The organism is Pelatocladus sp. BLCC-F211, assembly GCF_041928655.1.
In the GTDB taxonomy this organism is placed as follows: domain Bacteria; phylum Cyanobacteriota; class Cyanobacteriia; order Cyanobacteriales; family Nostocaceae; genus Pelatocladus.
Window position 1 is genome coordinate 1 of record NZ_JBHFLM010000057.1, and the last position, 57,671, is coordinate 57,671.

A 57,671-nucleotide genomic window follows, 5' to 3' on the forward strand; every position below is an offset into this window, starting at 1 on the left:
GGATTTATACTACCAGGGTTCTGGATCAGGAGTTGTCCACTTGACCTACTTCGTTTTTTATCTGTGCGCTTTACCGCTAAAAACATAATATCATCAAAGTCGTCCTAGAAGGACGAGGCTTTAGACCCAGGTTTTTGGTAACCAGTACTTATATACTAAAAAATGCCCAAAAAAAGCCGCTGATCGATGAGCAGCATAACCGAATGGAAGCAGGTTTATTTATAGAACCTCGAGTACTGCTGGCAATATTTCAACTGAAGCGGTAAAGAATTATATTGGACAACAGCGAGATTAATTTAATGTCGTGGCAGGTTAAAACCTGCGTCGTGGTTTTCATCCCCGGTCTGTTCGCCCTTGGCGTTCCCGAATGGTAGCACGAAATTTGCAACTACGTTGCTCTTTCTCCGGGGTTTTCAACCTAGCTCTTAATAAATCTTCAAATAAATACAGCAAGTAACACTGCATTAGTCATCAAAATATTTTTCTTTGTCTTCATGGAATTTCTCGCATCGAATTTGTAGTTAAATTTTGTTAAGATTGGACTCGATGTGAGTTAGCCTTCCCGGCTTGTTGCCTACCTTGGAGACACTCAATGCTGCGACTAGAACATATTAGTAAAATTTATCCGACGGGCGAAGTTCTCAAGGATATCAATTGGGAAGTTAAGATAGGCGATCGCGTTGGTTTAGTCGGTGTTAACGGCGCAGGTAAATCTACCCAACTCAAAATTATCAGTGGTAAGATTGAGCCAACCTCTGGCGAAGTGATTCGTCCTGCTAGTTTACACATAGCCTACCTCAATCAAGAATTTGATGTAGACCCCAGCCGTACCATCAGAGAAGAATTGTGGACAGTCTTCAAGGAAGCAAATCAGGTACAGTTATCTTTGCTGGAAGTGCAGCACCAGATGGAAAGCGCCTCTCCAGAAGAACTGGATAAACTAATTAATAAGTTAGATAAGCTACAACGAAAATTTGAAGCCCTAGATGGTTATGGCTTAGAAGCACGCATCGGCAAGATATTACCAGAAATGGGCTTTGAACCAGAAGATGGCGATCGCCTCGTCAGCGCCTTTAGTGGCGGTTGGCAAATGCGGATCAGTTTGGGTAAAATCCTTCTGCAAGAACCAGATTTATTGTTATTAGACGAGCCAACAAACCACCTAGATTTAGAAACAATTGAGTGGCTAGAAAATTACCTCAAAGGCTTAAATACGCCCATGGTCATAGTTTCCCATGACCGGGAATTTCTCGATCGTCTCTGCACTCAAATTGTAGAAACAGAACGTGGTGTTTCCACTACTTATCTTGGTAATTACTCAACGTTTTTACAACAAAAAGCTGAAAACCAAACAGCACAAATTAATGCTTACGAACGTCAGCAAAAAGAATTAGAAAAACAACAAGCTTTTGTTGATAAATTTCGTGCTAGCGCTACCCGTAGCACCCAAGCCAAAAGCCGGGAAAAACAACTAGAAAAAATAGAGCGTATTGAAGCCCCAACATTTGGAGTTAAAACACTACAATTTCATTTTCCCCCTGCACCCCGCAGTGGCAGAGAAGTAGTCGAAATCAAAAATTTAACTCATATCTACGATGACAAAATCTTGTTTTTAGGAGCAAATCTTCTAATTGAGAGGGGCGATCGCATTGCCTTTGTTGCTCCCAACGGTGCGGGGAAATCAACTTTACTACGCCTAATCATGGGTATGGAAAAACCCACAGAAGGCGTTGTGAAATTAGGCGAACATCATGTGATCCCAGGATATTTTGAACAAAACCAGGCGGAAGCTTTAGACTTAGAAAAAACCGTCATGGAAACTATTCATAACGAAGTCCCCGACTGGAAAAACGAAGACGTTCGGACACTGCTAGGACGCTTTTTATTTAGTGGTGATACAGTCTTCAAAAACGTCGCGGCTTTAAGTGGTGGAGAAAAAGCGCGTTTAGCATTAGCAAAAATGCTATTGTGTCCAGCCAATTTACTAATCTTAGATGAGCCAACCAACCACTTAGATATTCCAGCTAAAGAAATGCTGGAAGAAGCATTACAAAACTACGATGGCACAGCGATAATTGTTTCCCACGACCGATATTTTATTTCTCAGGTAGCCAATAAAATTGTAGAAATTCGCGATGGAGAATTTCGAGTTTATTTAGGAGACTATCATTATTACCTAGAGAAAATTGCTGAAGAAAAAGAACAAACCAGATTAGCTGCGATCGCCGCCGAAAAAGCAGCCAAAAAAGCAGCAAAAGCTGCTAAGGCTGGTGGGAAGAAGAAGTAGAAAGGAAATCAGTGTCTTGTTTATTAACCAACTTGTGTAGTTTGAGAAGCGATCGCACAAGCCCTTACTGATACCAGAAAAAACTATGGTTATTGTTCAGGGGTGAAGCGATCATCCACTCATAATGTACCTGTTAAAGTAACTTGGTACGACAATCAAGATGTACCGGAAAAACCTTATTCCTTTCAAATAAATGTAAGCCAAGAGAGTATTTTAAAGAGTGACTTAGATTTTATACTTGGAACTAGTGAGTATTGAACCAAGTAAGTAGCTTTTAACCTGGCAACGTAGATTGGGTTAATTGCTATCGAAAATCTAATATATCTTCAGGTTGCTACATTGCATGATTTATGTCACACAACACTGGCTGAGTTTGGCTACTGAGGGTTATCATAAGAACGGTAAGCCATCTGTAAATTTCTTTCAAGCTTATGAGTAATTTGCAAGAAATCGAACATGCTATTAGTCAACTATCAGCGGAAGAGCTTGCCGATTTCCGAGTCTGGTTTGCTGAATTTGATGCAGAAGTATGGGATCGGCAGTTTGAGGAAGATGTTGCAGCAGGTCGTCTCGATAATTTGGCTCAACGCGCACTGCAACATTTGCGTGAAGGACGTTGTACTGATTTGTGAGGTATCGTGCAACTCCTGATTTTTGGTATCACTATCGACAGTTACCAGATGAGATTCAAGATCTGGCTGATCGCTGCTATGAATTGCTTAAACAAGATCCTCGGTATCCATCACTACACTTCAAAAAAGTCGGCTCTTTTTGGTCAGTGCGAATCGGAATCCACTACCGCGCCCTAGCAGTAGAAGAAAATGATGATATTGCCTGGTTCTGGATCGGAACTCATGCAGAGTATGACCAGTTATTGCGAGGTAGTTAACGCCAGCTAACAAGTCGTTGGAGCCGACCGCCGAGAAGTTATTTGTAGGAATCAGAGGTTATCTGCGGCGGCTCAAGAGTTGGTTTGTACCACAAAAATAAGAAAAAATGACTAAAGTTTAAGAAATATATAAAAAATGGGGTATCTCTTATAAAAGAAGTTAATAAGCACAAATCTACTTGCGACTGTAGTTAGCAGTGGTATCATTCGGGTATTACAAAAAGTAAAGGGCGATTTTATTATGACCAAAGCACCTGTTGCTCCCGTGGTGCTAGTCATTTTAGACGGATGGGGCTACTGTGAGGAGACAAAAGGAAATGCTATTGCCGCTGCTCAAACTCCGGTAATGGACAGCTTATGGGCAGCATATCCCCATACCCTTATCCGCACATCAGGAAAAGCGGTAGGCTTGCCAGAAGGTCAAATGGGCAATTCTGAAGTTGGTCATTTGAACATTGGCGCTGGTAGGGTTGTACCTCAAGAGTTGGTACGCATTTCTGATGCGGTAGAAGACGGTTCCATCCTCAAAAACTCAGCACTTGTCAGCATTTGTCAAGAAGTCCGCAGTCGCAATGGTAAATTGCACATGATCGGGCTTTGTTCTGAAGGTGGGGTACATTCACACGTTAGTCATCTGTTTGGAATACTTGACTTAGCAAAAAGTCAGGAAATATCAGAGATTTGCATACATGCGATTACAGATGGTCGTGATACCGCCCCCACAGACGGTGTCAACTCAATCGCACTGATTCAAGACTACATCGACCGAATTGGAGTCGGACGCATAGTCACCCTCAGTGGTCGCTACTATGCCATGGATCGCGATCGCCGTTGGGATCGGGTTCAACGTGCCTACAATGTGATCACACAAGATAGTTCTGGTAATGGACACTCTGCGGTGGAAGTTCTGCAAACATCCTATGCAGAGGGTGTAACAGACGAGTTTATCGCCCCAGTGAGAATAGCCCCTGGAGCCATAGAACCAGGAGATGGAGTCATATTTTTCAACTTCCGTCCAGATCGTGCCAGACAACTCACCCAAGCTTTCGTTAGTCCAGAATTTAACGGTTTTGAAAGAAAGCTAATCACGCCATTGTCCTTTGTTACCTTTACACAGTACGACCCAGAATTGTCAGTAAAGGTTGCCTTTGAACCGCAAAATTTGAGTAATATTCTCGGAGAAGTTATTTCTCAGCATCATCTCAAGCAGTTTCGCACCGCCGAAACTGAAAAATATGCCCATGTTACCTACTTCTTCAATGGTGGACTAGAAGAACCCTTTCCAGGAGAAGACAGGGAACTGGTTAATAGCCCAATGGTTGCCACCTATGACAAAGCACCCAAGATGTCAGCCGCAGCAGTTACAGATGTGGCAGTCGCAGCGATTGACAAGGGTATCTACTCGTTAATTGTAATTAATTATGCTAATCCAGACATGGTGGGACATACAGGTCAGATTCCAGCCACAGTAGAAGCCATTGAAGCTGTAGATCACTGTTTGGCTCGCCTATTGACAAGCATAAGCAAAGCAGGAGGTACAGCAATAATTACTGCTGACCACGGCAATGCCGAACACATGATAGATGAAAATGGCAACCCCTGGACAGCTCATACTACCAATCCAGTTCCTCTAATTGTAGTGGAAGGAGAACAGGCAAAAATTCCTGGTCATGGCGGCAATGTGATCTTGCGTGAAGATGGTAAACTAGCAGACATCGCTCCCACGATTTTGCAAATTTTACAGTTGCCTCAACCAGCAGAAATGACTGGGCGATCGCTTCTCCAACCCACAGAATACGATGTACAACTTTCTCGTAAACCTGTGCCAGTGGGGCAGTAAAAAGTTGATAATAGTGAATTATGAATGAGAATTGAAGTAGGTCGGCACACTGAAACTAGTGGCGAGGATTGTCATTTGTTCTTTGTCATTTGTCATTGGTAAGGGTTTCAATGATGTTTATGTTTCGTAATATAATTCTGCTTATTTCCGCCGACTTACTTAACATAAGTTCATAATTCATAATTCAAAATTCACAAACACATTAGCTACTATGACCGTTTCTAACGTTGTACAAGGTATCTGGGTTTTTTCTGCTGTTGCTTTGACCGTCCTAGTATTGTTACATAGCCCCAAAGGTGATGGAATCGGAGCCATTGGTGGACAAGCCCAATTATTTAGCAGCACTAAAAGTGCAGAAAAAACATTAAACCAAGTTACATGGGCATTGACAGTCATTTTCCTTGGATTATCTGTGGTTTTGAGTGCTGGTTGGCTCCCTAAGTAAACATGGAGAGGGTGAGGAGTGGGGACTTGTGGAACAAGGAGGACAAGGGAGAAATTTCTCCCTATACCCAATCCCCGATCCCCAATCCCCGATCCCCAACCACCAATATCTCAAAAAGTTTTATTTGGCGGCGTTTACTGGTATTTACAGGATTGGCTATTAGTACAGGAATGCTCGTGATCTTCACTAACGTGCAGTCCTTTGCCATTTCCCCCTCCACTCCTCAATCGCATCCCCTACCGCCCACACTGGCGCAGTGGCAAGATCAGACAAATAGCGGTGACTACTTTTCTCAAGTTGTACCGACGCAAGTAGGTTATTTAATTTGGTCACAATTTCCCGTTAAGGTTTATATAGAAACACCCCAACCAATAGATGCGAAACAAGCCCAAGCATGGGTGAATAATGTCTTGCAGGCTGTACAAGAGTGGAATGCTTATTTACCTTTACAAGTAGTCGAAAACCAGAAATTAGCCGATATTACGATTATCAGGAAAAACCCACCACTGCAAAAATTACCCAATAGCAAAATTCCCCGTGCGCGTTCCGCTCAAACTACTTACGAGTTATATAAAAAACAAAATATTTTATACCATAAATTTACGCTCCTGCTCAGTCCGAGTCAAACAGGTATATATCTTTTAGCTGCTGCTCGCCATGAACTAGGACATGCTTTGGGTATATGGGGACATAGCCAATTGCCAAGTGATGCATTATACTTTTCTCAAGTTCGCAATCCACCGCCAATTTCTGCAAGAGATGTGAACACACTGAAGCGAGTTTATGAACAGCCTACAAGTTTAGGGTGGGCTTTACCAGCTACGTGAGTTCATTTGCTCTGTGTGAGTGTGTTTGTGGTTAATATCAACATAAGCCGTTCACTCAAATTCATATGAACCCCAAAATTGCCTGTCAACTATGGGAACTTCTTTGGCGAGATTATAGCAGCAGGGTAAGGTATGCCCACACCTATGCACAAATGATTACTAAAGCGGGTGGTACTGTTGCTAATGATCACATTGCTTTTCGATCTTTACGTATGGCTGTGGATAGTCCACAAGGTAAAGTCAACTTAGGGATTGAGTATTTGGGAAAATTTGCCGAAGCTTTAGGTTATGAGGCAGCTGGAGAGTATACATTTAGCGAAACTCATCTCTATGCCCGTCATTATCGTCATCCTCAACAAGTAGAATTCAATTTACCCAAGTTGTTTATTAGTGAGTTGATTGTGGATGAGTTACCACCGAAAACTATTCAACTCATTCAACAAACGGTAAGTGGTGTCAATTTACTAAGTTATTCAGCAATTATTCATAGCTTTAACTATGATACCGAACGTCTTGCCAAGGAACTTCTGAAAATTTTTACCTGTCCTTGGCAACCTCCCCGACGTTCTGTAGTGGAAGAAGTGAATAAAGTTAGTCAATACGGTGCTTGGGTATTATTACATGGTTATGCAGTCAACCACTTTACAGGCTATGTTAACCGCCAGAATACCCCAGAGTATCCAGATATTGATGCTACAGCCCGTGGTTTAGCAAAGCTAGGCGTACCGATGAAAGCAGAAATTGAAGGGAATGTTAGCTGTGGCTTACGACAAACAGCAACGCAAGCAGTAACAGAGATAGTAACAGTATTAGATGAGTTGACTGATACAGAAATTCAGATTCCCTGGACTTACGCTTACTACGAAATTGCCCAGCGCTATATGGTGGAAGAAGAACCAGGAAAGTCAGTGTTATTTGATGCTTTCTTAGGAAGAAATGCTCAACAATTGTTTGAAATGACTCGAATACAGAATTAATTTGTTGGTTGTTGATTGTTGCTTGTCTGGAAAAAGCACCAACTAACAACCATCAACAATTAACAATTAACGATTTTTATCTGCACTTTCATCTATTGATAATTGATATGACTCCAAAATACCACTGCGAATCATTAATGGAGGCCAGATTAATAAGAAAAAGCCCATCCATGTGAGTACTGGAATCGCAATCAAAACTGTTAGCCAGACAATTTTAAATATTATCCAACTACCACTAATCAAGGTTAAGCCTGTGAGCAGTATAGACCAGGGCTGACACCACCAAGGCTTAAATTTCCAAGGACTAAGAGGTTTTGTTTGAGACATTTACTTCAATTATCAATTATCAGTTATCAGTTATTATGCTTCCCTGTTAAGAGTTCCCTGAATTAATTTTGTTTCCATGCTTCTAAGGATACATATTCATTCCGGATGACATCTAGAACTTGGATATCACCACTCGGATTCAAGACACGAAACCAATAAATCGTGTCAATGTAATCTATATGATTTTCATAGATTTGCACTGTGTAGTAAGGTGCTTCTGGAGTTGGATAACTATCAACCTTCGCTGCAACACGTATTTTTCCCTTTGAAAGTTTTTCGATTTCTCTGGCTTTACGTTGTACTTGTGGTAGTTTCCAAACTAAGTTGAGGGCTGTTTTTTCATCAAGTGCTTGGGTAGCCTGAGTAATCTTGACAGTTTTAGAAGATTTTTGCTCAATCTGAACATGTTTAGTCTGAAAATATTTAGTGTGAGTTTGAGCAATAGTTGAGTGACACATTAACCCGATAAGTAAGGAAGCCGTGAAAGGATAACATAGCGATCGCTTGATGAAGCTACCCATAAGCACAATTGTTTGCTCTTGTTAAAATTCGGTTTTACTTCGTATACATAAATATTTTCTTTATTTTTCTACCATTTCCCGGACTAACTGCGCTAATTTCTCTGCACTATCAGCAGGTGCAATAGTTTTAGCTTTTTCCCCCATCGCTTTTAACTGTTGTGGTGACTGTAACAGGTGCAAAACTTCTGTTTGCAATTTCTCAAGTGTCAGTTCTGTTTGCTGAAACATCAATGCTGCACCGACTGAGGTAAATACTTTGGCGTTATAGGTTTGATGGTCTTCAGCTGCAAACGGATAAGGAATTAAAATTGCAGGTGTACCACACACTGCTAATTCTGTTAGACTACCTGCACCAGAACGACTGATGGCTAAATTTGCGCGTTGCAGTAATGCTGCCATGTTGTGATAAAAAGGCAAAGATATATACTGCGGATGTTTTAAACTTTCCGCTTCCGGATCTTTATCGCCTGTCAAATGTACAACCCAAGCACCAACATCAAACCAAGCTGTTGCACACTCACGCACCAACTTGTTAATGGCGATTGCGCCTTGACTACCACCAAAGACGACGATCACAGGTACATTTTCAGGAATACCTAAATCTAGTGATGCGGCGATCCCCGGTTCTAAAAATTCCGAACGTACAGGAGTACTGGTGTAAATCGTCTTGGCACGGGGTAAATACTTGGCAGCAACTTCAAATCCTAATGCGACTGCATTACACCAAGGCCCGAAAAAGCGAGTGACTTTTCCAGGGTAAGCATTTGATTCGTGGAGTACTACGGGTATACTTAGCGATCGCGCCGCAATTACTGCTGGCCCAGCAATATATCCTCCTGTGGTAAATACTCCCTGAAATTGACCATTTTGTAAAATTTTCCTAACTTTAAGAATGGAACTGATCAGTTTACTTACAGTCAGTAGCGATGAGATACCAAAACCTTTTTGGAATCCTTCAACAGAAATAGTATTCAATCTATACTGTTGAGGGACAAGTTGAGTTTCTAGCCGATTGGGTACACCCAACCATTCGATTTGATAATCTGGCAATTCTTGCGCTAATGCGATCGCTGGAAATAAGTGTCCGCCAGTTCCACTTGCTGCTATCAATAATTTTATTGGTGCGTCTGCCATTTACTCACTACCATGTCAACGCTTAGTTTCACTAAGATAAAACAATTTCCCTACCTTGTTGTAAACTGTTTCGGAACTTAATCTACAACAGCTTTACTCTATGGATTTGATTTGAAGACGGGAATCTCTTTTGTAGTCAAACTACCAATTTAATACCAATGCGTAGACTGATTATCCTACTGTTTAAACGCCAATCACGCTTCCCATCCAGCCGTTGGATACTTTTGTTATTACTTACTCTTGGTTTTACTGCTGGTTGGAAATGCGCTCAAGCTAGCACTTCACCGAACGCACCCCCTGAAGTCAATAACCTATTGACGCAAATTGATACAGCAGCAAACCAACGTAATGTCAAAGGAGTAATGCAGTTCTACAGTCCCAATTTTAGGCATGGGGATGGATTAAACTATCAAAGCATGGAACAAGCTTTAAATGCGCTGTGGAAACAATATCCCCAACTCAAATACAGTACGCAGCTGCAATCTTGGAAACCTCAAGGTAATGTGATCGTCGCTGATACGGTGACGAAAATAACTGGCTTACCTTCCCCGAACAATAATAATATGGCTTTATCAGCCACAATTACATCACGTCAGCAAATTTCTGGGGGAAAAGTCATTCGCCAAGATATTTTGTCAGAACGTACTCAAGTTACTGCTGGTAGCCAACCACCACAAATTGATTTTAAATTGCCACAACAGGTTAAAGTTGGTCAGCAATACAGTGTTGATGCGATCGTCCAAGAACCTCTAGGCGAAGATTATATTTTGGGAACAGCTTTGGAAGAACCAATCAAAGCAAACAAATATCTCAGTCCTACACCCGTAGATTTGGAGTTACTTTCATCTGGTGGTATTTTCAAAGTTGGTAAAGCACCCATGACTCCTGGTAGTCAATGGGTTTCGGCGGTGATCATGCGCGGAGATGGTATGACAATGATCACTCAACGAATGCAAGTAGTGACAAAATAATTAGTCATTAGTCATTAGTCATTTGTTATTTGTTCTTTGTCCTGATTCAAAACTCTAGAGTAAGTAGTTCTACTCCAACTAAATAATGACCAATGACCAATGACCAATGACCAATGACCAATGACCAATGACCAATGACCAATGACCAATAACTAAACCATGCTTTCTCTACAAAATCAAATTGTTCTAATTACTGGTGCGAGTAGCGGTATTGGTGCTGCTTGTGCCAAAGTGTTTGCTAGTGCTGGCGCAAAATTGATTTTAGCGGCGCGACGTCAAGAACGTTTGCAGGAATTAGCAGATTGTCTTGTAGAGACTTACCATGGCAAGTCTGGTCAGATACATTTGTTACAGTTAGATGTACGCGATCGCTCTGCTGTTGAATCTGCTCTATCTAGTCTTCCTAGCGCTTGGTCAGAAATTGATATTCTGATCAATAATGCAGGTTTGAGTCGCGGTTTAGACAAACTCCACGAGGGTAAATTTGAGGATTGGGAAGAAATGATTGATACCAATATCAAAGGTTTACTCTACCTCAGTCGCTATGTTGTCCCTGGAATGGTGAGTCGCGATCACGGTCATGTGATCAATATTGGTTCGATCGCTGGCTATCAAACTTATCCCGGTGGTAACGTTTATTGTGGTACAAAAGCAGCAGTCAGAGCAATTTCTGAAGGCTTAAAACAAGATTTATTGGGAACTTCGGTAAAAGTCACTTCTGTTGACCCCGGTATGGTAGAAACCGAATTTAGCGAAGTGCGGTTTCACGGTGACACACAACGCGCTGACAAGGTTTACCAAGGAGTCACCCCTCTCACAAGTGAAGATGTCGCTGATGTGGTCTTTTTTTGCGCTACCCGACCAGCTCATGTCAATATTAATCAAGTCATCTTGATGCCTGTTGATCAAGCTAGCACCACACTCGTAAATCGACGTAGTTAAAATAAATAATTGTTAAGAGTATTCAGTCGTTATCATCATGCAAAACACCACCAACGACGAAAAAACAGGCTTGGCATTGGAATAATATACTTTTTACATAAGTAGATGCGGGGGTGAGTCGATAATGGATCGACCTACTAGCAGTCGTTTGAGCGCTTGACCTCAGTTTTTCCATTATTTTGGCGCACCTCAACACGCGAACACTGCTGCTGTCCTCCACTAGAACTTGACTGCTCAATTTGTGTTTGCTGTACTTGTTCACTCTGTTGAGTTGCACAGCCTACTAAGGTAGCGATCAGCACGTAAGCCAAAAGTTTGTTCAAGAATGTATGCATGGACTAATACTTCTACGAATCAGATAGCCGTAATTCTTCTGTTTCTGGACCAAATAAAATTTACAAATGTTTTTTTGTTCACTCCTCACAGCGATTGGATTGGTCTACACAAATATCTACAACGTGAGTGCTTGTCTTTCCAGAAACAAATTATTTTCCTGCTTCGCAGCTATTCTCAAAAGCTTTTTGCAAACTAGCTGAGTCTTTGATAAACGGGGAGCAGGCGATCTCCCTGAATTTCAACGGTGTTTTGTCTCCTCTAGCTAATGGTACTACTGCTGTAGCGCTTGGCTCTATCCAATAGCTCAAGAGGGAGCGATCGCCTCACCAATCAACTGTGAATTTATATTTTTTTGTCAAAGTTAATCAGACATTCTCCTCCGTAGTTCAAGATTGAAGTATAAGACTTTAGTTAGCAGCGACCTTGGGTGGGTTTGGTGAAACCGCAGGAGTTCACATAACTACATTTAAATCTGATATTTCAAATAGGAGAGACTGACATGACACAGAATAATGCAGCTCAACTTTTCAAAGCAGTTAAACAAGATCAAGCATTAAAGGAAAGACTTAAAGCAGCAGCAAACCCAGAAGCCTTCATCCAGATTGCTCAGGAACGTGGTTATAACTTCACAATTGAAGAACTAGAGACTGAACTGAGCAAATTGTCTTCTGAAGAGTTAGCAGCGATCATCAATCCAGGGGTGAGGCCTAGACTCCATATTTATCCTAGATAATTCCTGATATGGAAGAGTGACACGCTCCCACACTTGCACTCGTTGGTAAGTGTGGGCTTCAAAAGCCAATCCCTCAGATTATTGACTGAGCTTTCCAGCGCTTTTAGCGGGATTGTCTTTTGTGTTGAGATAATTGCTCTACTATGTAGTCTGCCAGTTCTTGCTTGAGGGTGCTACTTGCAGTTCTTTGATAAGTTCTTCCTGTTTCTTGCATAAACTTACGCTTCTCGCGCTCAGAAGATTTGAGTTTATTTCCTGGTTGTTTCAGCCCTTTTTGTAATTCCTCCCACGTCTTTTCACCCACAGCTTCACCTAGCTTTATAAGTGCATTCGGCAGTAATTTTTTCGCCTCTGCTTGAAAATCATCTTCTGTCTCCAGGGAAGAAAAATCAACATTACTAAAGTCGATATCGATTTGAAAGTTACTCATTGAATCGCCAAAGCTACATTAACGACTATACAAGAATGCAGATACACCGCTACAGTTCAGTGTTTTCCAGCCATTCCCTTATATATTCCATACCTTCTTCTAGAGTGATTTTTGGCTTATATCCTAGTTGGGTTTGTGCTTTTTTGATCGAATAAGCATGAGGACTCGTGGAAAAATCTACAGCTGCTGGAAAAATAATAGGCTTTAAACCCAAAATTCTCATTCTTAACCACTCCAACCGGATCAAAGACTTGACAATTGGCGCTGGTAGAGATAGAGGTGCGGGTACGTTTCCAGCTTTAGCTAAACGCGTGTAGTATTCTTTCCAAGAAGTTTCCTGTCCATCAGAGATATTGAAAGCTTCCCCATAGGCTTCTTTTTCGATGGCAAGGAAGATTCCATCGATTAAATTATCTATATATAAGTGGTTCATAACTCCCCTTCCCGCATCAGGTATAACAAATCTTTTTTGGCGCATCAGCGAAAGGGGACGAACAACCCAAGGGTTACTCCTTGGGCCATAAACAGCCGTCGGTCTAATAATAATTACACCAAAATTTGGTGGTGCATTTAACTTTAAGATTTCTTTTTCACTTTCTATTTTTGTCAAAGAGTAAGGATTATTTTCGCTACGGAGTGGCCCTTCTTCTGTAACCTGATTGGGATAGATAAAGCCATATACTATGACGCTTGAAAGGTGAACAAAAGTCTTAACTCCAGCATTCATAGCTGCTTTGGCGATGTTGAGAGTACCACCAACATTGACATTACGAAACTCCTCTAGCGATCCTCCTTCTTTAACAAGGGCGGCTGTATGTAGCACAATGTCTACTCCTTGACAAGCTTCTTGTGCTACAGCTGGATCGCAAATGCTACCAACAAGTACTTTTGCGCCTAGACTCTGGGCTATTTTGGCATTCTTGGGATCATTTTCTATCCCTCGAACATGCATTCCTTGTGCGATCGCTAATTCGGTAGTACGTAAGCCAATAAATCCACCTATTCCTGTGATCAGGATAGTTTGATCTTTGAGGTTCATAAATTAAAATATCCTTTGTGAAGCAAGAGATTTTTTGTCCCTAATCTCATGAACAAATATTTCAGGAGATAATTTATAAGCATTTTTGTTGGAGTGAATGAGATAAGCAATTTTGTAGTTGAAGTGAAAATTTTATGCCCTAATACTTATAGTAAATAAATCTTGATAAACGTGCAATATTTCATGTGGTATATCTATTTAATCGGCATTTTAAAGTATATTATTGAGAACATTTTAGTGAGAATAATAAGTGTCTTAAATAACCATTACTGCCTGATTCAAATCAATAGAAAAACCCGTTGAAGCGGGTTGAAAAAATCAAGTGATACTTGATGTGAATTAAAATTCTAACAAAACAAAATCATTGTTGGGAAATCGACTACAGATGCACACAGATAAACACCGATAGACACAGATAGATTATCCGTGTGCATGATTTAGTTCTAAGCTACATTTAGGAAACCATTTTGAAGCAAGTAGGTAGAGTAGGTCATAAATAATTGTGTATCCATTGCTGGACAAACAATACCACTACCAGCAAGTGCATTGAGGGTTGCTTCACAATTAATAATTGGTCTTCTACTTTGCAGGTACAAATCGGGAATAGTGATTTGTTCTTCTGACCAACGTTCTAATAAGAAAGGTCTGAGGGTATACAAAGGATTCTCTGCGGAAGAAATATCATTAATTAATTTTGTTTGCCATTCTTGATAAGGAATTGTTTGAATAGCAAAACCCAGAGAATCCATCCATGCAAGTAAATCAGAGAAAGGAACAGGTGCAGGATGCTGTAAGTGGAATGCTTTCCCTAAAGACTCTTCTTGTTTAGAGAGATAAACAATAGATTTGCTGACATAATCAACAGGTGATGCATCCAACCTATAATCTACATCTGGGAAGTATCCCATCTGGATACAACCTTTAATTACCAAGTTGATAAAATCATCTGTATTACAAATACCTGTTTGACTATCTCCTGCGATTAAAGGTGGTCTGTGGATAGTTACAGGAAGACCTCTTTCGCGAGCAATTATGACTAGTTTTTCTGCTACCCATTTTGTTTGCGAGTAACCCAGAAAAATACCTTGCCAATGCTCAAAGCTATCATCTTCTTTGACTATTTTACCAGCATAAAATGGTGATTCAAATACAGCGACACTAGACACATAATGTACTGGCTTGACTTTAAAAAGACACGCCAAACGCAATACTTCTTGTGTGCCTAAAACATTCGGTGTTTTGAGTGCAGAATAGGGATAAACATAATTGAGTGTTGCGGCACTGTGATAAATACTATCAAGATTAGCGGCTAGCATTTCAAAGGCTTCTTTGCTAATTCCTAATAGCGGCTGAGATAAATCACCAATTACTGGCATAATTCTCGGACGGAATATTTCATTCCAAAGTCCATAACTTTGCAAATTTTTCTTGAGTTTTTGCTTACCTTCTTCTGGATGAGCAGCACGTACTAAACAATAAATATCAGCATTGGTTTGCTGTAGCAGTTCGTAGATTAAAAAAGCTCCTAAAAATCCTGTTCCACCTGTGATAAATACATTCTTTGGTTCACTTGTGAACACAAAAGAACCAGATGCAGGACGGATATTAGGGTCAAGAACAGCTTCAGCACTTAAATCTAAAATCGGAGCGACATTTTTAACTGCAACAGTGTCTTCTACATCTGATGCTAATTCTTGTGATTCTTCGGCTAAACGCTGAGAAAGTGAGGCAATAGTTGGATAATGCCATAATAATGTCGGAGCTATTTTAAATCCGAGCATTTTTTCGGCTTTTGTGACAATTAGCATCGCCTGAGTAGAATCCAAACCATAAGTATCTAATGGCTGTTCTGTATCAACTTGCTCTGCTTCTACCTGGAGAGTTTCGGCAAGATTAGATAACAACCAAGCTTGAATTTCTGCTGCTGTTAAAGATTTTTTTGCTGTCATCATATTTAGGCTTCCAATGTAGAATTCACAGGTTTATACTGAGTGTAGTAATTTGGAATTTGCAGCCCTTGAGTTTTCAAACTTTGAATTCGGTATAAGTAGGCAGAACCTATCATGAGATGGTTAGCAACATCCACGACGCGGCGATGATTTGGATCTGCTAGATAGGAACCTCGGACCCAGTCATTAAAGCTACCTATAGCTGGACCACACCAAATTTGATAATCAACTTCTCGACCTTTTTCTCCAGCATGAGACCAACGAGAAGATAACCCTAAATACCAACGGAAAATTAACGCCATTTTTAATTTAGGATTATTCACAGCTTTCCCCAATTTCTCTGGATTTTTTTGGGATAAATAAGAAACTGTTTCTTCCCAAACTTGAGCAAGTGGCTTGCGAAAAACTTGTTTTTCTAGTTTCTCTCTTTCTTGACTAGGAATCTCATCAATTGAGTTATAATTCCTGTAGATTTCATATAATTTTTGAGCGCGGAGAGGAAACATTGTACCGCGTTTGAGGACTTGCAGTTTTACCCCCATTTCAAACATATCTGCGGCTGGAGCCATCATCACATCAGCCATATCTGCTTGTGCTAACAATTGCTTAGTATGCTGACAACTTCCGGCTTCAATACATGATTGATTAATTGAACCTGTCACCACATATGCAGCACCCATCATAAAAGCAGCTAAAGCAGATTGTGGTGTAGCAATTCCACCTGCAACCCCCACTCGGATAGGTTTTTCATAATTATATTGTGCTTGAATTTCATCCCGTAAAGCCACAATTGAAGGTAGCAAACAAACTAAAGGACGATTATCAGTATGCCCACCAGAATCTGCTTCTGCTGTAATATCATCAGCAAGAGGAATTTTGGCTGCTAAATTTGCTTGTAATTCACTGATTAATCCTTGTGCAACCAACTCTTGCAACATTTTTTGTGGCGCTGGTTGCATAAATTTAGTTGCAACTTCACGGCGGGAAATTTTAGCAATGATTTTGTTTTTTATTTCAATTTCATTAGCTGAATTAACACCTAATCCTGCGGCACGGTAATAAACTATGTTGGGAGTAATATCTAAAAATGCTGAAGCTTCTATGGTTCTTACCCCATATTTGAGGTATAAATCTACAGCACCGCGTTCTAGTGCAGGTTCATTAGGACTATGAATTAAATTGAAAGCATAAGGTCCATTTGGTAAGGCGTATTGGATGCGGTTAATAGCGATTTCCAAGCGATTTGGCGGTAATCCACCCGCACCAAAGGAACCCAAAATTCCCTCTTTTCCTAAAGCAATGATCATTTCTTCTGAGGCGATTCCACCAGCCATTGCACCAGTGGTGTAGGCATATTTCACACCATGAAAAGCGAGAAAATTCGGGTCTCCTAACTGTTGTAATCTTATGGGTGGAATTACCATCAACAGTTCAATTTGTCCTGTTTTACCATGATCAAGAGGAGACAAATAACCGTCGTTGGTGACACCAATTTTGCCGTCAACTTTAACAATGTAACAAGGTTGATCTAATGTCAGGAGTTTTTCTTTGATTGTAATGGGGTCAAAGGCTACGCAATCTAAGGAACCTTTCCATAGTTGATTGAAGTTGGAGGGAGAAGTATAAAATTCAAGACCATTTTCTAGTACCGCATCTATTGTTTTCACGGTAGTGATTCCTCGAAGTAAAATATCTGATGAAAAGAGGGGAACGAACCACATAGACGCGCTTTACTCGGCTACCTACGGTAGGCGCGTTAGCCACTCCGTGTCTACCCGCAGGGTAGGACGCAAAGGACACAAAGAAGAGAGATGACGGGAGAAATTAGTTGTGATTTTTGGTAAAATTACTTGCTAAAATCTTTGCGAACTTTGTGTTCTTTGTGGTTCGTTAGATAAAACACTATCTGGGTGGTAATAAAATATTTTCAGCAACCTTTACTCACTTAGTAAATTTTCAACACAAGCAATTTGTAATTGAATTAGTTCGCTGATTTGCTGGCTAAATTCCTGACGAGATTGTAGGAAAGTGTCATGGGTTTTATGAACTTGGAAATTATTGGCGTTTAGTTGTTGGTAATGAGATTGATTGAGGAGGGTAATGGGTTGGGTAATGATCTCAGGATTTGCTGTTGACTCAACAAATTGTACTTCTGCTTTTGGCTGTAAGCTGTTATCCATGATATTTTGTATCGGCATTTTTTCTGCTTGAGTCGCAGGAGGGTTGATGAGTTGAGATTTTTTGGTAGTTGTGGAGATATTGCGGAAGAGTTGTTTGTTTTTTTCTGTTAAGATTTTGTCGGTAATACTTTGTCCACCCAAGGTAACTTTTTTGAGGGTGAATTTGGATTTTTTACTAGTTTCTGTTACTTGGGTGTAGAGTGGTGATAGGTCAACAGAAACTTGATGACTGACAAGTTTTGCTAGGGCTTTGACGATACCAGAATGATCGTCTAAACCTCTGCGATTTAGGGATATGGTGATGTGTTGTTTGCTGCCGAGAATTTTATCTATCCAGCGTGAACAAATGTTACCTGCACCTGTTTCGATAAAGATTCTCGCCCCATCGTCGTAGACTCGGTTGACTAGGCGAGGAAAGTCTAGTTGTTGGGATAAACCTGTGGCGATACTGTTGGCGATCGCACTACTTTCCATTTTCACCGGGCCATACTCAGCAGCAGAGTAGAGGGTGACATCTGGTAGGTTTTTCTGGATTGGTAAGGTGTTGACTCTGGCGATTTCGCTATACTCGGAACCCATCGCTTCACAATGGATCACGTGATCGAAGGGAGCGCGGAAGGCGTTACAGCCTAATATTTGAATGATTCTCTCACAGGCTGCTGGTTGACCGGCGATCACGATTTCTTCTGGTGTGTTGATTTGAGTTAAGAAGACGCGCTTCTCATGTTTGAGGTATTCTCTGACTTGTGAAGGGGTTGTCATGAGAACATAGTTAGCCCAGAAGTTATTATCTTGGGTTGGAGGTAATTGCCAATACTGACGGACGGCTGTTTTTGCACCAGATAATCTGTCGGCGAATAGGGGTGAGGTGTGGAGGGCGCGGATTCCTTGGGTAAAGTTATCCCAGACACCTATTGCAGACATCATACTGGTTTCACCCAAGCTATAACCAAAGGCAAATTCGGGTTTGACTTGGAATTGCTCACGGATGATTTGGGTGATGAATCTGGTAAACAGCATGTCTACGTCGAAGATTGCTAGAGGATCATCGAGAAATTGCTGTTCTTTGGTTTCGAGTTGGCGAGATGAAAGTTTGTTTAAGCTTCTGGGGAAGACGACGCGAGAGATATCGGCGACGAGGTTTTGTAGTTCTTTGATGGCGATGTCGTCGAGGATGTTGGGGAATAGACGGAAGAGATTACGCGCAATACCTAGATAGGAATTGACTGCTGCTGGATAGACGTAAGCTACTCCCCCGCGTTTACCGAGTGGTTTGGCTGTAAAGTAACTTCCTAGTGGTGTTTGCCAATCTTGTTGTTTAGCAAAGGCGTTATCTATACCTTTTCTCGCGGCTGCAATTTCTCTGGTGAGTTCGTTTTGGTTATGTGCCAGAATTACTAGGATGTAGTTTGCACTCGGATCTAGTTTATAGTTGGCAAAAGCGAGATTAGCAGCGTTGGCGAGGGAAGTACCGTTAGTTACGGTGTTTTCGAGAGCATCAAGTTGGGTGAGTAAATCAGTGCGATCGCGTCCAGTAATTGGAAATAAGTAAAAGGGTGTTTGCTGCAAAAATCTGCTGCTGCGTTCTTGTTGTTCTGGTTCTTCTGATAAGATGGCGTGGGCATAACTGCCATCTATTCCTATGCTATTAATGGCAGCAATTCTTTTTGTAGCTTGTTTGTCGAGAAACCAAGGTCTTGATTCTGTCGCGACGTAGAAAGGAATATGAGGAGAATTCACTCTCCCTTGTTCCTGATCTTTAACTCCAGACCAATTTGGTGTACCTGGAATATATCTATAATAAAGACACAAAGCTGTCTTGATTAAACTAGCAATTCCCGATGCAGTATATGTATGACCGATATTAGCTTTAACACTGCCAATTGCATAGTTTAAATCATTGTCACATCCTGGATAAGCCTGAAGCAAACCTGTGATTTCAGCTTCGTCTTCTTGTTTGTTACCACTACCGTAAACTTCTAGATAGTTGACGTCAGATGGTTTGATACCAGCCATTAACAAAGCTTGCTGACAAACTTGGTGAACGGCTTTAGGATTACTATTTCCTAAACTATCTTGCACAAAACTGATTGCATCAACAGCTGCGTAAATGCGATCGCGCTCTTTTTTAGCAGTTTCATGGAGTTTTAAAACTACTGCACCTGCACCTTCTCCAACCATCCAGCCATTGACTTTTTGATCATAGCTGAGGGTATTTGCACCAGAATTAATTGCTGTTCTTTGATTTCGCAACAATACATTTTCCATCCCGCCAGCTAAATCAACTGCACCCACAAGTACAGCATCTGCTTCCCCAGTTGTGAGTAAATGTTGGGCAACTTCTAATACTTTGAAAGTCGAATTTTCACCCGCAGTTATAGTAAACGCAGGGGCTGTAAAATCCCACAGCGAAGAAATACGACTCGCCATAATATTAGCGATATAACTTACATATTCGCTGCTTTCAACGGGATGATGCATCCCATCTTTAACGATGGTTTCTAATTGATCAACTTTATCAGCTGGTAGAGAAATTTCTCCAGCAATTAAGCCTTCCTTAATTTGCCAATCTAAATTCCATCTTTGCTGTAAATGATGTGCAGAAAATTCCGTTTCCGCGGCAATTATTACTGCTACATTTGCACCTTCTTTAATGCCTGCGTCTTTCAAAGCACGTTCAGCAACTTTCAATAATAATAATTGTTGTTGATTGAGTTTTTCTAGTTCATTCGGCGGAATTTTACTAGAAACTGTATCAATTTCAAAATCTGTAATGTATGCGCCTAATGGGGGTTTACCATCAGCCAAGCCGTATTTTTTCAGTAACTCTGCTTCCTTTTCTATTCCGTACCATCTCTGAGGTGGTAGAGGAATAAAATGTTGTCTACCCTCGTAAATACTGCGCTCAAAAGCATCTAAACCATCACATCCACCAAAAAAAGCATCCATCCCGACAATCGCGAGTTTAGCGGGGTGTAGGAATTCTTCTGGTGTTACCGATTGTGTTGTATTTCCTTGTTCTAAAATCATATGAGCATTAGTTCCGCCCAAACCAAATGCACTGATAGCAGCGCGTTTTATCGGTTGATTTTCCGGCCAATTGGTGGTGTTGGTGACAATTTGTTGCGGTGAGACAACATTGTTGTCTGTACCCATCGGTTCTGTAATATTGATTGTGGCTGGAATTACGCCATTAGACATGCTCATCAGCACTTTAATTAAACTAACGCTGCCAGCAGCTGTCAGCAAGTGACCGACGTTAGATTTTACAGAACCGAGTAAAGGTGTAGCTTGGTATTTACCGAAGAAGGTTTCTATTGATTGGGACTCGGTGGTATCGCCTAACAACGTGCCAGTCGCATGGCATTCCATGTAATCTATATTGTTAGGATTAATCTGTGCTTCTTGGTAGGCACGCTCAAAAGCAAGGGTTTGTCCTTTAGTATTGGGACTGAGTAAGTGTTTACCCCGTCCATCATTAGAAAGACCATTACCCGTGATGGTAGCATAAATGCGATCGCCATCTCTCACAGCATCACTATATCGCTTCAGTACCACCATCCCGGCGCCTTCCGCAGTCAGCATCCCCCGCGATAATTTATCTAAGGGACGACTGATATCATCGTTTTCGGGATATCCTTGAATTCCAGAAAACAACATTCTAATAAATAGCGGATCTGCACAGCTGATACCACCAGCTAACATCAAATCAGCTTTATGTGTCCACAAATAATGAGATGCCAACCTGATAGAATATTGTGGCGATGAACAGGCAGCATCGATACAAAAATGTATATTTGATAGTGAGAAAGCTTGAGCAATAATCGCCGCTGGTAAGCCTGAGATCATCGCATTGTAGAATGACGCTTCCTCAGATGAATTCAAACCAGCTAAATCAAAGTCTTGTTGTTGTAATAGTTCTCTGACAGCGGGTGTCAGGATTTGTTGATAAATTGGTGCAAATAATTGATTAGATGCTTTGGTGGGGAGAGAGAGTGTACCTAATATGACTCCACATTGAGAGAGAATAGATTCTTGATTTAAATAACCACTATGCTGCAAAGCTTGTTTGGCAACATGCAGTGACCATTTAAAGGTATTATCTAGTTTTTCTAGTAATTCTGCTGGTAGTTTGTACCCTGTATGATCAAATTGAAAATTGCGGAGGAATCCGCCTTTGAGGGAGTAAATTTTATCTGGTTTGCCTTTGCTTGGTTCGTAAAATGTTTGGGGATTGACTCCGAGTTCTTGGGAAGTTAAAGATGATGTGGAATCTTTTTTTTGAATGAGATTTTGCCAAAATTCTTCAGGATTTTTGGCATTGGGAAATAAGCATGAGAATCCGATAATAGCGATTTTTTCCACAGATATTCTCCTAATATTATTATTTCTTGGTGTCTTTGTGCCTTTGTGGTTAAAAAAAGAAATTTTGAAACACGAAGACACTAAGACACAAAGGAAGAAAACTATGCCTTCGGGCGCATTAATTTGGCTGGGAAAATAATGCCTTTTCCTCCAAGAAGTTGTGAGTAGATTTTTCCTTGTTGATCATGTACGAAGAAATCAGCAATTACGCCTGTTTGTGTTTTGCTTCTGACTTCGCAGGAGACGTAGAATGGTTCGTTGTGGGGGGTTTTGGCAAATTGTTCGTATTTTTCTTGTTGTCCTGGTAAGCAAATTTCTTGATGGTAATGATTTAGCCAAATCCATAAGGGATGAGTACTCAAATCAGTTGTGAATCCATTAATCCAATATGCGGGAAATTGTCCTTGTTTGGTTTTGTCGATTTCTTGCCAAAAACATTCGACGGTGATTTTCTCGGAGTTAATGTTTATAATTCTTCTGAGTTGTTGAAAAGCTGGCCCATGAAATAATGCTGATTCTCCTGTTTGATAAAAGTCTTTACCTGTGGTGGTAATGATATTATCTTCTGTTAGGTTCAGTTTTTCATAGATAGGGGCGGGAGGAATATCACGCAGGAGTTTAACTTGTGTGCTGAAGTGATATATGCTTTTACTTTCGGGGTTTTTACTCCAGATTTTGCACAGGAAATTTATTTCGTTATTATCGAGGTTTTTGGATGTTTCTTGTAAGTCGAGAATGTATTCATCTGCGAGGGTTTCGTTAAAGGTAATTCCTTTAAAAATTCGGAAATCTGTGCTACTGAATGCTTTATAGCCTGGATATAATTTTTCACAGACATCAGACATCCATGAAACTGCACAGGTAGCTGGTAAAACAGGATTTCCAGCGATGACATGATCCTGTAAAAATGGATTTGCTTCAAGTGTAAGTTTGCGACGGATGCGATAGCTACGAAGTTCAGTATCTAAAGGCGCAGCTGGTGTAGGCATGGGGCTGCCAATCACAACTTGTGTGGTATTGTGATTAGCATTACGCAGTTCTCTAACTAACATTTGTGTCCCAGCTTCTACTGGGATAATATCAATACCCCGACGCGCAAATTCTTTTTTCAATTCTGCTGTTACCATCCCGCTATCCCAACCTCCCCAGTTAATCGCAACAACGTGAGATTGGGGATATTGTTGTTTGAATAAATGTGCTGATTTGTTGAGAATTTCGTTAGCGATCGCGTAATCAGATTGTCCGATATTACCATAAAAACCAGTTACGGAAGAAAACAAAATTAAATGCTCAATCTGACTAGGTTTTACACAAGCTAAAATATTTTCTAGCCCTTGAACTTTGGCTGTATAAACTTTTTCAAAATCCTGTTCTGTTTTCTTTTCAATTAATTTATCGGCTAAATTACCAGCACCATGAATAATACCTGTAATTTCACCCATGCGTTGAACAGTAGCAGTCAGTTTTTGATTTAAAGCTGAAGTATCAGTGACATCTACACTAATATATTCGGCTTGTCCACCTGCTTGTTGAATTGCTGCTAATGTTTCTTTAATTTCTCGACTCGATGCTATTTGATTATATAACTTCTGCACACTCATGGGTGTGGGCTTCTCTCCAGTGGAAAGAAGATATTCCATGATGCGTTTTTTTAATGTTGCTTCATCAAAACAATTTTGAGCAAAATCTGGTTCTGTTTCTAAAAGTTCAGAACGTCCTAGCAAAATAAACTTACAAGGATGCTGCTGTGCTAATCTAATTGTACATTTAGCCGTAATTCCCTTAGCCCCACCACTGACCAAGAAAACAGATGTAGGGCGAATCTGAGTTGCTGTAATCATAACTTATCCTTCCGCAGAGATAATTTCAATAAATAAAGTTGAAAATACTTGGTGTCTTGGTGTCTTGGTGGTTAAAAAATATTGAAACACATAGACGCGCCAGCGGCTTCCCGCAGGGTAGGCACTAAGACACTAAGTGTATTGCGCCTATTAACGGGATTTTTTTGAGGAGAAGGTTTGAAAGCGATCGCCATTATTAAAAATATCACCATCATGATCGCTATGATTATTGGTAAAGGAACAAAACTGTTCTCTTGAGATTGAGATTGTGAATTAGAACTTGTATTTAATTTATTACTAGAAGACGAACTAGAACTAGAATCTGAACTTGATTTGTTACTAGAATTAGAGTTAGAACTGGAACTAGAACTAGATATAATATTAGAAGATGAACTCAAATTAGAATTAGGCTCAACTAGTCTAACATCACCAAGGTCTTTTTGCTTTGAAGATAGTTTTATCGAAGAGTTATAATTTTTGTATCCATTGGCTTGAATAGATAATTGTGCCTGCAAAGAATTGCTGTTATTAAAGTTAATTGTTAATCGATATATCCCTTCCAAATCTGTGTAGGTAATCACTGAATTACCTGCATATGTTAGTAAAACTTTCGCTCTACTAATCGGGGCTTGTTTTTTTTGGTCAATAACGCGACCAAGAAAAGTAATTGTTTGATGCTTGGACATATTTTCTGTCGCATATGGGAAGTGGAAGTAGATTTTGAAGACGTGGAGAGGGGGAGATACGGTAACGCGGAGAAATAATCTGAAACTCTCTCGCTTCCGTGTCTCTCCTTCCCCGTGTCTTATTTATCGAGTACGCTAACTAAAGTTACTCTTCCTTGAGAACCATAGGCTACTTCGGTAAGATAACGATTGGGGTCGTGAAGTTCAGCAAATATGTGTTGTGCTGATGTTTCGGCGCTAAGATCAGGACTAAGGTCTATTGCCCGACAATATACTTTTGGCCATTCCCAAATCATGGTTTTGGTTAATCCAAATAAACCTGCACCAATCGCCCCAAAGTTAACTTTGTGTTCAACTCCAAAAGCCCCGTCTAGACGTGCTACTGTACAGAAACAACTGCGTCCGTGATAGGCTGCTGCGTTGAGGGATTTTTTCAGGTGTTTCGCCATGAAGAAGACTTGCTTAATAATCGCTTTTTCTGCTGGGAAATAAGCAATCTTACTGTTGTGGGTAGTCTGGAAGACGGGGTGAATGTGAATAAATGCGCCAACGTTACCGTAATGCGTGGCGATCGCTGCTAGTTGTTGTTGTAGATGTTCCTCAGTAGAATCTTGTAGGGTAACGCGATTCACACCTGCTGGTAAGGGCGATTTTTCGGGAACTAGGGACGGAGGTAAGTTTAAGACTACTACTTTCCATCCCCGTTGACTCAATAACTCAGCAACTTTGGTAGTGGTGAGGGAACCATCATCGGTGATTAAGGCGATGTGTCCCTCTGGTATGGGGGATTCCCAAAAGTCGGGGGGTGGGAGAATTTGCAGCTTGGCTGGACGACGTTGGACGTTGGGTACTAACTCATCTGGCTGGTTAACAGATTCATGTTGCTGCTTTTTTTTTTCAGCCCCAGCTAGTTTCTGGAGGTACTCAACTATTTGACCGATGGTGCGTAGTTCTGCTAGTTCTTCCACATTACTCGGTTTCGGTAGGTCGGGATATTTTTCTTGTAACGCTCCCATAATTTCTACCCGTTTAATCGAGTCAATTCCCAAATCTGCTTCCATATCCATGTCAAGTTCTAACATCTCGACTGGATAACCTGTTTTTTCGCTAGTAATAGCTAACAGGGTTTCAGGTAAGTTACTTAAGTCAATTTCTGCTGCGGGAGTGGCTGTTTCGGTAACGGTGATGATTGGTTCGGCGGCGACTGCAACACTTGCGTGAACAACGGTAGAGTCGTTGCTGAATTCAGGTACAGATATAGAAGACACTTCTGAAGACGCGGAGAAATTATCAAAAATATTCCCCGTGTCCCCCATGTCTTCCTTGTCCTCCTCTTCCCAATTTTGAATTTTGAATTTTGAATTTTGAATTGTTTTGTCTCCCTTCTCCTCTACCAACGCGGGGGTAAAAACTAACGATTGTAGATACTGGACAATTTGACCGATGGTACGTAGTTCCGCCAGTTCTTCTACATTACTTGGCTTGGGTAAGTCGGGGTATTTTTCTTGCAATGCACCCATGATTTCTACTCGTTTTATCGAGTCAATTCCCAAGTCTGCTTCCATATCCATGTCGAGTTCTAACATCTCGATGGGATAACCAGTTTTTTCACTGGTGATGGCTAGCAGGGTTTGATCTAACTCAGATAGATCAATGGTTGGTGCTGATGGTACTAATGTTGCTGGTGGTAGTGGCTGTTGAGTAATTACTGGTTGCGGTGGTGCGCTGATGGTCGGTGTGTTGGGAGTGGGAGAGGAGGAAAGTGGGGTAGTTTCTGGTTTTACACTTGTTGTACCGTTTTGAATAACAGTCTCAGTTACAGCTTGGGGCTTGCTTTCTGATATCTTGACACTGGCTGGGACTGGGCTGTCTTCTTTAACAGCAAGAGTTTGACTTTCTTGGATTTTGGCAACAGGGGGAACAGGAATCTCTACTTTAGCAGGTATACTTACCTGAGCAGAAATTACTGGTTGAGTGGTTCCATCCTCGGTGATGAGTTGGGAGTATTCTTGCTGAACCAGTTGGAAGAAGTTTTTGGTGTATTCTACCTGATCTTTGAGATATTGTTGATGAATGCGTAGGGTTTCACCTTGTTGGGCGTGAAACTGCATCATGCTACGGTCTAAGCTTTCGATGATGCTTGGTTTCAGCTTGGCTGCATCTGGTGAATTTTTACCGTTAGCAAGCAGGGAATTCTGCTGCTGCATCAGTTGGAAAAATGTCTTAGCATATTCCATCTGATGGTTCAGGTAGTGGGAATGAACTTGTAAATTCTCGCTTTGATTTTGTTGAAACTGTGTCAGGACGTACTCTAAGCTTTCTAAAACTCTTTGGTAATTTACAAGTTTATCTGGGATTTCTGGTTGCATCGGGGAACGGGGATCGGGAATCGGGGATTGGGGGGATTGGGAGATGGGGAGAGTGGGGGAAGTGTGGGGTGTGTGGGAGGTAGGGATTAGGGGTTGGGAATTACCGTTACCGTTGCTTTTTACCACTTCCCCTTTAACCATCTGAACAGTGTTTTCTACCAACTGGGGTTGTTTGCTGTGTCCGTTAGTACCGTTAGTATTGTTAGTCTGTGGCAATGCGATCGCACTTGTGGAAACAGAATTAGAATTATGCTGCAATTTTACTGTTTTCCCGTTCTGCAATGCTTGCTCAAATGCCATTTTCGTTTTGTCTGATACGTAGTTACTACCGCATAATTTAACGTTCAAACCTTTGTTTTTCGGCGGTTCGGCTATTACTGGTGGTAGTTGGTAGGGGTCGAGGTTTTTCAGAGACATCCCTGCAACCCGCAACTGTACGGCGGCTTCGCGCACAGAACGATCGCTGTTCTTTTGGGCGCTGGGGTTGAGTGCGATCGCCATATGGGGGCGATCGCCTAAGATATCTTTGATTAAGTTGGTGAGAATGTTTCTTGGCCCAAATTCTACGAAGCAGTAACCCCCAGCAGCGTAGATATTTTCGATTTCCTGTTTGAACAGTACGGAGTTTGAGAGGTGGGTTTCGAGGGTTTTTTGAATGACTGCTGGTTCTTTGGGATATTCTTTTCCTGTGACGTTGGTGTAAACAGGAATTTGGGGAATTTGGAAGTTGACGTTTTTGATCGCGATCGCAAAGGATTTTTGAGCAAAAGCAATTAGCGGTGTGTGGAAAGCTGCGGATACTGGTAAAGAAACAGCTGCATATCCTTGTTTGTGTAATGCATCCTTTACTTGGGTAATAGCGTTGGTGGGGCCTGCTAATACGACTTGGCGGGGTGAATTAAAGTTGGCGATCGCCACCTGGGGATAATTCCTCAGTACGGCTTCTACTTTACTCAAGTCTTCTTTTACTGCCAGCATTGCTCCTGTATCATAATTCGGATCTTGGGGTGCTGCCATTGCTTGTCCCCGTGCTTTCACGAGTAAGCAGTAATCTGCATCACTCAACACTCCCGCCGCCCACAATGCTGTGAGTTCACCAAAACTGTGTCCAGCAACGAAATCTGCCTTAAATCCAGATTGTTGCAGGATTTTATACATCCCTGCACTTAACATCCCAATCGCAGGTTGAGCATATTGTGTCCGTTGTAATGCTGCAATTTGGGCATTCTTTTCTGTCTCTTCAAATACGGGATGGGGAAAAACTATCTCAGATAGTGGCTGCAAGTTATCTTTGCATAACAAGCTATCCATGTAGCCATACAGATTCCGCATTTCCGGGAAATTCATGACTAATTCCCGACCCATATTCAAGTATTGCGAACCCTGACCGGAAAATAAAGCTACTACTTTTCCGGCTAATTCCATACCAGAGGCGCGGTAGTAAACACCTTGGGGATGTTCCCAGGATGTTGCAGTTGCTTTGTTTTTCAACAAGTCGATACTTATTTGTAGTAACTTGCAAGCCTCAGCACTATTCTCAGCGACAAAACCAACCCTAGCAGCACCCTGGGGAATTTCTTTAGTTTTGCAAGCTTCGACCAACTCTAGATAATGTTTATTACCCGCATCAGACTGCAATTGAGCTAAGGTTTCCTGACAACTGCTTAATAACTCCGCCGGAGTTTGAGCAAACAGGACTACTTCACTAGGCGCGGTGTGCAAGCGGTAAGCTTGGTTGTGTTCGCCTTCGTATTCTTCCAGAACGACATGGTAGTTTGTACCACCAAAGCCAAAGGAACTGACACCCGCCCGTCTTGGTGCTTCCCCTTCTGACCGAATCCAGGGTCTTGTCTCTGTATTTAAATAGAAAGGTGAATTCTTGATCTGGAGTTTGGGGTTGGGTTCGGTAACATTAATTGTGGCTGGGAGGATTTTGTGGTGGAGTGCCAAAGCAGTTTTGATCAAACTCGCCGCACCAGCCGCCGCTTTTGTATGTCCGATTTGGGATTTGACTGTACCAAGGGCGATGTGATGTCTTTTGGAGCTATTTTCTCCGAAAAATTCTCGTAAAGACCCGAATTCGGTTGGATCACCCGCCATAGTCCCTGTACCGTGGGCTTCAATCAGGGAAACAGTTTCTGGCGTAAACCCTGCATCTTCGTAGGCGCGACGCAATGCTTGTACCTGTCCGGCTTGGCGAGGGGCGTAAATACTTTTATAACGTCCATCGCTGGATGTACCGATACCCTTGATGACTGCATAGATTTTATCGTTGTCTCGTACCGCATCTTCTAAGCGTTTGAGAACAACCATACCGATACCTTCACCCAACATCATGCCATCAGACTGGGTATCGAAGGGTCTGACGACGCCGCTAGGAGTCACCGCCGGAGTTTTGCTAAAACTGATATAAGCTGTGATCGAGTTGTCAGTGTCAACGCCGCCAGTCAGCATCATGTCACAACGATGCTCGACTAACTCGCTAACTGCCATTTTCAGGGCTGCGAAGGAACTAGCACAAGCAGCGTCAACTGTGCAATTTATCCCGCCTAAATTCAAACGGTTAGCAATGCGTCCAGAAATGACGTTCGCTAACATTCCGGGGAAGGCGTTTTCATCCCACTTGACGTAAGCGCTTTTGATTTTTTCAATCACTTTTTGGGTATCTTCATCAGATAAGCCGCTACTTTTGAGGGCTTTTTCCCAAATTGGATATTGCAGACGCGCAGCCAAGGGAATCCCTAATTTGAGAGCTGCTGATCCTAAGATGACACCAACACTCTCGCGACTAAATTCCCGGTTTTCGCTATAACCAGCATCTTCCATCGCCTGTTTGGCAATTAGCAAGCTCAACAGTTGGGAGACATCTGTTACTTCTAAAATATTTGGCGGAATCCCAAAATCCATTGGGTTAAAATCAACATGGGGGAGAAATCCGCCTCTTTTGCAATAGGTTTTGTCTTCTGGTGTTCTGGGGTTTGGATCGTAGTAATCTTCCACACTCCAATGGGTGGGTGGAATGTCGGTTATACAGTCGAGTTTATTAACAATATTTTGCCAATATTCCCGCAAGTTTTTTGCTTGGGGAAATAAAGAAGCCATACCAATAATAGCGATAGGATTATGCTGCAATTTTCGGTTTATTTTTTCGATTCCCATAGACTTATCCGACATCCTTTTTTTGACCTCAAGAAACCTCACCACTGCCTTTTCACAATTGTTTATCTGTTCTTCCAATTGCGCTAAGGCAATCTCAATTGAATGAGCAGACATAGAAGATGATTAATTTTTGGTAATGTGGATGATATAACTGCTACAGTTTCTGTAGCGAATTAATGCAGCAGTTATCCTATGCACAAGGGCTAAATACTTGTATTGACATCAGCACCCAATAGCAAATGTCACCCTGACAATTTTTGATTTTTGATTTTTGATTTTTGATTAATATTTTTTGAAATATCAATTCTAAAATCGCCAATCTCAAATCGGTTCACTCGATGAAAATAATTTTGCTTGTGTCTGTTGCAATTAGATCAAAAATATTACACAACGCTCGACTCCTGAGATTGCGGTAATAAGTCGATGACGTTGTTGTAACTAGTAAAGTAGTCTTGCAGTGCGTTAGCTGCCTGACCCGTAAACTCTATCCATTCGTAATTATGGATATTGGGAGAGATGCTTTCACACTGGAATATTGGAAACTTAGGAGTAACTAAGAGAACAGAAACGCTTTTTACTTCTGAGCCAGTTTGATTATCTAGCTTAACTGCGGCAATGTAGCTGGTGTTAATAATAACGTTCTGAATCTTGATAAATGCCATAGCAGTTTCGACTTCCAAGATAATATATTCTATGAATTCTGTCAAACTTTATTTGACAAATCCGTTACAGAAAAATACCTCCTTTCATTTGAATTCATAAGCAATTAGTAAAATAATTGAACTAACTAGAATGTAGAAAGATAAAGCCGCTTCCTGATTGGATTTCAAGAGAGAGCATTTTACGTTTAATTCTGTTCACTTACTCAATCATTAATGATGGCATATGGACTTTCTTAGTGCGTAGTTATGTACTCTCAATAAATCATTCACTAACTAATAAGCCTTGTTGCCTAAAAGAACGACAATTAATACCAAGATTAGCATAGCCAGCATTAAATGGATTGTTCGTAGGAGGCAATTTTAGAAAAAATATAATTACAAATTTGAACAATCATTAAAAAGTAGCATTTCTTACTATTGCCTCAAAGTAAAAAGTAGAAGACGCCTATACTTCGGGAATAAATAGGCATCTCTTTCGCAATTATATTAATAAATAGCCTCAATAAAGATTGATTTTGGAATTAAATTAACAATGTGATCAAAAAAATGTGCAGTCAGTAAACATCAGTATATTTTTCCTGACAAGCTCATGATTCAGCTATCAATGATGCTGATTTTTTAATAAAAATAAACTAGACATATTAAGAGGTTATTAAAGTCAATATTTATTTACATTTTTTTGTTGGTCAAGGGTCATTAGTCATTGGTCGTTGGTCATTGGGCATCGGGCATTGGGCAACAAGTTATTAATTTTGACTTTTGACTTTTGACTTGTTTTGTCCCCCTTGTCTCCCTTCCCCCATCACCCCATCCCCACACTGATGTTAGCTTTTTTCCCAGCCCACTTTTCCCAACGGATAATTTCGCGACTGACTAATTCTGGGTTATGATCTCCGAGAAAACAGATGCGCCCCATCCTTTCACAAGCGCTCAAAATTTCACCATTTCCCATAAATGGAGCAATGACAAATTGATCTTGATGACTTGTATAAAAGTTGATCAGGTAATTAATTATTCCCTCTATACCTTCAATATGAATTGGTGTTTGCGGCTTAGATATGGATTGATGAGAAAAAATGCCAATATACAGGTTACTAATAATTAATTCATACTGATAAGGCATCCGAGTTTGGCTGCAAAACTCATAAATTTGATCTTGGGAACGTACGACTGCAACAATTCTTGCTTCATCAACCAAATAATCATGTTTCCAAGTGGGCGATAGAGTGGCGATCGCTAAAGCTGCATTCGATGGTAATAGTTGTCTAAAAGCTTTACTACTGGTATCACCACAATAAACTAAATGCCTACCCAGGACTAATTCATCACCAACTTTTACTTGCGGTTCCTTGAGAATAACGGTTGTTTTGTGTTCTGGCTGTTCTAAACGATTTGGCACTTTTTTAACAGCTGACTTTGCTTGTTTTTGGGCGATCGCACTTTTAAAGGCTAATAATTGTAACTCCTTTTGCTTGGCTCGTGATTCTGCTGCTAATTGGGCTTGTCGTTCGGCTTCTTGTTGTTCTCCCTTGGCTTTGGCTAGTTGTGCGGCTTCTTCAGCTTGTTCTGCTAAGGTACGTTCAGCAGTAGCAGTTCTGGCTATTTCTAACTGAGCCGTAGTACTTTTGGCTAATGGCGTTTCTTTAATGAGCTGTTTTACATCCGGATGAATAGCCTTAGCAATTTGTAAACCTTGCTGCAAAGTACGTTCAGAGAAACCTGTTTGTTTTGCGATATCTCTGGTAGTTTTAGCTGGTGGTGAAATGGTTGCACTACCTTTGAGGGTATATTGGTTATCTCCTGCTTTTGCTCTCAGTCCCATCCGTTGGAGAATTTGCTCTCGTTCCAACCACAGTTCATTACGTTCGAGAGGTTCTAACTCATTGCGGATCAAATTTTCGTCTATTTCCGCTAGACGAGATTGTTCAGCATCTTCATAATTAACAACATTGCACTCAATTTCTTCTAAACCTAGCATCTGACAAGCCGTCAAACGGTGCAATCCAGCAATTAAGTTGTAATGTTGATCTACCGTGATTGGGTTTAAAAGACCATTTGCTTGAATCGATTCTTTTAAATCCTTAACTTTCTCGCCATTTAATGGACGACGATTCACACCAATTTTAATTTTGTTTATAGATATCTTAGGCATAATTACTGTTTTTCTAAGTCGTCAGTCAGAATACCCGCAAGACGATAAACCCGATTTTATTTCAACAGTGCGATCAAAAACATTAATTTTATGAAAACTCTGATGAGGATGTCTTAATGCTTTACGGTTATTCGATTTTGGATTGATTCCACTGAGAAATTTGCGGGCTTCTACCTTGCTCTTACAGCCTTATTGAAGCCAATGCTCTTAAAAAAGTTCCCCGATGAGGTGTGGGGAATGTGGGAAGACAACGCCAGAAAAATTGCCCCCTTGTCCACGCCACGTCTACAACGCAGTGGCTCCCCTTGTCCCCGCTCCCTTATCCCCGATCTCCGATCCCCTGCTTGACAACATCAAAGTTTTTTGCCATATTGGAAGGCGAGTTTTTGATGCCCATATCATTGCCGCTTCGTTTTGAACTCAGATTTTTTTAGACGTAAAAGTTTTCTAAATTAGTATTGTTATTGTTCAGGGCCTACTTTACCAGATATCTACCAAGAGTAAAATTGAGAAAATTTTGGTGTAACGCTACTGTTGATTGTGCGATCAATTACATTTAACTAGGTCGGCACAAATAAAGCAAAAAGCGCGAGGGTCATCATTCGTTATTTGTCATTCGTCATTTGTCATTTGTCATTTGTCATTGCTAAGGGTTTCTATTAATCAGTGAACAGTTAACAGTTAACAGTTAACAGTAAGTAATTAAATTTGATAACTGATAACTGATAACTGATAACTGTAATTTCTCGCAGTCATTGTTAGTCTTTTGTTGTTTGTTGTTTGGTACTTCAAGCACCAACCATCAACAAGCAACAATCAACTATCAACAACCTACTATCAATATCAACCAACAAAAATATGACAGCAGACAAGAAAAGCTTGTTCTTCGCAAAACCTTTAACTAGGTGGGGAATTTTTTTGGCGGTTTCCATAGCTTTTGCTACCGGCTTAGTGTCTTTCTTCAGTTTGTTACTGCTTCGCTCCCAAGTTCAAACCGAATCACAAAAGCCTGTGAAAGCTGCGCCTGCAAGAGTTGCTGTGACTGCTTTAGGGCGTATTGTACCTGATGGTGAAATCACTCAATTGTCTGCTCCCAGTTCACTAAGTGGTGTACGAGTAGAAAAGCTTTTAGTGAAAGAAGGAGAGCAAGTAAAAGCAGGTCAAATAATAGCATTACTGGAAGGATACACCCGTACTCTTGTAGCTGTACAACAAGCCTTAGACAGTGTGACAGTGGCTCAAGCTAAACTAGCACAGGTCAAAGCTGGGGCGAAAACAGGCGATATTGATGCTCAGAAAGCAGCGATCGCTCAGATAGAATGGCAATTACAAGGGGAAATCACCACCCAACAAGCAGCGATCGCCAGTCTCCAAGCCCAAGTACAAAATGCCGAAACCGAAAACAACCGCTATCAACAACTATATAGAGAAGGTGCGATTTCTGCATCTACAGCAGAGAGCAAAGCTTTGCAACTGAAGACCTTGCAACAGCAACTAGCTGAAGGTCAAGCAGCGCTTACCCGTTCTGTTGATACTCTCCAAGAACAACTCAGAGAATCTAAAGCCAAACTAGGAAGTATAAAAGAGGTGCGTCCAACAGATGTGCGCCTAGCAGAAGCCGAACTCAAGAGTGCGATGTCTGCTGTGAAACAAGCACAAGCCCAGCATGAATTAACTTACGTAAAATCTCCAGTCAGTGGTAAAGTTTTGAAAACTCACGCCAAATCAGGAGAAGTAGTCGCCACAAACGGTATTGTAGAGATCGGTAAAATTTCTCAAATGTACGCGATCGCAGAAGTTTACCAAACAGATATTCAAAAAGTACGTATAGGTCAAAAAGCGATCATTACTAGCACCGCCTTTCCTGGCAAAAAATTACAAGGAACTGTCAGCGAAATAGGTTTACTCGTTGACAGACAAAATATCTTAAGTGTCAACCCTGGTGCAGATACAGATCGCAGAGTCATTCAAGTCAAAATCCGCCTCGATAACCCAGCAGATAGTCAACAAGTCTCTGGTTTAACCAACTTACAAGTAGATGTGGCTATTAAAATTTAGCTACTCCCAGCATAGTTAAATCACTCACAAAACAAAGTAGCTAGGCTGGTTTTTTACAACTAATTACTAACCACTAACTACCAATTACCAATTACCAATTACCAAATCATGGTTTTTAAAATTCCTCTGGGATGGTTGCAACTAGTCAGAAACAAAATTCGTTCTCTAGTAGCTGTAGCTGGCATTGGTTTTATTGTAATTTTGATGTTTATGCAACTTGGATTTCAAGATGCTCTTTACTCTAGTGCTACCCAGGTGCATCGCAATCTCCGAGGCGATTTATTTTTAGTCAGTGCTCAATACAAATCTTTGACTGCAATTCAAAGCTTCTTTCGGACTAGATTGTATCAAGTTTTGGGGTTTGATGGTGTAGAGTCAGTTAGCCCTATATATTTGGGATTTGCTAAATTTAAGAACCCCGAAAATGGCGAGAAATATTCAATCTATGTGATTGGTTTTGAACCAGGAAGACCAATCATGAATATGCCGGAGGTTGAGAAGAATATAGATAAAATCAAAATTCCTGATGTCGTACTTTTTGACCGCAATTCTCGTCCAGAATTTGGACCAGTTGCCAAGAAATTTGTTCAAGAAAATACCGAACAGATACTAGAAATTTTTCCCTTTGATTCCTTAAGAGGTTATAGAGTTAGAGTTGGTGGTTTATTTAGTTTAGGGCCATCCTTTGGTGTGGATGGAAACTTGATAGTCAGTGACACAACTTTCTTAAGGATATTTCCTGATAGTCGTCCTTCAGAAATGATTGATGTCGGTGTAATTTCACTACAACCAGGTGCTAATCCCCAAAAAGTAATAGCAGAATTGCGAGCTAATTTACCCAACGACGTCAAACTTTTTACTCACCAAGAGTTTATTGATTTTGAGAAAGAATATTGGGCTACAAGAACACCAATTGGTTTCATACTCAATCTCATGCTTTCAATGGCTTCAGTGGTTGGTGTGGTAATTGTTTATCAAATTCTTTACAGTAATATCTCCACTCAACTAGTCGCTTATGCAACATTAAAAGCCATAGGTTATGAAAATAATTACTTATTAAATGTTGTGTTTCAACAGGCTTTTATATTGTCAGTTTTAGGTTATATCCCAGGGTTTTTTCTATCTATCTTCATATATGATTTTGCTATGGAAGCAACTAAACTACCCATCATGATGACTACTCAAAATGCAGTAATTGTTTTCATTTCCACAATATTAATGTGTATGACATCTGGGGCATTAGCTATCAATAAACTGCGCTCCACAGACCCAGCAGATATTTTTTAGTCATTGGTCATTAGTCATTGGTAATTGGTCTTTCATCCCTCACACTCCTCAAATAATTTGTATCCAAATATGAACTTGCAAAATAAAACTATCCTCATCACTGGAATTGGCGAATTTATCGGTTTGCGTACTGCTCAATTAGCGATCGCCAACGGGATGAAAGTCTGTGGAATGCAAAGTTCCGCAGATAAAGCCAAAAAAGCACAGAATCTAGGCACAAAAGTCATCATTGGCAATATCACCGATTCTACTACTGCGGAATTAGCTTGTCAGGGAGTAGATATAGTTGTACACACAGACGAAATTGCCAAAGAAGGTGGTTCCCTAGAAGAATTTCGCAAAGTAAATGTTGATGGAACTATCAACATAGCTAAAGCAGCGAAAAGTGTTGGTGTAAAAACCTTTATTTATATCTCCAGTGGATTAGTTTATGGCTTTAATTATCCTCAACACATCACAGAGGAAGGGCCACTTTCAGGAGATAATAATCCCTATTGTCAGACAAAAATCGAAGCTGAAAAAGCACTTTTAGAACTGAATAATTCACCCGATTTTGGCATCATTATTCTGAGAGCAGGTGATGTTTATGGCCCAGGTAGTATTCCTTGGATAGTCCGACCATTAATCATGATGCGGCAAAAATTATTTGCCTATGCAGGCGATGGCATGGGAATCATCAATCACGTATATATTGATAACCTAGTTACAGCTATATTTTTAGCAATAGAAAAAGAAACCTACGGCGAAACCTTCAACATCACCGACGGACAAGAAACTACTTGGAAAGAATATTTTACTTGCTTGGCAGAAATGGCAGGTTTACCAGTACCTTTTTCACTACCAAAAGACGAACTCAAACTATTTCTCAAGCTACGCTATCAGGGACAAAAACTCTTTCGTAAACAAGCTGATATCTTACCAGAAGCCGTAGATTTTATGACTCGTCCCTATGCTTATTCAATTGAAAAAGCACGCAAAAGTTTAAGCTATGAACCCAAAGTTAACTTAGAAGAAGGAATGCGCTTAACCCAGGAATGGGTGAAAAAAACAGACCTCAAGAAAATTGTTAATGGTTAGGGGGAATGTAGAGACGTACCATGGTACGTCTCTACAAATAACATTCATTACGAACTATATATTTGTGATGGTGAAAATAATGTTAACGAAAGCTTCTAAACTTTTGACATTTCTACTTCCGAGTTTGGTAAGTATTGGTTTGTCTAACACAGTGCAAGCAGAACCTACAACCACACTGACTGTAGTAGTAAATGGTATCAAACACCAAAAAGGTCAAATCTGTCTGAAAGTATATGCGAGTGAAAAAGGATTTCCTCTGAGTGAGACTAGTGGCGTAAAAAGCGGCTGTGTTAAAATTACAGGAAGTTCTGTAATCAAAGAATTTTTTGGTTTAAAACCAGGAAAATATGCAGTTGCTGTAGTTGATGATCAAAACGGAGATTATAAACTCAATAAAGATTTTTTAGGCATTCCACAAGAAGGTTTTGGAGTTTCTAATAACCCAACTGTATCAGTTATAACTGGCACACCAAAATTCAATAAAGCAAGTTTTCCATTGCAGAAAAATACAATCATCAACATTGACATGAAATATGGATTAGACCCATAAGAATTTGTTGATAGTTGCTAGTTATTATCTTTTACTTTTCTCTTTTCTCCCTTGTCCACGCCACGTGCTACAACGCTCTTGACCCGCAAGGGCGCAGTGGCTCCCCTTGTCTCCCTTCTCCTCGTTCTCTCCTCATCCCCCACTCCTCACACTCCTCACCAATGAAAGAATTGGCGATATCTCTGTCTAGAATGTTGCTAAGTTGGTTGGCAATTCAAACATTTGTGACGCTAGCTTTTTTATGGACATTAAGAACGCATCGCAGAAATTCCTTACCAGATGAACAGCTTCCGAAAACAGCAGTTATTCTTTGTTTACGGGGAAGCGATCCGTTTCTATCCAATTGTTTAGAATCACTTCTGCAACAAAATTATCCACAATATGATTTAAAGATAATTATCGATCATCGTGAAGATCCAGCTTGGAAAATTGCTACCGAAACTATAGCCTCACTAGGTGCAACTAACGTCCAAATTAGCCCTTTGAGTATCAGACGATATAACTGTAGTCTCAAATGCAGTTCTATAGTGCAAGCAGTCTCAGAATTGGATGAATCCTACAAAATAGTTGCATTTGTAGATGCTGATGCGGTAGTTCATCCTAACTGGTTACGCGAATTAGTCAGTCCTCTAGCCGATCCGAAAGTAGGGGCGACAACTGGTAATCGCTGGTACTTACCCACAGGTAAATATTGGGGTTCACTGGTACGGTATTTCTGGAATTCTTCTGCTGTTGTGCAAATGACTCTCTACCGCATTCCTTGGGGGGGTAGTTTAGCACTGAAAACAGAAGTGATTCACGAAACCGAACTACTAGAGAGATGGGCAAGAAGTTATACTGACGATACTATGATCCGCAGAGTTCTGGCAAATTATGGATTCCAGGTAAAGTTTGTACCATCTCTGTTGATTCTCAATCGTGAAGAGTGCGACTTACCAAGACTATTTGACTGGACAAAACGTCAAATGTTATCTTCGCGCCTGTATCATCCCCAGTGGTGGGCGGTAATTGCTGACGCATTGCAAACAGTACTACTTCCGAATCTGCTGTTGATGTTGTCTATAGCAGCATTATGGATGCAACAATGGGATGCTGCGGCTCTAGCTTTCACTAGTTATGGTAGCTATATAGTAGCATTGCTGTTGCTGGCGATCGCCCTCGAAATTGGAGTCAGACCGATAATTCGCGACAACACAAAAGTCAAAACCAAATTATCACCAGCCACGATCATCAGAATGCTATTTGGTATACCACTAACACATTGGTTTTATGGGTTTGCACTGACATTATCTTTTTGGATGTCAAAAGTTACTTGGCGCGGCGTCACCTACCAAATTAAAGGGCCTTGGCACATTCGTCTAATTGAATACCACCCCTATCAAAGCTTAGACCAACCCATTGATAGCAAAGTATCTTTGTGAACATCTAACGGAATAATTATCGTTTCATAAATTCCTACACCCTTACACCCTCAACCAGTATTTTTTGGGCAAAGTGTAAAAAGTCACACCTATCATCCCATCTCCTCATCTCCACAAATCCTTAACTATGAAAAAACAACCTCTTCGCATAGCGTTAATTACAGGATTGTATGCGCCATTTTTGACAGGGGTTTCCATCGCAGTCCACCAACGAGTGCGCTGGTTACTACAACAGGGACACGAAGTATTTCTTATTCACCCAGAAATCAACGACCAGTATCCAGAAGAAGTTGGTAATCGTCCCATGGCGGGACTTAAAGAACTCCAATCTTTCCCCAAATTTTCTTCCTATGCATTTCCCACCCAACCCCTGATCTTTTATAAATCTCTTCCCCAACCATTACACTACCGCCATTGGAGCGATACTAAATTACTGGAGAACTATAAACCAGACATTGTAATTGTTGAAGAAGCGCCACAAATGCGAGGTTTCTATTCACTTTATTTACAAGGTTACGGTCGCCCTGTAGGTATTGAATACGCTAAAAAAACTGGCACACCAATCATATCGCTATTCCACACCGATATCGTTGCTTATATTCGCTATTACATGGGCAATCAATTTTTTAGCTTTATTCGTCCCATGTTACCCATGTTAATCAAGCAATTCAGCGAAGCTTACGACTATAACTTTTTTTCTTCGCGGGAACAACTTGAAAAATATCAAAGCTTGAAATCCCAACGCAGCGAATACTTACCTTATCAAGGTATAGATTGCCAAAAATTTAATCCTGCAAATATCTGCTACAACCCCATACCCAACGACAATCGTCCCACACTTTTGTTTGTTGGACGCATTGCTCCCGAAAAGAGTGTGATTCAACTTTTAGATATATACCCAATCGTCGCTGCCAAAATCCCTGATGCACATCTAGTTATCGTCGGTAGCGGTCCCCAACAAGAAGAAATTCGTCAACGTGCAGCTCAATTTGGCAAAGGCGTCACCGTGTGGGGAGAATCTCACGGTACAGAACTGCTGGGATGGTATGCACGAGCCGATGTTTTTGTCAATGCATCCGTTACCGAAAACTTCTGCACTTCCACCAACGAAGCTTTAGCATCGGGAACTCCTGTAGTTGCAGTCAAAGCACCCTCAACCTCGGAACAAGTAGTTCCTAATCGCAACGGCTTTTTAGCTCAACCAAATAGTCCATGGGATTTTGCTAATAAGGTAATTAGAATTCTCGAAAATCCCGAACTCAAAGAAGAAATGTCTCTCCACGCGCGTTTTTCTGTTCTCGAATATGATTGGTCTGTATGTATGCAAAAGTTTGAACAGAGACTACATCAAATAGTAGAAAAATCAAAAAATTTAGCAGCAACACCGATTTTATAATTATCTGCTTGGTGTCTTTGTGGCTTGGTGGTGAAAAATAGCATTTTTTTAAACACAAAGACACTAAGACACAAAGATTAATTTTCAGTCCTTAAAGATTCAAGCACTGAAGTGCTTACTACGAACTTATCCTTTCCAACAAATGCTCACCGACTCGCAATGCATTTGCCATAATCGTCAATGATGGATTCACAGCAGAACTGGAAGGGAAAAAACTACCATCAACAACATAAAGATTATCGATATCGTGGGTACGACAATTAAGATCAAGTACAGACTTTCTGGGGTGTTCGCCAAAACGACAAGTACCACACTGATGTCCAACTTCTTTTACAGTCAAATTTTGAGGAAAGACAACAGAAAGGTGTCCTTTGTGAGATGGTAGTTTCATTGATTGTAAAACTGAAATCCAGCGTTTCATCAAACGATTAAAGGCTTGTTCATTGTTTTTTGTATAATCAATAATAATTTGCTCACTTTTAACATAAACACGGTTATTAGGATTTGGTAAATCTTCAGTGATCAGCAACCAAGAAACAGAATGGTTTGCTACTGCTTCTGCAATGAATTTAGGTGTAAAAGGCGGTGCATAAGCAGCAACTTTATTTGTGGTGAGATTACCTAGTAATTGGATGCTTCCCATAGGAAAAGGAAAAGCTTTTTCGCCCCAATAAAAATCATTGACAGCTATTGTTTTGTGAAAAACTGTAGGATTAAACTTTGTAGATAAAGCCATGATCACTCCAAATTTATGAGCCATGTAATTTCGTCCTACCAGATGAGAACTATTGGCTAATCCATTTGGATGTCGATCATTAGCAGACTGAAGTAATAATACTGCTGAATTGACAGCACCACAAGCCAGAACAACAATATCTCCAGAAAAAATATGCCGCTTCCCTGCGATTTCTGCGACTACTCCGGTAACTTCTCGACCAGATGTACTTGTGTGTAGACGTAGGACTTTGGCTTGAGTAATTAATGTCACGTTTTGATTAGCTATAGCTGGACGCACACAGTTAACATCAGCATCAGCTTTCGCATTCACAAAACATGGAAAACCATCACAAGTATCACAACGAATACAACTACTTAAAAAACGATTTTTTTCATCTAATTTAATTCCAAGTGGCAAATAAAATGGATGTAAGCCTTTGTTTTTTAAACCATCATTAATTTCTTGAATATATGCTTCATGGCTAATAGGAGGAAAGGGGTAATCTTCACTAGTTTGAGGTTCGGTAGGATCTAAATTTCGCTGACCATGTACCTCATATAGTTTTTCTGCTTGCGTGTAATATGGGGCAAAATCTTGGTATTTTAATGGCCATTCGGGCGAGATACCATCTCGATGAAAAACTTTGTTAAAGTCGTGTTCACGAAATCTAAATAATGCTCCACCATAAAATTTAGTATTACCACCAACATAATAGTGTGTGACTGGACGAATTACTTGACCATGTTTGTCATACCACACTTCTTGGGGACGGTAACATTCTTTTTGAAAAATGAGCCGAGAATCCCAATTTGCTTTTTCTTTGGGTACGAAAGATCCTCTTTCTAAAATTAAAATTTTCTTTCCACTTAGAGCTAGTTTATATGCTAGCGTTCCACCACCAGCACCCGTCCCAATGATGATCACATCATAATGACAATCAGCCATTTTTTCTCCGTTGATTGAGTTTGTGGTAATGCACAGGTGTGAAGAGAGAATAATGATACTAAATAAAAAACATCATGATGAGTATAAATAGCAGCAATACAAATTTCCTCAGCATTTTTATATAAATGGCAAGCTGCTAATTATATTTTTCAACTGTAATCTATTAAAAGAAGTAAATTTATAAAAAATCAAATTGTGAGCATTTTCAGTAATTATTGTTGCAGTTTCAATGTAACAAATATAATTTTTATGCAATTTTTATTAAATCGATTTATTAAATTATTGAAATCTTGATATCAAATGTAAGTGAAAGTTTGTAGTAAGGTCTTTAGGTTTAAATTAAGCACTAAAGTGCTTACTACAAACAATTTAAAGTTAATGTAAAAGATTACTATTGATGTGAACGCCTTTCGGCTAGCATTTGATTTTCTGCACAGGTTTGATTTAGATTGGTTAAACCAATCCAACGGTAAATTGCATCTCCAAATTCTGGAAAAAGTTGTACATTAGAAAATAAAAGCTTTGTTAGCAACCCATCAAGTATCACTTCTGCTTTGTTATTTTTGATGGCGTCTATAACTGCGATCGCTACCGTTTTTGGTTCGGAAACACGTGCTAATTTCGGTGCTGGTAAGCCAAATTTCAAAAACATCCCCGCTTTTGTGTATCCCGGACAGATTACAGAAACGCCTACTTTCGTATCAACTAATTCTTGACGCATCGCATCTGTCCACATAATTAAACCAGCTTTACTGGCAGAATAAATACTATTGTAAGGCGCTCCCTTTTTCCCAGAACCAGAGGAAATATTGACAATGTTACCATGATTACGCTCTAACATACTCGGCAATACTAACCGAGTTAGCTCCATTGCTGCTAGTAAATTAGTTCCCAATATTGACTGGATATCTTTGAGAGAGTAATTCTGAAAAGGTCGATACTTTTCAATCGCAGCATTATTAATCAATATATCAATTTGACCCGCCAGTTGATTAATTTGCTGTACTAATAATGGTAATTCTTCCAATTTGCTGATATCAAAAGGAACGCTGATGTATCTACCACCAGCAGCTTCGATCTCAGCACGGATTTTTTCCAATTTTTCTTGCGAACGAGAAACAGCAACTACAGTTGCTTTTTCTTTTGCTAGTGCGCGAGCAATAAATACTCCAATCCCACCCGCAGCGCCAGTCAAAACTACTGTCTTACCTGCAAGATTTTTCATGATTAGTTGATAATTGATGGTTGTTGATTGTTGATTGTTTTCATCAAAACAACAAGTATCCATGAACAAATAGCAAATTCATGGCTTGTTACTAATAGCTAAAGTTCAAAGATGAAAAACAATCCCTGCTCTACTTCACTTCAGTAGAACATTCATAATTACTCATGACTCGCACTCTGAGAGCAAATACAATTAACAACCAATCTAGTGTTTTCTGATGCTTAATTCCCCTAAACGCTCTCAGCACAATTTATTAACTTGACACTATTCTAGATATTAGTTGCCAATTTAATTTAATTAAAACACAAATCTCATTATTTTTACACTTTTTTATGCAGGAATTTTCAATTATTAAACATTCCAGACAATAGATGAGAGCAGCGCAAATGTAGAGGTTTAGATAATTTTAATTAGTGAAAATCATCATTAATTCCTGACAAAAAAAGATAGCAAACCTAGTATGACACTGCATCGGTAACAAAGATATAGCTACTCATAGCAGTTAATACGTGTAGAAACGCGAAATTACCCTGCGGGATCTTGCTACGCGTCTCTACTTTATTGGGGAATTTGTCGAGAAAGTTTTTGAATTTGTCCAGAAAAATAATCTTCCTCGTATTTTAATTGTTGTGCTAATTCCAATCCTTTTTGAAAAGCCTGTAGTGCTTGAGGATAATTTTTACGTTCTAAGTGCATTTTGCCGATTTGATCGTAGGCCTTCATTAAACCATAAAAATTTGAGGCTAATTGTTGAGTCTGTACAAGAATTTCACTAGCTTGCAATGCTTCTTGTATTTGTCCTTGGGAACGGTAGAGTGTAATTAATTTCTGCAAAGCTTCACCTGCACGTACATACTGCTGTGATTGCCAAGCAATTGTGTAAGCTTGTTGATAGTTGTTGAAGGCTTCTTGGAGAAGATTAGGATTTTTCTTGGCTAGAGATTCATAATCTGAACCGATCGCTAACTTTAAAGCTGGTAGTTGAGTTGGATTATTCTGTCTTTGATATATTTCTGCGAGTCGGTTCTGTATTTCTATTGCTTGCTGGGGTTGTTTTCCTTGTTCGTAAATGTAAGCTAATCTTTGTAGGTATGCTAACTCGTTGACACTATCACCCCTAGCAGTAGCTAGTTGTAACAACTCCTGATACCGATCTGCTGCTTTGCTGTAATCAAACCAACTCAGATGTACTTGTGCGATCGCTTGCAAAATTTCTACCTCTTTGGCTGGATTTTGCTGTTGTCGCACCGCAGTTAGAACTTGCTGATACATTTCCACAGCATTTTGAGGCGATCGCACTTGTTGGTAAGCTAGCCCTAGTGCTTGCAATAAGTCTAAATCAGTGGTTTTTTGGGATTTTGCTTGCTTTTGAATCGCTTGCAATCGCTGAGTAATGTATTGTACCTCTGGACGATTGCTTTTTTGATAAGCTACAGCACCCACCCTTCCTAGTGCTTGTACCTCTTTGAGAGAACCCAAATACCGACGCAACCGCAGTTCTCGATTCCAGATATCAAATGCTCCCAACTCATCACCTGCTTGCAGTTTCGCGGTAGCTTGTTGATTCAACTTATCCAACTCCGTCTCCAACTGTTGCTGTTCAATCACAGATAATGGCTGTTTGTCTTTGTCTGGATTACGTGGTAACAGTGGATCAGGTGCGGTAATTTCTAACGGTGATGGCGGAAACTCATCTGGTGGTTGAGGCTTTTTAGTAGCCGCCATAGTCAAGGAAGCAGCCAGTAACCACAAAGCAGTAGTAGCAGTAATTGTCACACTTAAGCGTTTGAACATGATTGTTGATTTTTGGTCAATGGTCATTACTGACGATTGTCATTCAAAAATTCTCCTGCAAAATCAACAACTTTGCTTTTTTTGAAAAACTATTGTTAACGAAATTCTGATTCGACCTACACAACAAGGATGGTAATGCGATCGCCACAGTGAATTACATCTACAAATCTTGGTTTGTGTTGATGAAGCGATCGCAGTCCCAACTAGAGAGCCGATCAATCATTATTACTTGATCGGCTCTCTAGCTTAAAACCTTTTAAGTTTTTCTCGACGATACCAATTGCGAATTCGTTGGGGGGAAATTCCGAGAAAATATGCGATGATTACTATTTGATTCATTAATGTTGTTTGCCAAATTCCTTTTTTGAGCCAGCGCCGTGCTGAGGTAATAACTGGTACAGGAATAAGCGTGATTTTACCCAGACTTCTTAAATGTCGTATAAGTTCAAAGTCTTCCATAATCGGCAACTCTGGAAAGCCACCAATATGATCAAATAATTTTCTAGTTAAAAAAATTGCTTGATCCCCATAGGGCATTTGTAAAAAACGCGATCGCACGTTTACCCCCCATTCTACTAGTCGCAAACTCGGTTGTTCTGCCCCAATTCGCAAGCAAAACGCACCGGCTATAACTCCAGGTTGTGTAAGTGCTTCGCGAACCATGACATCGAATCCAAGCGGTAAACGAGTATCAGCATGGAGAAACAGTAAAATCTCGCTGCTAGCAACAGCAGCACCCGCATTCATTTGCTTGGCGCGTCCAGGAGCAGATAAGATGACTTTGATACCTAAAGAGTCAGCGATTTGTGCTGTTTCATCTTGAGAATTGCCATCGACTACAATTACTTCGACATAATTACTTGGTTGAGTACTAGCTAAGGCTGCTTTGATGTTTTCCGCTTCATTAAGAGTGGGAATAATAATGGAGATTGTAGTAGTAGCAATATTTTGACTAATAATTTCTGACAATTGATCTGTTTCTCCAAACTTTGCTATTTTTTGAGAAATTATCTAACAAATATGAAAAGTTGTAACACTTCTCCATCTCATGCAAGATGTGATTTATCTGTTGTGGTGTTAGTTTTTACTGGATAAGTATATGTTTGCTTAAAACCCTGGTGTATTTCGTGTTTCTAAATTGTGATTGGAGAATGCTCAATGAAGCGTTATTTTACAGCTTGGTTACAGTTTGTTTTATGTGTTGTGCTATTTATTTGTTTCACAGGGTTATTGTCAATCTTAAACACTCCTGCTGTGATCGCACAGGAAAATATGGTTAACTATACACTCTCTGACTTACGAAATCGAGATTTTGCTCATCAAGATTTACATGGAACGTCTTTTGCAGGTGCTGAAATGCAGCGAGCAAATTTTCAGGGAGCAAATCTGAGTGGAACTATTCTGACTAAGGGATCATTTTTACAAGCAGATTTGAGTGATGCTAATCTGGCGGAAGCATTTGCCGATCGCGTCATTTTTAATAAAGCTAATTTAACTAATGCTATTTTCACCGATGCGATGCTTGCTAGCAGTCGCTTTTTTGAGGCGGATATTACAGGTGCAGATTTTTCGGGTGCAATTGTTGATGCTTATCAAGTGAAATTGATGTGCGATCGCGCTGATGGTGTTAATCCTGTTACAGGTGTGTCAACCCGCGAAAGTTTGGGATGTCCCCCAGGCTAGAATTAGTCCGCCTGCGCGGACTAAAGTTTGTATAGTCGCGGATTCTATGATGCTGTTGCTGAATAAACAAGGTTAACACATTAGCTTATCTCTATATTTTTTTGTCTCCCTGTCAACAAAGTAACACCTCGATAGATGAGAAATAGTACAATTGTAAAGAATTATTTTATATTTCTTATTTTCAACTTCGTAAAAGTTGAAAATTGTGAACTATGCTTAAGAAAGATGTAACAAGCGACAACACTAATCGTTGCGAGGCAGACAATATGGATGCCAACAAAGTTTTAAAGCAATATGCAGCCGGGGAAATAAATTTTAGGCTGGTGATTTGAGAGGAATAAGCTTAACTAAAGCAATTTGAGTGAAATAGGACTTACGCAAAATCATGAAAAAACTAACCACATAGACGTGTCAGCGGCTACCTTTGGTAGGCGCGTTAGCGACTTCTGCAAGTAGACAGGGAGTGTCGAAGCGCAGGGTATGACACAAAGGACACTAAGAAATAAGAGCTTGGGAGAGTTATTGCGTAAGTCCTATGAAATACATTTTATTGGGGCAAATTTGAGCAAATTAAACTTGAGCGACTCAGTTCTAAGCAAGACATTCTAAAGTTAATCCAAACTGAGAGGGCAGAAAAGTTTAATGATAGAAGGTGCAACTACTATTTGAAGTCTACCAATTAATTTGGTGAACAGTTGACAAGAATCCTTAGAGCAACCGACAAACGGATTCTTTTTTTGCACCCATAAGCGCCAAATCAACAACTTTGAGAAAATCAATTTCTGGGGCATCCTGTAGAGTAAGTTGCAGACTAATTCTCTCGATGTAAGAATATCACCTTCCATTGCACAGATAGTTGCATGAACAGTCATCAGACATCTTTGGTAAAAATATGAGCTTTACAACAGAGTCCACTTCCAACCTATTCACTCTTGATTCCAGTACCCATCTAGTCGATGCTGTACTTACTACCACCGCTTTATTCAAGCGCCTTAGTGTGGATGACCAACTGGCAATACTTTGGTATCTCTACACTGAGATGGGTCGTTCTATCACGCCAGCTGCTACAGGAGCAGCCCGTTTGCAATTAGCTGAAGGTATACTCAATCAAATCAAGCAAATGCCTTATACTCAGCAGTTAGAAGTAATGCGAGATCTAGCTGCTAACAGAAACACCCAGATTAGCCGCTCTTATGGGATTTGGAGCGCCAACACTAAGTTAGCTTTCTGGTATGAATTATCGGAATTGATGGTCAAAGGCTTAGTAGTTCCAATGCCCCCAAGTTACAAGCCCTCCCGCGATGTAGTGCAAGTACTAGAAGCTATCAAGCAGCTTGACTTTGGCCAACAAATAACGGTGCTGCGAAATGCTGTTGTCGATATGGGAGTTGACCCGTTAGCCGATTAAGAGGACGAAGCGACATTAGTTTGTACACGAATAATTTCATACAAGGTGACACCCATGCGCTACACCAATAAAAAAGGGACAACCCTTAATCTAGATGAATGTAAGACTGCCGACAGCTTCTTTATAGAGGCTGAGGTATACATCTGTGAACCATTGGAGATGCATTTCAACCAACAAGGAGAGCTAAAAGCAGGAAAGAAATCAAACAAAGCAATAGCACATCTTCGTAGTGATGGTAGTGAGTTGATCCCCGCTGAGGTTCAAGCGCGTACACACAGGCAGGGTAGTCAATTGCTTAATCTACCTCTCGTACCTGGCTACTTAGTAGATGATGAGGGAATTATCAATAACTACGCAATTGAGCCTGGTATGTCCTTGGCAGAGTATCCCTCACCAGAACAGCAGCATCGTTATATCTTCCAGGGGGTAATAGCTATCCTGTTGGTTGCCCTAACACTGATGACTGCATTTACGGTCAGCTAAACGTAACAATAGCTAGATATTGAGGATCAAACCAAGATATCTAGTACTTTGGCGGACTTATTTGCGAAAATTTCTCTTACGCTGCCTGTGCCTCGCAAGTTCCTTACGCTTACGTTTTTGCTCTGGCGTTTCAAAATGACGATTCTTCTTCATATCTGGAAAAATACCTGCCTTGGAAACTTTTCGCTTAAAACGACGCAAGGCTGATTCAATTCCTTCATTATCGTCTACTATTATTTGGGTCATTCTATGTCCTTACTTGATTACTACTGGCTAGTGTTAAAGCATCCAGTAAATCTCAGAAAAAAAGACAGACTCATTGTCTGCCCTTAAGACCTTAGAGTATAAATTTCTGAGTTCAAAGTTTAGTAGCGGTTTCGAGTGCCATAGTTGTCCCGGTTCCCACCAAACGAACCCCTGTCTTCTCTAGGTCTGGCTTTGTTCACTTTCAGGTTACGTCCCATCCACTCAGAACCATCAAGAGCCTCAATGGCAGATGCTTCTTCAGCATCTGAAGCCATTTCTATAAAAGCAAAGCCACGCACACGACCTGTTTCACGGTCAGTGGGTAATGAAACCTGCTTTACAGAACCATATTCTGCAAACACAGTATTTAGAATTTCTTGTGTAACTTCATAAGAGAGATTACCTACGTAAAGTGACATAAATTGTCTCCAAAATTAAATGGTGCAGAGATTTAAATTTCGGAGACAAGTCTGTCAATAACAAAAAGCAAAAACCTGTTAATACTAAAAACAAAATTTGTGTCCGAATTTTATTACCATCTTCAACCTTAACACGAGATTCAGTCTCTCTACAGAATATCTTTCTAAAGGCTTATTTGCGGTGTTAAGCAATCTTTCGCCAATTGTATCTGAATCTCAGTTCAATGCCTATCTTAATTCAACATCTTGCTCAAAAACCAAGATAAAATCATTTACAGTTTTTTTGTATTGAAAACCATAATCCAATAAAGCTTGCTTTAAAGTTTGCAAATCAGATTCTTGGAGTTGAATTTTCTTGGGTGCTATCTCAATAGCTTCTTGATTGACTGTAAAACTGAAACACTCTTTAAATTGCTTATAATCCCAGTTTAATTTTCTAGCTGCATTTAACTCTATGGCAGCTAATGTATCATCAAATTTGCTTGCGGCCATAAATTGCTCTCTCAAATAATATTACCTATATTTTAACAGTCATAAGATATAACAAAACAAATATTAATATTAATTAAGAATCAATTATTAAGACAAGATATTTTAGAATTTTAAAAATATCAATCTTTTGGTAAATGTTTGACAAAGAGTTATCTAGTAGTAATTTATAGTTAATAATATCGATGCAGTTGCTTTAACGGGGGTGGGAGTAACTTAGAACTGCTGGGCTGGGTGTTGGTTTTTTTTAGTCTCATGCAATGCAATTATGTATACAATCAAGACAATATTTATATAAAATATTTAGGGAAATATAACTGCTATAATAACAATAAAATAACTGCGACAACGCTACACATTAGTAAGGCAGCTAATACCAATTCTTTATGAAGATGCATAAAAAGAACCCCATCGCCTGCGGCAACCCCCCTCTGTCCCCCAGGGCTGTTTCATTCCACTAGTTAAGCCTACTTAATAGCTGGACTCCTGTAGAGCATTGTAGCTACTTTCCTGACTACTAATATTGGAGAGTAATAATGTCGAAGAAAAAAAATGGCAACAGAGAAGTCAAAAAACCAAAAAAAGATCCTGATAAAAAAAAGGAGAAAAAAGACCCGAACAGACATGACACTATAGGTCAATAACTGTTAGATTACCCTATATTTTTGAAATGTAAATTCAGCGATCGCATTGACCAAAATACCAAAACTTATATTACAGTTGGTGAGATCGCTAATACAGCCTATCCTGGCATTATTCCTTTCTGATTCGTCCAGCTAAGTTGGCAACCATGAATATCAGTTGGGTTAGGTCGATGGGTTTAGCGATGTGCATTTGGAAACCTGCTAACCTAGACTTATCGAGATCACTACTACTGATGTACCCTGTCAGCGCTGCTGCGGGAATTTGTCCCCCCTCCTCAGCACTAAGCGCCCGCACTCGCTGGATCAGGGTATAGCCATCTTGATTTGGCATCCCAATGTCGGACAACAGCACATCATACATCCCAGGTTGGCTTGTGAGTGTTGAGAACGCTTCGTCAGCGGATGTAACCGCAGTTACTTCAGCCCCGCAATTTTGCAGCACAGTCATCATTAACTCACGTATCTCAGCCGCGTCATCTACAACAAGTAAGTGCAAGCCCTCCAGTGACGGAATGTCATCAACGGATAGTTTCAGATGATCTGAAAAATCTGTCATCTCTGCATCACAAGTGCTAAAACGCTCCTCAAGATTGGAGGAGAGCGGTAGGCTGACAATTATAGTTGTCCCTAGCCCTTCACCTGGACTTTCTACCTGAACTGTGCCGCCGTGAAGTTCGACCAGATAACGGACAAGAGACAGTCCTATCCCCAGTCCTTGATTGGCACGGGTTTTACTACTGTCAGCTTGGCGGAAGCGCTCAAAGACATAAGGGAGAAAGTCAGCAGGGATACCAATACCCGTGTCGCGAACTCGAATCTCGGCTTGGGAATTAACTTGCTCCAGTGTGACATCAACCCGTCCCCCATCTGGGGTAAATTTGATAGCATTAGAAAGTAGATTCCAGATTACCTGCTGTAAGCGATCCATATCACCCAGTACCTGTCCAATCGGAGTTTGCAATCGGGATTCAATCTGAATATTTTTAGCCTCTGCTGACAAATGGACGACCTCAAGAGCAGCTCCAATTACAGAGGCGAGATCAATCAAACGAGTGTTCAGACGAAGTTTGCCAGTCGTAATACGCGAGATGTCCAGGAGATCCTCAATCAGTTGGGCTTGTGTCCTTGCGCTTTTCTCGATCACTTCAAGCGCCTGAATAGTTGTAGTAGCATCAAGGTTTCGCGTGCGGAGAAACTGAGACCATCCCAGAATGGCATGGAGTGGGGTGCGGAGTTCATGGGAGAGAATAGATAAAAACTCATCCTTAGCTCGGTTAGATGCCTCCGCTTCCAGGCGGGCTGACTGCTCTTGAGCCAATAGCTGCGCGCGTTCTACCTCAAACTGTTTCTGCTGGGTGATATCATGGAGCGCCAGCAGAATCATCTGCTGATTTCCTTGTTGAAGAATTTTATAACCATTGAGCAATATAGTTTTTTGCCCAACTTTCTCAAAGACACAGCAAACCTCAAAACCTTCAACATGAGTATTATGTGGGAGAATTTCTTCAAGGAGCGATCGCAGTTCCGGAATATTCCACTGACCTTTTCCTAGCTCAAAAATCAGTTGCTGTTCTGTTTGGGCGGGCGTTACCTGAAACATTTGGTAAAAAGCCCGATTGCTTTTGATGATTCGTAAGTCAGAATTGAGAACTAATAAAGGTTCTGGCACGGTTTCCACGACAGCTTCAGCATAATCAAGGGCTTCTTGCAGCTGCTTTGTACTGCGTTTGAGGGCATCAATATCCATCAATACCATCACCACGCCATCAATTTGATTTTCTGTAGTTCTGTAAGGTCGAATTCGTAGATTGTACCAACGCCCCTCAGTGTCTTGTGCCTCTAGTTCTTTGAAATTTAAAGTGTCAATCACTTCTACGAGCAATGACTCTAAATTAGTAACGTCAATGGTGGAACGGATATCGCTCAATGGTCGCCCCACATCTGCCGGAATCAGATTGAGTAAGCGCTGTGCTGTAGGAGTGAAGCGCCGAATCCGCAAATCGTTGGTCAGTATAAGGATGGGAATATTGACACTACTGAGCAAATTCAAGAGATCGTTATTGACGTGGTGTAACTCAAGATTCCGACTGTGCAGTTCTTGATTGGTTGTATGCAGTTCTTCGTTGGTTGCTTGCACCTCTTCTTTGGCTGTTTGCAACTCTTCATTAGTGCTTTGTAGCTCTTCATTGCTGGAGAGGATTTCTTCATTCGCCACTTTCAGGTCTTGAGTGGTGGCTTCATGCTCCTGGCTAATCAATTGCAAATATTCTTGAGCAGCAATAAGCTCTTGCTTAGTGGCTGTCAGTTCTTGTTGGAGTTGAAGTATTTCCTCTGTACCTGCTTGTTCTACAATCTCAGGTGTGACTGGGCTAGGTTGATTTGTTGGAGCAGGTACATCCTCAAATAAGACAAGGAAGCAGCGAGTTTCTACTGAGTCAGCCTGGAATGGAATCACTTCCAGGTTGACTTTCCTGGACGACTCGCTCCCTTCGATCTGTATCTGTTCCTTTCTTACGGAAATATTCTGCCTTTTGCAGTAATGAATCGCAGTACGCAACTCTTCGAGCAGTCCTTTTCGTGCCATTTTGAACAGATTGAAACTAGGCTGGCCAGGGGCGGGTTTCAAATAGGGACTGGTTTCCCCTCGAAATAGCAGAATGTCCATATTGTCGTTAATCATCACCCCAACTGGGGCATAGCGATTCAAGACAATCTGGTCAGCTTGTTTATTTAAGTCAACAACATCCCAAGTCTTATTACTCATGGTGGCTCTGTCAGGATTTACTTTCGCTATGGGATAGTTGCTGGTCGCAAAGTTAAAGTTAAGGGGAGTGGGTATTAATTTTTTGGCATAAATATTGTGTTTTCTGTCTACTAAAGTAAATAAGTTGGAGAATTCTCCTGCACTCTCCGCGATACCTAACATCAAAAATCCAGTGGGCTTGAGACTGTAATGGAAAATTGGCATCACTTGCTTCTGCAAAACAGATTCAAAGTAAATCAGCACATTTCGACAACTAATCAGATCCAGACTGGAAAATGGCGGATCGCTGATCAAGTTTTGTCTAGCAAAGACACAAAGTTCACGAATCGACTTGCTGATCTGATAGCCGCCCTCCACTGGATTAAAGAAGCGTCTTAGCCGTTCTGGCGAGACATCAACTATTTGGCTCTGCTTGTAAATGCCTAAGCGGGCTTTTTCAATTCCTGTCTCGTTAATATCTGTAGCAAAAATTTGGATAGCAGGTTTGGGAAGCACATTCTCCAAAAACTCCAGTAAACAAATAGCAATGGAGTAAACCTCCTCGCCAGTTGCACAGCCTGACACCCAAATCCGAATGGGCAAATCAACTGACTTCCCCTTGGCGATCGCCGGAAATACTCTCTCCTTCAAAGCCTGATAAGCTTCCGGGTCACGGAAAAAACTGGTGACACTAATTAAAATCTCGTGGTACAATGCTTGGACTTCATCTGGATAATCTTGAAGATATTGGACGTAATCTTCTAGGCGTTCCAGTTTGTACAGCACCATCCGCCGAGCAATTCGCCGCTTTAAGGTAGTTTGCTTGTAGTGGGAAAAGTCAACCCCAGTGGCGGTGAAAAGCATTGCGAAGATTGCAGGCAAAGCATCCTGACTTTCAGAGAGGGCTGCAAGTGTTTGCGAGGAAATTGAACGGGTGACGTTGGGATGGCGAGCAATATGAGCTAGTTCCTCAGCAATTTTTGGCGGTGGGAAGATGAAGTCCACATTACCTGTAGTAATAGCAGTGTTCGGCATCTCACTAAATTTTGCTGATGTTTCGCATTGAGCAAAGGTAATGCCACCAGCAGCCTTAATTGCTTCTGATCCCTGTGCGCCATCTCCATCGCTCCCAGATAGGACAACACTGATTGCTTTGCTTCCCAATTCTGCCGCCAACGAAGTAAAGAAAGCATCGCCAGGCATATATTTCCCTTCAATTTTCTCGCGGGGCATGAGTTGCAGCACCCCTTGAGCAAGTGTCATCTTGGTGTTCGGCGGAATGATGTATACCTGGTTTGGTTCTACAAGCATACCATTCTGCACTTCATGGACGGGCATCTGGGTTGTCTTAGCTAGAATCTCACTCAGTAGACTTTTCTGATTAGGATCTAAGTGCTGAATTAGCACAAATGCCATTCCGGTGTCAATAGGTAAGTGACTCAGTAACTGCGTAAATGCTTCTAATCCCCCCGCAGATGCTACAATTCCGACGATAGGAAATAATTGCTCGTTTTGATCTTGCTGTTTTCTTAGCGCTACTTCACCAACATTGGAGTCGGATAGAGATTGCTCAGAGGAATCACCAAGGTTCATTGTGTAAAAAATACAAACCTAGAGGATTTATGTTCTAGTGTATTTAGTGATAGTTATGCTCTCAGTTTAGCAAAGGATGACAAATACAGTAGCCAATTAACCTATTCATTACAATTGTGCGATCGCACCGCAAAACTCAAAATTAATCAAGTAATAGTAAACTCTAGTTATATAAGCAGTAAATTGCTGTGGCTTAAGACGATAGATATTGTCTCTAAGCTGAAAACTACTACCTAAAAACAGCAGAGCAGAAAAAATAAATTATTAACCATTGATTCCTAATATTTGCCACAGTTCAAAATCTTCACTGTTCTTGAGCCGCTGAATTTTCATTAGGCTCAAAAACTGCCAATAATTCCTAATATTTAGCCAAGCTTGTTTCAAAAATTCCCAATATTTTCCACAGGGAAAGCCATCTTTTTCTTCCAAAAACTGATGTACAGTAAGCGATATTGCAACAAAATTAACTGAAATTACCCCAGTTAGTCTGATTCTGTCATTCTGATGAGGAGAAAATAATCTCAATTATAAAAAAACTGCTAACTAATAGAATAACTTATGATAGGTAGCTGAAGTGTTATACTCAGTAACATCAGCATATATTCTTTGCCTAAATAACACGTTTTAACGTGTATAAACTATGAAAACCGCTTCAAATCTAATTCCAGAATTTGAAAAATTATTTCGAGAAAAATTACAACTAAATAATTGTAGACTTCAGAAGAAGAGACAAGAGAATAATTATGAAATTACTACTCCTGCCAAAGACATTTTTTTGATGTATTGGTGTGAATTTCCCGAAATTAAGTTGATATATCAGCCTGTAGGAATACGAACAAAGCAGACCATACTTTATGAGCGGGCTATCCGTGACCATATTAATTTTTGTGTTAGTAGCGTCCGGGATAAACTTCGCTCTAGCCTTATTACTTTAGATAAAGAAAACTAAGGTTTTTTAATTTTTAGTACTTAAAATATCTTCGTTGATGTGGTTGGCGAAGGTATTACAAAGCTTCCTACAGGCGATAGTAGATGCTCATTATTAACAAACCTTGTTGCAACAAACACAGTTAAATACTTCAACATATGTAATATATAGCAACCGTTAATGGACATGGCCGAAACTAACCAAATAGAGATACGCTACATTAGTCCTCAAGTGAGACAGTTGATTAAAATGTACGCCGTTGTTAATAACTGTACGCAGTCTGAAATGTTGGAGCGGATTGTTTTGGAGTGGGACGCCCAACAAAGTGGGAGCGAACGACCCCCAGGAGACGAAGATGAATAGCTTTGTTTTGACACTCCCATGGCTAGAAGCACGTGGGATTCTTCTCTCATCCAGCCAACTTACTTAGAGGAGTTTCCCCACCTAAGCAGAGGTCGTTCTGTCCAGAAGCGCTGATTTCGGTATCCCCTACCGTATTTTTAAGTCGTATCATCGCAAGAGATTGGTTTGGGGCAAAATCATTATTGAGCTGCAACTCACCAAGATATCGCACATGGCAGTAAGCTGTTTTATTTAGAGCATTTATAAAAATTTTCAACTATGGCAACGATTAACGACAACTACCTCAAGCTGAAAGCTGGTTATCTGTTTCCTGAAATTGCGCGCCGTGTCAACGCTTTTGCAGAAGCTAACCCAGATGCCAAAATTATTCGGTTGGGTATTGGTGACGTCACCGAACCATTGCCAGAAGCTTGTCGGACTGCGATGATTAAAGCTGTGGAAGAAATGAGCGATCGCGCCACTTTTAAAGGCTATGGGCCGGAACAAGGTTACGCCTGGTTGCGAGAGAAAATAGCTCAATCCGACTTCCAAGCACGGGGATGTCAAATTGATGCATCGGAAATATTTATATCTGATGGATCTAAGTGTGATACTGGTAATATTCTCGATATATTTGGCAAAGACAATACTATTGCCGTCACAGACCCAGTTTACCCCGTATACGTAGATACTAACGTCATGGCGGGAAATACAGGAACTGCCAACGATAAAGGTGAGTTTGAGGGTTTAGTTTATCTGCCAATCACCGCAGAAAACAACTTCACCGCCACTATCCCCTCCCAGAAAGTCGATTTAATTTACCTCTGCTTCCCCAATAACCCCACCGGTGCAGTCGCCACTAAAGAACATCTCAAAGCTTGGGTGGACTATGCGAGGGCGCATGGCTCGATCATTTTCTTTGATGCTGCTTACGAAGCCTACATTACCGATCCAGATATTCCCCACTCCATCTATGAAATTGAGGGAGCAAGAGAGTGTGCGATCGAATTCCGTTCTTTCTCTAAAAATGCCGGTTTTACTGGTACGCGGTGTGCTTTGACAGTAGTACCCAAGAACCTCACAGCCAAAGCCGCAGATGGTTCTGATGTGGAACTCTGGAAACTCTGGAACCGCCGCCAGTCTACTAAATTTAATGGCGTA

44 protein-coding genes (1 of these 44 running past the window's edge) are annotated in these 57,671 nt (G+C 40.6%); 22 read left to right on the plus strand and 22 right to left on the minus strand.

What is annotated here, in order from left to right; all coding sequences use genetic code 11:
* Positions 1-592: 592 nt before the first annotated feature.
* The 7 genes from ACE1AT_RS06195 (at position 593) to ACE1AT_RS06225 (ending at position 7,265) form a co-directional block, all read left to right on the plus strand.
* Complete coding sequence (locus ACE1AT_RS06195) at positions 593-2,287, plus strand: ABC-F family ATP-binding cassette domain-containing protein (protein ID WP_374866410.1); 1,695 nt, start codon at positions 593-595, stop codon at positions 2,285-2,287.
* Between the two features lie 431 nt (positions 2,288-2,718).
* Entirely contained in the window at positions 2,719-2,919 is a 201-nt protein-coding gene (locus ACE1AT_RS06200) for a hypothetical protein (RefSeq protein WP_017311571.1), read from the plus strand.
* Positions 2,916-3,176 (plus strand): hypothetical protein, encoded by a 261-nt coding sequence (locus ACE1AT_RS06205; RefSeq protein WP_026720367.1) that lies wholly within the window; start codon positions 2,916-2,918, stop codon positions 3,174-3,176. Before ACE1AT_RS06200 ends, ACE1AT_RS06205 begins: the two co-directional genes overlap by 4 nt.
* A gap of 241 nt (positions 3,177-3,417) precedes the next feature.
* Positions 3,418-5,016 carry a 2,3-bisphosphoglycerate-independent phosphoglycerate mutase gene (gene gpmI, locus ACE1AT_RS06210; RefSeq protein ID WP_374866411.1) on the plus strand — a complete coding sequence of 533 codons (1,599 nt, stop codon included), beginning with the start codon at positions 3,418-3,420 and terminating at the stop codon, positions 5,014-5,016.
* Between the two features lie 211 nt (positions 5,017-5,227).
* Positions 5,228-5,461, plus strand: a complete 234-nt coding sequence (secG, locus tag ACE1AT_RS06215; RefSeq protein ID WP_374866412.1) for a preprotein translocase subunit SecG — start codon at positions 5,228-5,230, stop codon at positions 5,459-5,461.
* Between the two features lie 26 nt (positions 5,462-5,487).
* Positions 5,488-6,288: a peptidase gene (locus ACE1AT_RS06220; protein ID WP_374866413.1), complete on the plus strand. Its 801-nt coding sequence runs from the start codon at positions 5,488-5,490 to the stop codon at positions 6,286-6,288.
* 65 nt (positions 6,289-6,353) lie between these two features.
* Positions 6,354-7,265: a DUF1338 domain-containing protein gene (locus ACE1AT_RS06225; protein ID WP_374866414.1), complete on the plus strand. Its 912-nt coding sequence runs from the start codon at positions 6,354-6,356 to the stop codon at positions 7,263-7,265.
* Positions 7,266-7,331: 66 nt separating this feature from the next.
* Here ACE1AT_RS06225 and ACE1AT_RS06230 read toward each other — a convergent pair whose 3' ends face one another.
* The 3 genes from ACE1AT_RS06230 to murG all read right to left on the minus strand — a co-directional run bounded on the left by ACE1AT_RS06230 (position 7,332) and on the right by murG (position 9,247).
* Positions 7,332-7,592, minus strand: coding sequence for a DUF6737 family protein (locus ACE1AT_RS06230; RefSeq protein ID WP_374866415.1), 261 nt, complete (start codon positions 7,590-7,592; stop codon positions 7,332-7,334).
* Between the two features lie 62 nt (positions 7,593-7,654).
* Complete coding sequence (locus tag ACE1AT_RS06235) at positions 7,655-8,113, minus strand: hypothetical protein (protein ID WP_374866416.1); 459 nt, start codon at positions 8,111-8,113, stop codon at positions 7,655-7,657.
* A gap of 60 nt (positions 8,114-8,173) precedes the next feature.
* Positions 8,174-9,247 carry an undecaprenyldiphospho-muramoylpentapeptide beta-N-acetylglucosaminyltransferase gene (gene murG, locus ACE1AT_RS06240; protein WP_374866417.1) on the minus strand — a complete coding sequence of 358 codons (1,074 nt, stop codon included), beginning with the start codon at positions 9,245-9,247 and terminating at the stop codon, positions 8,174-8,176.
* Positions 9,248-9,405: 158 nt separating this feature from the next.
* On the opposite strand from murG, the gene ACE1AT_RS06245 reads away from it, so the two are divergent.
* Together ACE1AT_RS06245 and ACE1AT_RS06250 are read left to right on the plus strand one after the other, a co-directional pair.
* On the plus strand, positions 9,406-10,218 hold the full coding sequence (locus ACE1AT_RS06245) for a nuclear transport factor 2 family protein (RefSeq protein WP_374866418.1): 813 nt from the start codon (positions 9,406-9,408) through the stop codon (positions 10,216-10,218).
* 159 nt (positions 10,219-10,377) lie between these two features.
* Entirely contained in the window at positions 10,378-11,160 is a 783-nt protein-coding gene (locus tag ACE1AT_RS06250) for an SDR family oxidoreductase (protein ID WP_374866419.1), read from the plus strand.
* A gap of 137 nt (positions 11,161-11,297) precedes the next feature.
* On the opposite strand, the gene ACE1AT_RS06255 is transcribed toward ACE1AT_RS06250, so the two are convergent.
* A complete protein-coding gene (locus ACE1AT_RS06255; protein ID WP_374866420.1) occupies positions 11,298-11,495 on the minus strand; it encodes a hypothetical protein in 198 nt (65 codons plus the stop codon).
* A 500-nt stretch (positions 11,496-11,995) separates the two neighbouring features.
* Between ACE1AT_RS06255 and ACE1AT_RS06260 the strand changes: the two genes are divergently transcribed.
* The gene (locus ACE1AT_RS06260) at positions 11,996-12,229 is read left to right on the plus strand and encodes a Nif11-like leader peptide family natural product precursor (RefSeq protein ID WP_374866421.1); all 234 of its coding nucleotides are present in this window, start codon (positions 11,996-11,998) and stop codon (positions 12,227-12,229) included.
* 103 nt (positions 12,230-12,332) lie between these two features.
* Here the strand turns inward: ACE1AT_RS06260 and ACE1AT_RS06265 are convergent, their stop codons facing one another.
* From ACE1AT_RS06265 to ACE1AT_RS06310, 10 genes are all read right to left on the minus strand, one after another.
* Complete coding sequence (locus ACE1AT_RS06265; RefSeq protein WP_374866422.1) at positions 12,333-12,659, minus strand: hypothetical protein; 327 nt, start codon at positions 12,657-12,659, stop codon at positions 12,333-12,335.
* A gap of 49 nt (positions 12,660-12,708) precedes the next feature.
* A complete protein-coding gene (locus ACE1AT_RS06270) occupies positions 12,709-13,698 on the minus strand; it encodes an NAD-dependent epimerase/dehydratase family protein (protein WP_374866423.1) in 990 nt (329 codons plus the stop codon).
* Positions 13,699-14,141: 443 nt separating this feature from the next.
* Positions 14,142-15,647, minus strand: coding sequence for a thioester reductase domain-containing protein (locus tag ACE1AT_RS06275; RefSeq protein ID WP_374866572.1), 1,506 nt, complete (start codon positions 15,645-15,647; stop codon positions 14,142-14,144).
* A gap of 5 nt (positions 15,648-15,652) precedes the next feature.
* A complete protein-coding gene (locus tag ACE1AT_RS06280) occupies positions 15,653-17,314 on the minus strand; it encodes a PfaD family polyunsaturated fatty acid/polyketide biosynthesis protein (RefSeq protein WP_374866424.1) in 1,662 nt (553 codons plus the stop codon).
* Between the two features lie 270 nt (positions 17,315-17,584).
* Entirely contained in the window at positions 17,585-22,192 is a 4,608-nt protein-coding gene (locus ACE1AT_RS06285; RefSeq protein WP_374866425.1) for a PfaB family protein, read from the minus strand.
* Between the two features lie 101 nt (positions 22,193-22,293).
* Complete coding sequence (locus tag ACE1AT_RS06290; RefSeq protein WP_374866426.1) at positions 22,294-24,033, minus strand: SDR family NAD(P)-dependent oxidoreductase; 1,740 nt, start codon at positions 24,031-24,033, stop codon at positions 22,294-22,296.
* Between the two features lie 71 nt (positions 24,034-24,104).
* Positions 24,105-24,719, minus strand: coding sequence for a hypothetical protein (locus ACE1AT_RS06295; protein WP_374866427.1), 615 nt, complete (start codon positions 24,717-24,719; stop codon positions 24,105-24,107).
* Positions 24,720-24,838: 119 nt separating this feature from the next.
* Positions 24,839-30,361, minus strand: coding sequence for a beta-ketoacyl synthase N-terminal-like domain-containing protein (locus ACE1AT_RS06300; protein WP_374866428.1), 5,523 nt, complete (start codon positions 30,359-30,361; stop codon positions 24,839-24,841).
* Between the two features lie 269 nt (positions 30,362-30,630).
* Positions 30,631-30,909 carry a hypothetical protein gene (locus ACE1AT_RS06305; protein ID WP_374866574.1) on the minus strand — a complete coding sequence of 93 codons (279 nt, stop codon included), beginning with the start codon at positions 30,907-30,909 and terminating at the stop codon, positions 30,631-30,633.
* A gap of 802 nt (positions 30,910-31,711) precedes the next feature.
* A complete protein-coding gene (locus tag ACE1AT_RS06310; protein WP_374866429.1) occupies positions 31,712-33,061 on the minus strand; it encodes a ParB/RepB/Spo0J family partition protein in 1,350 nt (449 codons plus the stop codon).
* An 858-nt stretch (positions 33,062-33,919) separates the two neighbouring features.
* On the opposite strand from ACE1AT_RS06310, the gene ACE1AT_RS06315 reads away from it, so the two are divergent.
* From ACE1AT_RS06315 to ACE1AT_RS06340, 6 genes are all read left to right on the plus strand, one after another.
* A complete protein-coding gene (locus ACE1AT_RS06315) occupies positions 33,920-35,119 on the plus strand; it encodes an ABC exporter membrane fusion protein (protein WP_374866430.1) in 1,200 nt (399 codons plus the stop codon).
* 108 nt (positions 35,120-35,227) lie between these two features.
* The gene (devC, locus tag ACE1AT_RS06320) at positions 35,228-36,406 is read left to right on the plus strand and encodes an ABC transporter permease DevC (protein WP_374866431.1); all 1,179 of its coding nucleotides are present in this window, start codon (positions 35,228-35,230) and stop codon (positions 36,404-36,406) included.
* Positions 36,407-36,475: 69 nt separating this feature from the next.
* Complete coding sequence (locus tag ACE1AT_RS06325; RefSeq protein WP_374866432.1) at positions 36,476-37,483, plus strand: NAD-dependent epimerase/dehydratase family protein; 1,008 nt, start codon at positions 36,476-36,478, stop codon at positions 37,481-37,483.
* A gap of 79 nt (positions 37,484-37,562) precedes the next feature.
* Complete coding sequence (locus tag ACE1AT_RS06330; protein ID WP_374866576.1) at positions 37,563-38,033, plus strand: DUF2141 domain-containing protein; 471 nt, start codon at positions 37,563-37,565, stop codon at positions 38,031-38,033.
* 191 nt (positions 38,034-38,224) lie between these two features.
* Positions 38,225-39,454 carry a glycosyltransferase gene (locus ACE1AT_RS06335; protein WP_374866433.1) on the plus strand — a complete coding sequence of 410 codons (1,230 nt, stop codon included), beginning with the start codon at positions 38,225-38,227 and terminating at the stop codon, positions 39,452-39,454.
* 127 nt (positions 39,455-39,581) lie between these two features.
* Entirely contained in the window at positions 39,582-40,850 is a 1,269-nt protein-coding gene (locus ACE1AT_RS06340) for a glycosyltransferase (RefSeq protein ID WP_374866434.1), read from the plus strand.
* Positions 40,851-40,968: 118 nt separating this feature from the next.
* Here ACE1AT_RS06340 and ACE1AT_RS06345 read toward each other — a convergent pair whose 3' ends face one another.
* From ACE1AT_RS06345 to ACE1AT_RS06360, 4 genes are all read right to left on the minus strand, one after another.
* A complete protein-coding gene (locus ACE1AT_RS06345) occupies positions 40,969-42,513 on the minus strand; it encodes a GMC oxidoreductase (RefSeq protein WP_374866435.1) in 1,545 nt (514 codons plus the stop codon).
* 391 nt (positions 42,514-42,904) lie between these two features.
* Entirely contained in the window at positions 42,905-43,738 is an 834-nt protein-coding gene (locus tag ACE1AT_RS06350) for an SDR family NAD(P)-dependent oxidoreductase (protein ID WP_374866578.1), read from the minus strand.
* 558 nt (positions 43,739-44,296) lie between these two features.
* The gene (locus ACE1AT_RS06355; protein ID WP_374866580.1) at positions 44,297-45,532 is read right to left on the minus strand and encodes a tetratricopeptide repeat protein; all 1,236 of its coding nucleotides are present in this window, start codon (positions 45,530-45,532) and stop codon (positions 44,297-44,299) included.
* 246 nt (positions 45,533-45,778) lie between these two features.
* Entirely contained in the window at positions 45,779-46,501 is a 723-nt protein-coding gene (locus ACE1AT_RS06360; protein WP_374866436.1) for a TIGR04283 family arsenosugar biosynthesis glycosyltransferase, read from the minus strand.
* Between the two features lie 189 nt (positions 46,502-46,690).
* On the opposite strand from ACE1AT_RS06360, the gene ACE1AT_RS06365 reads away from it, so the two are divergent.
* From ACE1AT_RS06365 to psb34, 3 genes are all read left to right on the plus strand, one after another.
* Entirely contained in the window at positions 46,691-47,215 is a 525-nt protein-coding gene (locus ACE1AT_RS06365) for a pentapeptide repeat-containing protein (RefSeq protein WP_374866437.1), read from the plus strand.
* Positions 47,216-48,107: 892 nt separating this feature from the next.
* The gene (locus ACE1AT_RS06370) at positions 48,108-48,623 is read left to right on the plus strand and encodes an orange carotenoid protein N-terminal domain-containing protein (RefSeq protein ID WP_374866438.1); all 516 of its coding nucleotides are present in this window, start codon (positions 48,108-48,110) and stop codon (positions 48,621-48,623) included.
* Between the two features lie 159 nt (positions 48,624-48,782).
* Positions 48,783-49,106: a photosystem II assembly protein Psb34 gene (psb34, locus tag ACE1AT_RS06375; protein WP_374866439.1), complete on the plus strand. Its 324-nt coding sequence runs from the start codon at positions 48,783-48,785 to the stop codon at positions 49,104-49,106.
* Between the two features lie 57 nt (positions 49,107-49,163).
* On the opposite strand, the gene rpsU is transcribed toward psb34, so the two are convergent.
* From rpsU to ACE1AT_RS06395, 4 genes are all read right to left on the minus strand, one after another.
* Positions 49,164-49,352, minus strand: coding sequence for a 30S ribosomal protein S21 (gene rpsU / locus ACE1AT_RS06380; RefSeq protein ID WP_374866440.1), 189 nt, complete (start codon positions 49,350-49,352; stop codon positions 49,164-49,166).
* Positions 49,353-49,471: 119 nt separating this feature from the next.
* The gene (locus ACE1AT_RS06385) at positions 49,472-49,771 is read right to left on the minus strand and encodes an RNA recognition motif domain-containing protein (protein ID WP_374866441.1); all 300 of its coding nucleotides are present in this window, start codon (positions 49,769-49,771) and stop codon (positions 49,472-49,474) included.
* Positions 49,772-49,999: 228 nt separating this feature from the next.
* A complete protein-coding gene (locus ACE1AT_RS06390; RefSeq protein WP_374866442.1) occupies positions 50,000-50,263 on the minus strand; it encodes a hypothetical protein in 264 nt (87 codons plus the stop codon).
* Positions 50,264-51,013: 750 nt separating this feature from the next.
* The gene (locus ACE1AT_RS06395) at positions 51,014-55,240 is read right to left on the minus strand and encodes a chemotaxis protein CheB (RefSeq protein ID WP_374866443.1); all 4,227 of its coding nucleotides are present in this window, start codon (positions 55,238-55,240) and stop codon (positions 51,014-51,016) included.
* Between the two features lie 640 nt (positions 55,241-55,880).
* Here ACE1AT_RS06395 and ACE1AT_RS06400 point away from each other — a divergent pair.
* From ACE1AT_RS06400 to ACE1AT_RS06410, 3 genes are all read left to right on the plus strand, one after another.
* A complete protein-coding gene (locus tag ACE1AT_RS06400) occupies positions 55,881-56,189 on the plus strand; it encodes a hypothetical protein (protein WP_374866444.1) in 309 nt (102 codons plus the stop codon).
* Between the two features lie 159 nt (positions 56,190-56,348).
* The gene (locus ACE1AT_RS06405; protein ID WP_374866446.1) at positions 56,349-56,531 is read left to right on the plus strand and encodes a hypothetical protein; all 183 of its coding nucleotides are present in this window, start codon (positions 56,349-56,351) and stop codon (positions 56,529-56,531) included.
* A 258-nt stretch (positions 56,532-56,789) separates the two neighbouring features.
* A protein-coding gene (locus ACE1AT_RS06410) for an LL-diaminopimelate aminotransferase (RefSeq protein ID WP_374866448.1) crosses the window boundary here: on the plus strand, positions 56,790-57,671 show its 5' portion. It continues 354 nt past the right edge of the window; 882 of the gene's 1,236 nt are visible here — the first part of the coding sequence; the start codon lies at positions 56,790-56,792; its stop codon lies beyond the right edge, outside the window.

Coding starts and splice junctions, on each gene's coding strand:
- ACE1AT_RS06350 (WP_374866578.1), bottom strand. CDS start 43,738: ATGAAAAATCTTGCAGGTAAGACAGTAGTTTTGACTGGCGCTGCGGGT.
- ACE1AT_RS06400 (WP_374866444.1), top strand. CDS start 55,881: ATGAAAACCGCTTCAAATCTAATTCCAGAATTTGAAAAATTATTTCGA.
- ACE1AT_RS06295 (WP_374866427.1), bottom strand. CDS start 24,719: ATGTCCAAGCATCAAACAATTACTTTTCTTGGTCGCGTTATTGACCAA.
- ACE1AT_RS06385 (WP_374866441.1), bottom strand. CDS start 49,771: ATGTCACTTTACGTAGGTAATCTCTCTTATGAAGTTACACAAGAAATT.
- ACE1AT_RS06235 (WP_374866416.1), bottom strand. CDS start 8,113: ATGGGTAGCTTCATCAAGCGATCGCTATGTTATCCTTTCACGGCTTCC.
- ACE1AT_RS06355 (WP_374866580.1), bottom strand. CDS start 45,532: ATGTTCAAACGCTTAAGTGTGACAATTACTGCTACTACTGCTTTGTGG.
- ACE1AT_RS06250 (WP_374866419.1), top strand. CDS start 10,378: ATGCTTTCTCTACAAAATCAAATTGTTCTAATTACTGGTGCGAGTAGC.
- psb34 (WP_374866439.1), top strand. CDS start 48,783: ATGCATTTCAACCAACAAGGAGAGCTAAAAGCAGGAAAGAAATCAAAC.
- ACE1AT_RS06335 (WP_374866433.1), top strand. CDS start 38,225: ATGTTGCTAAGTTGGTTGGCAATTCAAACATTTGTGACGCTAGCTTTT.
- ACE1AT_RS06275 (WP_374866572.1), bottom strand. CDS start 15,647: ATGACAGCAAAAAAATCTTTAACAGCAGCAGAAATTCAAGCTTGGTTG.
- murG (WP_374866417.1), bottom strand. CDS start 9,247: ATGGCAGACGCACCAATAAAATTATTGATAGCAGCAAGTGGAACTGGC.
- ACE1AT_RS06310 (WP_374866429.1), bottom strand. CDS start 33,061: ATGCCTAAGATATCTATAAACAAAATTAAAATTGGTGTGAATCGTCGT.
- devC (WP_374866431.1), top strand. CDS start 35,228: ATGGTTTTTAAAATTCCTCTGGGATGGTTGCAACTAGTCAGAAACAAA.
- ACE1AT_RS06230 (WP_374866415.1), bottom strand. CDS start 7,592: ATGTCTCAAACAAAACCTCTTAGTCCTTGGAAATTTAAGCCTTGGTGG.
- ACE1AT_RS06345 (WP_374866435.1), bottom strand. CDS start 42,513: ATGGCTGATTGTCATTATGATGTGATCATCATTGGGACGGGTGCTGGT.
- ACE1AT_RS06325 (WP_374866432.1), top strand. CDS start 36,476: ATGAACTTGCAAAATAAAACTATCCTCATCACTGGAATTGGCGAATTT.
- ACE1AT_RS06330 (WP_374866576.1), top strand. CDS start 37,563: ATGTTAACGAAAGCTTCTAAACTTTTGACATTTCTACTTCCGAGTTTG.
- ACE1AT_RS06255 (WP_374866420.1), bottom strand. CDS start 11,495: ATGCATACATTCTTGAACAAACTTTTGGCTTACGTGCTGATCGCTACC.
- gpmI (WP_374866411.1), top strand. CDS start 3,418: ATGACCAAAGCACCTGTTGCTCCCGTGGTGCTAGTCATTTTAGACGGA.
- secG (WP_374866412.1), top strand. CDS start 5,228: ATGACCGTTTCTAACGTTGTACAAGGTATCTGGGTTTTTTCTGCTGTT.
- ACE1AT_RS06195 (WP_374866410.1), top strand. CDS start 593: ATGCTGCGACTAGAACATATTAGTAAAATTTATCCGACGGGCGAAGTT.
- ACE1AT_RS06315 (WP_374866430.1), top strand. CDS start 33,920: ATGACAGCAGACAAGAAAAGCTTGTTCTTCGCAAAACCTTTAACTAGG.
- ACE1AT_RS06225 (WP_374866414.1), top strand. CDS start 6,354: ATGAACCCCAAAATTGCCTGTCAACTATGGGAACTTCTTTGGCGAGAT.
- ACE1AT_RS06405 (WP_374866446.1), top strand. CDS start 56,349: ATGGACATGGCCGAAACTAACCAAATAGAGATACGCTACATTAGTCCT.
- ACE1AT_RS06370 (WP_374866438.1), top strand. CDS start 48,108: ATGAGCTTTACAACAGAGTCCACTTCCAACCTATTCACTCTTGATTCC.
- rpsU (WP_374866440.1), bottom strand. CDS start 49,352: ATGACCCAAATAATAGTAGACGATAATGAAGGAATTGAATCAGCCTTG.
- ACE1AT_RS06245 (WP_374866418.1), top strand. CDS start 9,406: ATGCGTAGACTGATTATCCTACTGTTTAAACGCCAATCACGCTTCCCA.
- ACE1AT_RS06305 (WP_374866574.1), bottom strand. CDS start 30,909: ATGGCATTTATCAAGATTCAGAACGTTATTATTAACACCAGCTACATT.
- ACE1AT_RS06200 (WP_017311571.1), top strand. CDS start 2,719: ATGAGTAATTTGCAAGAAATCGAACATGCTATTAGTCAACTATCAGCG.
- ACE1AT_RS06260 (WP_374866421.1), top strand. CDS start 11,996: ATGACACAGAATAATGCAGCTCAACTTTTCAAAGCAGTTAAACAAGAT.
- ACE1AT_RS06270 (WP_374866423.1), bottom strand. CDS start 13,698: ATGAACCTCAAAGATCAAACTATCCTGATCACAGGAATAGGTGGATTT.
- ACE1AT_RS06265 (WP_374866422.1), bottom strand. CDS start 12,659: ATGAGTAACTTTCAAATCGATATCGACTTTAGTAATGTTGATTTTTCT.
- ACE1AT_RS06365 (WP_374866437.1), top strand. CDS start 46,691: ATGAAGCGTTATTTTACAGCTTGGTTACAGTTTGTTTTATGTGTTGTG.
- ACE1AT_RS06300 (WP_374866428.1), bottom strand. CDS start 30,361: ATGTCTGCTCATTCAATTGAGATTGCCTTAGCGCAATTGGAAGAACAG.
- ACE1AT_RS06395 (WP_374866443.1), bottom strand. CDS start 55,240: ATGAACCTTGGTGATTCCTCTGAGCAATCTCTATCCGACTCCAATGTT.
- ACE1AT_RS06290 (WP_374866426.1), bottom strand. CDS start 24,033: ATGATTACAGCAACTCAGATTCGCCCTACATCTGTTTTCTTGGTCAGT.
- ACE1AT_RS06340 (WP_374866434.1), top strand. CDS start 39,582: ATGAAAAAACAACCTCTTCGCATAGCGTTAATTACAGGATTGTATGCG.
- ACE1AT_RS06390 (WP_374866442.1), bottom strand. CDS start 50,263: ATGGCCGCAAGCAAATTTGATGATACATTAGCTGCCATAGAGTTAAAT.